34 protein-coding genes and 15 pseudogenes (1 of these 49 cut by a window edge) are annotated in these 44,162 nt (G+C 69.4%); 21 read left to right on the top strand and 28 right to left on the bottom strand.

The annotated features are described in order from the left end of the window. Window positions 1-238: 238 nt before the first annotated feature. The 4 genes and pseudogenes from AB5L52_RS45235 to ltrA form a co-directional block, all read left to right on the top strand. Window positions 239-538: pseudogene (locus AB5L52_RS45235) on the top strand (transposase domain-containing protein); the annotation flags it as partial. A gap of 80 nt (window positions 539-618) precedes the next feature. After that, a complete protein-coding gene (locus AB5L52_RS45230; RefSeq protein ID WP_369369082.1) occupies window positions 619-993 on the top strand; it encodes a transposase in 375 nt (124 codons plus the stop codon). Between the two features lie 9 nt (window positions 994-1,002). Beyond that, window positions 1,003-1,251 (top strand): hypothetical protein, encoded by a 249-nt coding sequence (locus AB5L52_RS45225; protein WP_351580185.1) that lies wholly within the window; start codon window positions 1,003-1,005, stop codon window positions 1,249-1,251. Window positions 1,252-1,853: 602 nt separating this feature from the next. Beyond that, window positions 1,854-3,592 (top strand): annotated as a pseudogene (gene ltrA, locus AB5L52_RS45220) (group II intron reverse transcriptase/maturase). A 129-nt stretch (window positions 3,593-3,721) separates the two neighbouring features. On the opposite strand, the gene AB5L52_RS45215 reads toward ltrA, so the two are convergent. The 6 genes and pseudogenes from AB5L52_RS45215 to AB5L52_RS45190 all read right to left on the bottom strand — a co-directional run bounded on the left by AB5L52_RS45215 (window position 3,722) and on the right by AB5L52_RS45190 (window position 10,117). Further along, the gene (locus AB5L52_RS45215) at window positions 3,722-5,950 is read right to left on the bottom strand and encodes a recombinase family protein (RefSeq protein ID WP_369368772.1); all 2,229 of its coding nucleotides are present in this window, start codon (window positions 5,948-5,950) and stop codon (window positions 3,722-3,724) included. A 329-nt stretch (window positions 5,951-6,279) separates the two neighbouring features. Beyond that, the gene (locus AB5L52_RS45210) at window positions 6,280-7,389 is read right to left on the bottom strand and encodes a hypothetical protein (protein ID WP_351580201.1); all 1,110 of its coding nucleotides are present in this window, start codon (window positions 7,387-7,389) and stop codon (window positions 6,280-6,282) included. Beyond that, window positions 7,386-7,787, bottom strand: coding sequence for a recombinase family protein (locus tag AB5L52_RS45205; RefSeq protein WP_351580204.1), 402 nt, complete (start codon window positions 7,785-7,787; stop codon window positions 7,386-7,388). Before AB5L52_RS45205 ends, AB5L52_RS45210 begins: the two co-directional genes overlap by 4 nt. Before the next feature lie 190 nt (window positions 7,788-7,977). After that, a pseudogene (locus AB5L52_RS45200) lies at window positions 7,978-8,427 on the bottom strand (recombinase family protein); the annotation flags it as partial. 8 nt (window positions 8,428-8,435) lie between these two features. Next, window positions 8,436-8,564, bottom strand: coding sequence for a hypothetical protein (locus AB5L52_RS45195; protein ID WP_351580196.1), 129 nt, complete (start codon window positions 8,562-8,564; stop codon window positions 8,436-8,438). Window positions 8,565-8,749: 185 nt separating this feature from the next. After that, window positions 8,750-10,117, bottom strand: a complete 1,368-nt coding sequence (locus AB5L52_RS45190) for an IS701 family transposase (protein WP_369362616.1) — start codon at window positions 10,115-10,117, stop codon at window positions 8,750-8,752. A gap of 168 nt (window positions 10,118-10,285) precedes the next feature. On the opposite strand from AB5L52_RS45190, the pseudogene AB5L52_RS45185 reads away from it, so the two are divergent. After that, window positions 10,286-10,450, top strand: a pseudogene (locus AB5L52_RS45185) (IS5/IS1182 family transposase); the annotation flags it as partial. 277 nt (window positions 10,451-10,727) lie between these two features. Continuing rightward, complete coding sequence (locus AB5L52_RS45180) at window positions 10,728-11,597, top strand: IS5 family transposase (protein ID WP_369368771.1); 870 nt, start codon at window positions 10,728-10,730, stop codon at window positions 11,595-11,597. Between the two features lie 701 nt (window positions 11,598-12,298). Here AB5L52_RS45180 and AB5L52_RS45175 read toward each other — a convergent pair. Continuing rightward, complete coding sequence (locus tag AB5L52_RS45175; RefSeq protein ID WP_351578458.1) at window positions 12,299-12,652, bottom strand: hypothetical protein; 354 nt, start codon at window positions 12,650-12,652, stop codon at window positions 12,299-12,301. Between the two features lie 244 nt (window positions 12,653-12,896). Between AB5L52_RS45175 and AB5L52_RS45170 the strand changes: the two genes are divergently transcribed. Continuing rightward, window positions 12,897-14,480, top strand: a complete 1,584-nt coding sequence (locus tag AB5L52_RS45170; RefSeq protein ID WP_351766876.1) for a DEAD/DEAH box helicase family protein — start codon at window positions 12,897-12,899, stop codon at window positions 14,478-14,480. A gap of 196 nt (window positions 14,481-14,676) precedes the next feature. Here the strand turns inward: AB5L52_RS45170 and AB5L52_RS45165 are convergent. Beyond that, window positions 14,677-14,985: pseudogene (locus AB5L52_RS45165) on the bottom strand (Rieske 2Fe-2S domain-containing protein); the annotation flags it as partial. Window positions 14,986-15,178: 193 nt separating this feature from the next. On the opposite strand from AB5L52_RS45165, the gene AB5L52_RS45160 reads away from it, so the two are divergent. Continuing rightward, window positions 15,179-16,717: a flavin-containing monooxygenase gene (locus tag AB5L52_RS45160; RefSeq protein WP_369368770.1), complete on the top strand. Its 1,539-nt coding sequence runs from the start codon at window positions 15,179-15,181 to the stop codon at window positions 16,715-16,717. A 205-nt stretch (window positions 16,718-16,922) separates the two neighbouring features. On the opposite strand, the gene AB5L52_RS45155 is transcribed toward AB5L52_RS45160, so the two are convergent. Then, complete coding sequence (locus AB5L52_RS45155) at window positions 16,923-17,459, bottom strand: transposase (protein WP_369369081.1); 537 nt, start codon at window positions 17,457-17,459, stop codon at window positions 16,923-16,925. A 183-nt stretch (window positions 17,460-17,642) separates the two neighbouring features. Between AB5L52_RS45155 and AB5L52_RS45150 the strand changes: the two genes are divergently transcribed. After that, the gene (locus AB5L52_RS45150; RefSeq protein WP_351578469.1) at window positions 17,643-18,476 is read left to right on the top strand and encodes a neprosin family prolyl endopeptidase; all 834 of its coding nucleotides are present in this window, start codon (window positions 17,643-17,645) and stop codon (window positions 18,474-18,476) included. Window positions 18,477-18,842: 366 nt separating this feature from the next. Here AB5L52_RS45150 and AB5L52_RS45145 read toward each other — a convergent pair whose 3' ends face one another. Then, the gene (locus AB5L52_RS45145) at window positions 18,843-18,989 is read right to left on the bottom strand and encodes a hypothetical protein (protein ID WP_351578472.1); all 147 of its coding nucleotides are present in this window, start codon (window positions 18,987-18,989) and stop codon (window positions 18,843-18,845) included. A 156-nt stretch (window positions 18,990-19,145) separates the two neighbouring features. On the opposite strand from AB5L52_RS45145, the gene AB5L52_RS45140 reads away from it, so the two are divergent. After that, window positions 19,146-20,438, top strand: a complete 1,293-nt coding sequence (locus AB5L52_RS45140; RefSeq protein ID WP_351578537.1) for a hypothetical protein — start codon at window positions 19,146-19,148, stop codon at window positions 20,436-20,438. A 124-nt stretch (window positions 20,439-20,562) separates the two neighbouring features. On the opposite strand, the gene AB5L52_RS45135 is transcribed toward AB5L52_RS45140, so the two are convergent. Further along, on the bottom strand, window positions 20,563-21,930 hold the full coding sequence (locus tag AB5L52_RS45135; protein WP_369368769.1) for a hypothetical protein: 1,368 nt from the start codon (window positions 21,928-21,930) through the stop codon (window positions 20,563-20,565). A 454-nt stretch (window positions 21,931-22,384) separates the two neighbouring features. On the opposite strand from AB5L52_RS45135, the pseudogene AB5L52_RS45130 reads away from it, so the two are divergent. From AB5L52_RS45130 to AB5L52_RS45120, 3 genes and pseudogenes are all read left to right on the top strand, one after another. After that, window positions 22,385-23,227: pseudogene (locus AB5L52_RS45130) on the top strand (heavy metal translocating P-type ATPase); the annotation flags it as partial. Further along, window positions 23,226-23,435: pseudogene (locus AB5L52_RS45125) on the top strand (ArsR/SmtB family transcription factor); the annotation flags it as partial. The pseudogenes AB5L52_RS45130 and AB5L52_RS45125, both read left to right, overlap by 2 nt. Then, window positions 23,432-23,905 carry an ATP-binding protein gene (locus tag AB5L52_RS45120; protein WP_369368768.1) on the top strand — a complete coding sequence of 158 codons (474 nt, stop codon included), beginning with the start codon at window positions 23,432-23,434 and terminating at the stop codon, window positions 23,903-23,905. The pseudogene AB5L52_RS45125 and the gene AB5L52_RS45120, both read left to right, overlap by 4 nt. 147 nt (window positions 23,906-24,052) lie before the next feature. Here AB5L52_RS45120 and AB5L52_RS45115 read toward each other — a convergent pair whose 3' ends face one another. The 7 genes from AB5L52_RS45115 to AB5L52_RS45085 form a co-directional block, all read right to left on the bottom strand. Then, window positions 24,053-25,534 (bottom strand): NADH-quinone oxidoreductase subunit C, encoded by a 1,482-nt coding sequence (locus AB5L52_RS45115; RefSeq protein ID WP_369368767.1) that lies wholly within the window; start codon window positions 25,532-25,534, stop codon window positions 24,053-24,055. A gap of 4 nt (window positions 25,535-25,538) precedes the next feature. Beyond that, window positions 25,539-27,131: a proton-conducting transporter membrane subunit gene (locus AB5L52_RS45110; RefSeq protein ID WP_369368766.1), complete on the bottom strand. Its 1,593-nt coding sequence runs from the start codon at window positions 27,129-27,131 to the stop codon at window positions 25,539-25,541. Further along, complete coding sequence (locus AB5L52_RS45105; protein WP_369368765.1) at window positions 27,131-27,823, bottom strand: hypothetical protein; 693 nt, start codon at window positions 27,821-27,823, stop codon at window positions 27,131-27,133. Before AB5L52_RS45105 ends, AB5L52_RS45110 begins: the two co-directional genes overlap by 1 nt. Beyond that, window positions 27,823-28,779, bottom strand: a complete 957-nt coding sequence (locus AB5L52_RS45100) for an NADH-quinone oxidoreductase subunit H (protein ID WP_351032829.1) — start codon at window positions 28,777-28,779, stop codon at window positions 27,823-27,825. Before AB5L52_RS45100 ends, AB5L52_RS45105 begins: the two co-directional genes overlap by 1 nt. A 10-nt stretch (window positions 28,780-28,789) precedes the next feature. After that, a complete protein-coding gene (locus AB5L52_RS45095; protein WP_369368764.1) occupies window positions 28,790-30,823 on the bottom strand; it encodes a proton-conducting transporter membrane subunit in 2,034 nt (677 codons plus the stop codon). Then, entirely contained in the window at window positions 30,820-31,302 is a 483-nt protein-coding gene (locus AB5L52_RS45090; RefSeq protein WP_351578494.1) for an oxidoreductase, read from the bottom strand. The genes AB5L52_RS45095 and AB5L52_RS45090 overlap by 4 nt, the downstream gene beginning before the upstream one ends. 185 nt (window positions 31,303-31,487) lie before the next feature. After that, entirely contained in the window at window positions 31,488-31,838 is a 351-nt protein-coding gene (locus AB5L52_RS45085; protein WP_351578497.1) for a metalloregulator ArsR/SmtB family transcription factor, read from the bottom strand. A 214-nt stretch (window positions 31,839-32,052) separates the two neighbouring features. Here AB5L52_RS45085 and AB5L52_RS45080 point away from each other — a divergent pair, with 214 nt between their 5' ends. Beyond that, window positions 32,053-32,238 (top strand): hypothetical protein, encoded by a 186-nt coding sequence (locus AB5L52_RS45080; RefSeq protein WP_369368763.1) that lies wholly within the window; start codon window positions 32,053-32,055, stop codon window positions 32,236-32,238. A 133-nt stretch (window positions 32,239-32,371) separates the two neighbouring features. Here the strand turns inward: AB5L52_RS45080 and AB5L52_RS45075 are convergent. From AB5L52_RS45075 to AB5L52_RS45065, 3 pseudogenes are all read right to left on the bottom strand, one after another. Beyond that, window positions 32,372-32,731 (bottom strand): annotated as a pseudogene (locus AB5L52_RS45075) (anti-sigma factor antagonist); the annotation flags it as partial. 36 nt (window positions 32,732-32,767) lie between these two features. Continuing rightward, window positions 32,768-33,034 (bottom strand): annotated as a pseudogene (locus AB5L52_RS45070) (ATP-binding protein); the annotation flags it as partial. Further along, window positions 33,020-33,340 (bottom strand): annotated as a pseudogene (locus AB5L52_RS45065) (glyceraldehyde 3-phosphate dehydrogenase NAD-binding domain-containing protein); the annotation flags it as partial. The pseudogenes AB5L52_RS45070 and AB5L52_RS45065, both read right to left, overlap by 15 nt. Window positions 33,341-33,499: 159 nt before the next feature. Here AB5L52_RS45065 and ppk2 point away from each other — a divergent pair. Beyond that, the gene (gene ppk2 / locus AB5L52_RS45060) at window positions 33,500-34,303 is read left to right on the top strand and encodes a polyphosphate kinase 2 (protein WP_369368762.1); all 804 of its coding nucleotides are present in this window, start codon (window positions 33,500-33,502) and stop codon (window positions 34,301-34,303) included. A 16-nt stretch (window positions 34,304-34,319) separates the two neighbouring features. Here the strand turns inward: ppk2 and AB5L52_RS45055 are convergent, their stop codons facing one another. From AB5L52_RS45055 to AB5L52_RS45045, 3 genes are read right to left on the bottom strand one after another with little or no spacing between them, the layout of a single operon-like run. Then, a complete protein-coding gene (locus tag AB5L52_RS45055; protein ID WP_369368761.1) occupies window positions 34,320-35,189 on the bottom strand; it encodes a universal stress protein in 870 nt (289 codons plus the stop codon). A 5-nt stretch (window positions 35,190-35,194) separates the two neighbouring features. Continuing rightward, window positions 35,195-36,208: a zinc-dependent alcohol dehydrogenase gene (locus AB5L52_RS45050; protein ID WP_369368760.1), complete on the bottom strand. Its 1,014-nt coding sequence runs from the start codon at window positions 36,206-36,208 to the stop codon at window positions 35,195-35,197. Between the two features lie 23 nt (window positions 36,209-36,231). Continuing rightward, the gene (locus AB5L52_RS45045; protein WP_369368759.1) at window positions 36,232-37,137 is read right to left on the bottom strand and encodes a universal stress protein; all 906 of its coding nucleotides are present in this window, start codon (window positions 37,135-37,137) and stop codon (window positions 36,232-36,234) included. A gap of 272 nt (window positions 37,138-37,409) precedes the next feature. Here AB5L52_RS45045 and AB5L52_RS45040 point away from each other — a divergent pair. After that, window positions 37,410-38,296, top strand: a pseudogene (locus tag AB5L52_RS45040) (SulP family inorganic anion transporter); the annotation flags it as partial. Window positions 38,297-38,442: 146 nt separating this feature from the next. Here AB5L52_RS45040 and AB5L52_RS45035 read toward each other — a convergent pair. Continuing rightward, window positions 38,443-38,708 (bottom strand): annotated as a pseudogene (locus AB5L52_RS45035) (arginine deiminase family protein); the annotation flags it as partial. Window positions 38,709-38,944: 236 nt separating this feature from the next. On the opposite strand from AB5L52_RS45035, the pseudogene AB5L52_RS45030 reads away from it, so the two are divergent. The 4 genes and pseudogenes from AB5L52_RS45030 to AB5L52_RS45015 all read left to right on the top strand — a co-directional run. Beyond that, window positions 38,945-39,292: pseudogene (locus AB5L52_RS45030) on the top strand (SpoIIE family protein phosphatase); the annotation flags it as partial. 207 nt (window positions 39,293-39,499) lie between these two features. Then, complete coding sequence (locus AB5L52_RS45025) at window positions 39,500-40,099, top strand: cation transporter (RefSeq protein WP_369368758.1); 600 nt, start codon at window positions 39,500-39,502, stop codon at window positions 40,097-40,099. Window positions 40,100-40,239: 140 nt separating this feature from the next. Further along, window positions 40,240-40,856, top strand: a pseudogene (locus tag AB5L52_RS45020) (SLC13 family permease); the annotation flags it as partial. 418 nt (window positions 40,857-41,274) lie between these two features. After that, entirely contained in the window at window positions 41,275-42,927 is a 1,653-nt protein-coding gene (locus AB5L52_RS45015; RefSeq protein WP_369368757.1) for an RICIN domain-containing protein, read from the top strand. Between the two features lie 228 nt (window positions 42,928-43,155). Here AB5L52_RS45015 and AB5L52_RS45010 read toward each other — a convergent pair whose 3' ends face one another. The 3 genes and pseudogenes from AB5L52_RS45010 to AB5L52_RS45000 form a co-directional block, all read right to left on the bottom strand. Beyond that, window positions 43,156-43,428: a hypothetical protein gene (locus AB5L52_RS45010; RefSeq protein ID WP_369368756.1), complete on the bottom strand. Its 273-nt coding sequence runs from the start codon at window positions 43,426-43,428 to the stop codon at window positions 43,156-43,158. Window positions 43,429-43,445: 17 nt separating this feature from the next. Beyond that, window positions 43,446-43,670 carry an NUDIX hydrolase gene (locus AB5L52_RS45005; RefSeq protein ID WP_369368755.1) on the bottom strand — a complete coding sequence of 75 codons (225 nt, stop codon included), beginning with the start codon at window positions 43,668-43,670 and terminating at the stop codon, window positions 43,446-43,448. Continuing rightward, a pseudogene (locus AB5L52_RS45000) lies at window positions 43,667-43,846 on the bottom strand (transposase); the annotation flags it as partial. The gene AB5L52_RS45005 and the pseudogene AB5L52_RS45000, both read right to left, overlap by 4 nt. 104 nt (window positions 43,847-43,950) lie before the next feature. Between AB5L52_RS45000 and AB5L52_RS44995 the strand changes: the two are divergent. Continuing rightward, on the top strand, window positions 43,951-44,162 hold the 5' portion of the coding sequence (locus AB5L52_RS44995) for a hypothetical protein (protein WP_351032798.1). It continues 31 nt past the right edge of the window; only the first 212 of its 243 coding nucleotides appear in the window; its start codon is at window positions 43,951-43,953; its stop codon lies beyond the right edge, outside the window.

Here is a 44,162-nt window from a genome sequence, read left to right as displayed (position 1 = left end):
CATTGCTGGGGTGCCCTTCGGGCACGCCGCCCGCGCTGTCCGCAGCGTCCTTGCCGGGATCCGCTGAAAATTCCTAGGTCGTAACGACACCGCACCCACACCCCAGACCCGAGGCCACCCCGCACACCCATAGCGAAGCATCCCACGGCCCTCCCGTCAGCACCCCAGAAGATCACCAGCAGAGTCATGCCGTTGTTTTAGGCCTCGGGCGTAGGTTCCTGGGTAGTGGTCCCAGGGAGTGGTTCGGGTGTCTGCACGCGTGTCTGAGTTATCGGGCCTGGGGCTGTTGACCTGGGTGTATCCGCCGGGGTTGGTGGATCGGGTGGTCGCGGCTTGCGGGTGCGTCGAGCAACGCAGGCGGCTGCTTCCCGCGCGGCTGGTGGTGTACTTCGTGCTGGGGCTGGCGTTGTTCTCTCCGGCTCCGTATCTGGAAGTGATGCGGCACCTGGTGGAGGGGCTGCGGGGCCAGGGCCTGCTGGGCGGCTGGCATGTGCCGGCGAAGTCGTCGCTGTTCCGGGCCCGGCAGCGGCTGGGCTGTGAGCCCCTTGCGGGTGCTGTTCGCCACGACCGCCAAGCCGATGGCCACCGAGACGACTCCCGGCGCGTTCTGGCAGGGGCCTGCGGCTGCTGGCAGTGGACGGGACCTGCTGGGACGTCGCGGACAGCGAAGCCAACGACGCCGCCTTCGGACGTCCGGGCAGCGGCCGCGGGTTGGGCAGGAGCGCGTTTGTGCAGGTGCGGATGGCTGCTTTGGTGGAGGTGGGCGGCCACGCGGTGCTGGACGCGGAACTCGCCGGCTGCCGCACCGGGGAAGTCACCCTGGTCGGCCGCCTGCCGCGTTCACTCGGCCCGGGCCGGCTTGTCCTGGCCGACCGTGAGTTCCTCGGTGTCCCGTTGTGGCGGGCCTTCACCGCCACCGGCGCCGATCTGCTGTGGCGGGTGCCCGCCAACCGCGTCCTGCCGGTGATGAAGCAGTTCCGGGACGGGTCATGACTCTCACCGATGAGGGCGAGCAGCGGCCCCTCCCGAAGCGAGCCGGTCACCGTCCGGGTCCTGGCCTACCAGCTCAAGGACCGGGCCGTGGAGGGCGCAGCCGACGGCTACCGCCTGGTCACCACTTTGCTGAACGCCCGACGCCATCCGGCCCGGCAACTGGCCGCGCTCTACCGCGAACGCTGGGGTGCGACACGAAGTCGCACGAGATTGAGTGAATTACCTGATCGGAGGCTCGACTTGATGTCGACAGCGTAGTTCCGGGCCAGTGCTCAAGGCCCGTCCCCACTTCGACGTGCGTCGCCGGTAACGGCGGGGTGCGAAGCTCGAAGGAGAAGCCCAAGAACCCCCGTGCCATCCGGGAGTCACAGGCAAGGGGAAGACCGGACGGGTGAACGCAAGTGAACCCCTGATGATGCTTCGTGATCGTGGGCCCCGCCGATGGATTGCTCCAGCGGGGTGCAGGACTGGCCGCTGAGAAGCGGCAGGCGCCGGCTGAAGCCCCAACGTCAGCCGGGAGAGCATCGCCGTCCCGGAGTTTAGGGGGCACCCACCCCGGTCGTATCTCACTCGTGTGGAACGTGGAAACCCCGTTGGGGTCCGGACACGCAAGCGTCCGGTCAGCCGACCGTGAGGAAGGCCCAACTCCCCAGCGGGCACAGGATGACCCAAGAAGCCAATGCCGGTCACCGAAAGGCGGCGGGAAACCGGGGCAGACGGCCAGCACCTCCGCTGGTCGCCCCGCATAACCGGCCGGATACGGGCTCTGCCCGGACCCGAAAGGGTGCTGACGTGGGTCAGGTGGGCCTGTGCGGACTCGATGACCATCAACGCTGGAACCGAAGGACAAGTTGGACACCGTGGCGACAACATCTCCCGTGGCGGACACCGTCCAGGACGACAGTGCCGTCACGGCGAACGGACCTGAGGACGACTTCACCGACTGGCAGTCGATCGACTGGCAGGGCGCGGAGGACGAAGTACGGCGTCTGAGGCAGCGGATCTTCACGGCATCACAGGCAGGGGACCTCAAGAAGGTCCGCAATCTCCAGAAACTGATGCTCCGTTCCCGCTCGAACACGCTGGTGAGCGTGCGGCGGGTGACGGAGATCAACGCTGGCCGCAAGACAGCAGGGATCGACGGACGGGTTGTCCTTCTGCCCCAGGGAAAGGCCGAACTGGCCGACTGGGTGCAGCTCCGGGCAGCCCCATGGCGGCCCTTGCCCGTCAGGCGGGTCTATATCCCCAAGGCCAACGGCCGTCAGCGCGGCCTAGGAATTCCCGTGATCATCGACCGGTGTCTTCAAGCCGTGGCGCTGAACGCGTTGGAACCTGAGTGGGAGGCTCGGTTCGAGCCGAGGTCCTACGGATTTCGGCCCGGCCGTGGCTGCCATGACGCGATCGGAGCGATCTTCCTGGCCGCCAAGGGCAAGAGCCCGAAGCGGCAGTGGGTCCTTGACGCGGACCTGGCAGCGGCGTTCGACCGCATCGACCATGATCGCCTTCTGGCTGCTATCGGACAGTTCCCCGCTCGGGGGCTGGTCGAGCAGTGGCTCAAGGCGGGAGTGCTCGACCGTGGTGTTCTCGCCCCGACCGAGGAGGGGGTCCCGCAAGGCGGGATCATCTCCCCTGCGCTGATGAACGTGGCCCTGCATGGAATGGAAGAGGCTGCCGGAGTCCACTACCGCCCCACCGGTCCCCGCGCCGGTGAACTGGCAGTGGGCTCACCGACTTTGATCAGGTACGCCGACGACCTGGTGGTGCTCTGTCACAGCCGTGACGAGGCCCAGCAGGTCAAGGAGCGGCTCGCCCGGTGGCTCAGGCCCCGGGGTCTGGCCTTCAACGAGGACAAGACGCGCATCGCGCACCTCGACGAGGGCTGCGACTTCCTGGGCTTCACCGTCCGCCGCTACCACGGCATGCTCCTGATCAAGCCGAGCAAGGCATCCGTGCGACGGATCCGGGCACGGCTCACCGCTGAAGTGCTGGCCCTTCGGGGCCAGAATGCGGCGGCGGTGATCGCCAAGCTCAACCCGATCATCCGGGGCTGGGCTGCCTACTTTCGGGAGTGGTCTCCAGCGAGGTGTTCACCTCGCTGGACAACCACGTGTGGAGGCTGGTCTACAAGTGGGCCCGGCACACACACCCGAACAAGCCGAACGGCTGGGTGACCTCCCGGTACTTCGGCCGGTTCAACGAGTCCCGGCAGGACCGGTGGGTGTTCGGTGACCGCGAGAGCGGCCGCTATCTCACCAAGTTCGCCTGGACCCGGATCGTCAGACATCAACTCGTCATCAAAGGGGCGTCCGTGGACGACCCGGCGCTGACCGAGTACTGGGCCTCGCGGCGACGCAGGAACAAGCCCCCGCTCAGCCCGCGCCTGCTACGTCTGCTCCAAAGGCAGCACGGCCGGTGCCCGCTCTGCGGAAGTCCTCTCCTGCACGCCGACCAGCAGCCGCAGAGCCCCCAGGAATGGGAGCAGTGGCTGCGGGCAATCCGGACGGCGGTACGCGCGAACGCGCTCACTGTCGAACCGGACGGAAGCCAGTCCGACGATCCCGTCGCCTTCCGACTCACCCACGTTCACTGCCACCGCTGACGCGGCGGCAGTGAACCACGGTGACCAGCCATTCTGGCTGCCCGTGGGCCTTCAGGGCCTGCTTGAGCCGGATGCGGTTAACGCCGCCCGTCCGGTTCTGAGGGGGTGCGGCGCAGCAATGCGCCGCACCTACCCGACAGGTCGAGATGTGTCAACCACAGTGCACTCCCATAAATGGGAACTGGCTGTTTGATCTCCGTCTTGGGCCGGGAGGGGTGGTTCGGTGTCGGTCCAGCGGAGTCGGGTGTACCAGCCGGGCGGGCGGGTGCGTCGCTCGCGGAGTTCGGCGAGTTGGGTGGGTCCGGCGTGGAGGATCCAGCGGTAGGGGCGCCGGGACTCTTTGCGGGCGTTCACCCAGCCGCGGTAGATCCACGAGTAGAGGGTGACTGCAGGCATGTCGAGTTCTGCGGCGAGGTCTTCCAGCCACCATTCATCGCGGCCGGGTTCTTCGCCGGGTGGCGGGGCCGACCGGGTGCGGGCGGGCGGCTGCAGGCAGCCGAGTTCGCGCAGGATCTCCTTGACCGCGGTGGCGCTGATCCGGTTCCCGCGTCCTCGGGCCGGGCGGAAGCCCTCTGCGTGCAGGCGCCGGGCGATCGCCTCGGGGCGGTGTCCCTGTCCGGCCAGCTCGCGGACACGTTCCTTGATCTGCGGGAAGTAGCTGAGCTGTTGCAGGAGGGCGACGGGGCGGGCGGTCTCGTCGGTGGTGGTCTGGCCGCCGGCCCAGGTGATGGTGACGGTGACCCGTTCGCTGGTGCCCAGCACGGTGACGGTGACCTGCTCCACGAGCGCGCGGATGATTTCTTTGCGATCGGTGGTGGTTGTCGTCGGTGCACTCCACAAGCCTTCGATGTCGCCGGCGAGCGCGGTGATGGCCTGCTGCTCGGCGGCAGTGAGGGTGCGCGGACGGGTCAGGGTGAAGCGGTCGTACTCCTCCTGCAGGGTCTGCTGGGCGACAAGGGCCTGTTCCCAGTCCTTTTCTAACTGCCGTACGACCAGGCGGTTCTCGGGCTCGGCAAGGCGGTAACAGCGCCGGGCCCGGTCGACGCTGATCGCAACGCGTTCCAGCCGCTGGGACCAGATCTTCTCGAGCTCGGCCCGTTCGGCCAGGACATGCTCGGCCGCACGTAAAGAGACCTCAAGCGCGGCCGGGGCCAGCGCGGCCAGGACATGGGCGGTCACGAAGGCGTCCACGCAGGCCCCGTTCAGTGCCTGGCAACGGTCGCCGGCCCCGTAGTCGGTCATCTGCCGGGCGCACACGTAGTCGGGGCGGGTGCCGCCCGCCTGCTGGTGATAGCGCACGGTCATGCGCTTGCCGCAGCGACCGCAGCGCACCAGCCCGGCCAGCAGCGCGGGGCCGCTGCGGACCGTGCCGGGGGCCTCGGCCCGGGCAGCGTTGGCCTGAAGCCGAGCCAGGTTGGCCCGGTACTGCTCGACGGTGATGTAGGCGGGCAGGGCGTCGGGGATGAACACCAGCCACTCCTCCTCACCGCGCACCACCCTGCCCGTGGAGGGGCGCCCCGGTTGCTGCCGGCGGTGCTCGACCCTGCGGCGCCCGTAGGCGTAGATCCCGGCATAGACCGGACTGTGCAGCATGCACTGCAGCGTCATCCGGTTCGGCCGCCGCCACTCCAGCTCGCCCTTGTCCGGGCCCCGGCGTAACCTCACGGGCAGTTCGATCCCGTGCTCGACCAGCCAGCGCAGCACCGCATGCAGGGTGCCGAGCTCGGCGAACTTCGTGAAGACCAGCCGCACCACGGTCTGTGCCTGCTCGTCCGGGTCGAGGACCGCCTCGCCGGACGGCCGGCGCACGTAGCCGATCGGCAGCGGCACGGCCAGTTCTCCGCGGCGGGCCTTGCTCACCCGCCCGGTCTGCATGCGCTGCTTGATCAGATGGAGTTCGGCCTCGGCCATCGTCCCCTTCAGTCCCAGCAGCAACCGGTCATTGTGCTCCGCTGGGTCGTAGACCCCGTCGGTGTCCGCCAGCAGCGCACCGGACAGGGCGCACAACTCGATGCGCTGGTACCAGTCCTTCCCCGATCGTGCCAGGCGAGACATCTCGATGCCCAGCACCAGGCCGACATGGTCCAGCCCGATCTCGGTGACCAGGCGCTGGAACCCCGAGCGTGCGACCGCACTCGCCCCGGAACGACCCAGGTCCTCATCGATCACCACCACCCGCGAGGCAGGCCAGCCCAGCGCGACCGCCCTGTCCACCAGCGCGTACTGCAACCGCGTCGACTCCTGATGATCCGCGACCTGCTGCATGCTGGACTGCCGCACATACACGACCGCGAGCCTGGTCAGCTGCCGGTCGCTCACCTTGCTCCCCGACCGCTCCCACGGCATCAGCACCGTCATGACCGGTACGCCTCACCGCTCACCGACGGAGCCATGTCCGGCAGAGCCCGGCCCGCCAACACCGCCAGCCATCGCACCGCCAGCAGCCGGTTCACCTCCGGCAGCCCCGCCCACACTTCCGCGCCCAGGCCCTGACTGGTCAGGCTCTGGGGCAGCCGCCCCCTGCGTCGTCCACGACGACTCGCTCTCCTCTTCACCTTGACGAGCCCGCAGCCGCTCGACCACCGCGACCAGCCGCAACAGCCCCTCACGTCCGATTACTGGCACATCACCTACTTGATACCCATTCATAGGTGCAGTGTGCTTGGCAGATGTCAAGCACAGTGCACTCATGGAGTCTGTTGCTCTGTGGTCCCTGCGGTGTCGGTCCAGATTCGGTGGCTGTACCAGCCTGGCGGACGTGTCCGGCGTTCGCGCAGTTCGGCGAGCTCTCGCTGGTCGGCGTGGGCGATGAGCCTGTGTGGCCAGCAGCTTTCCCGGCGGACGGTGATCCATCCGCGGTTGATCCAGGCGTAGAGGGTGGAGGTCGTCATGTCGAGCTCGGCGGCCAGGTGTTTGAGCCACCATTCGTCGGGGCCGGGTTCCTCGCCGGGTGGGGCGGGGCGGTGCCGGTGAACGCGGCCGGCGAGGCAGTCCAGGCGGCGCATGAGGTCGTGGACGGTGGCTGCGGAGATCCGCTTGCCGCCCTTGGCGGGTCGAAAGCCCTCGGCTTCGAGGTGGTCGACGATCCTGCTCGCGCCGATGCCCTGGCCTGCGAGTTCGCGGATCCGAGTGGTCAGCTGCGGGTAGTAGCTGAGCTGTTCCAGCCGCTGGACCGGGCGGACGACCTCGCCCATGGTCGTGGTTCCGCCGACCCAGACGATGGCGACCTGGACTCGCTCGCTGGTGCCGAGCACGGTGACGACGACCTTGTCGACGACCGCGCGTACGATCTCTTTGCGGTCGGCGGGTGTGGTGCTCTGCGCGTGCCACAGGCCCTCGATATCACCGGCCAGAGCGGTGATGGTCTCCCGCTCGGCCGAGGTGAGGGTGCGGGGGCTGCTGCAGGTGAAGCGGTCGTACTCCTCCTGGAGCCGCTGCTGGGCGGCGAGCGCGTCCTCCCACTCCTTCTCCAGTTGCCGGACGACCAGGCGGTTCTCCGGTTCGGCGAGGTGGTGGCTGCGGCGGGCGCGGTCGGCCGCCTGCGCGGCGCGTTCGAGTCGCAGTGACCACAGTCGCTCCAGCTCGGCCCGCTCGGCCAGGACCTGGTCGGAGGCGTGCAGGGACACCTCGACGGCGGCGGGCGTCAGCGCTGCGAGGACCTGTTGCTCGACGAAGGCGTCCACGCAGGCGGAGTTGAGCAGTTGGCAGTTCTTCTGCGCTCCGTAGTTGGTCGCGTCCCGGCAGCACACGTACTCGGGCAGGGCCTTGCTGTGCTGCGTGTGGTAGCGCATGGTCATGCGCCTGTTGCAGCGTCCGCAAAAGACCAGGCCCGTCGCGAGGGCGGGCCGCCCCGGACAGAGCCCATCGCTTCGGCGACGGCGCGGTTGGCCGCCAGCTTCGCCTCGTTCGCCTCGAACTGGGCGATGGTGATGTAGGCGGGCAGGACGTTCGGGATCATCACATGCCATCCGTCCCGGGAGCGGACGACCCGTCCGGTGCCGGGGCGGGCCGGGTCCTGGCGGCGCGAGTCGACCCGGCGCCGCCCGTAGGCGTAGATGCCGGCATAGGCGGGGTTGTGCAGCAGGGTTTGCAGCGTCATCCGGTTCGGCCTTCGCCACTCCAGGGTGCCCTTGTCCGGTCCCTCGCGCAGCCGGACGCCCAACTGGATGTCGTTCTCGACGAGATAGCGAAGCACTGCGTGCAGCGTGCCGAGCCGTTCGAACGGTGAAGATCAGGCGGATGACGGTCTGCACCTGCTCGTCCGGGTCGAAGGCGACCTCCCCGGACGGGCGACGGACGTAGCCGCTGGGCAGCGGGAAGGCCAGCTCGCCGCGGCGGGCCTTGTTCAGGCGTCCGCTCCACATCCGCTGCTTGATCAGGTGGAGTTCGGCCTCGCTCATCGTGCCCTTCAGCCCCAGCAGCAGCCGGTCGTTGTACTCGCCCGGGTCGTAGACCCCGTCAGTGTCCGCCAGCACCGCACCCGACAGGGCACACAGCTCGATCAGCTGGTACCAGTCCCGGCCGGAACGGGCCAGCCGGGACATCTCGATCCCCAACACGAGACCGACGTGATCCAAGCCGATCTCGGTGACCAGGCGCTGGAAGCCGGTGCGTGCCCCCGCGCTCGAGCCCGATCTGCCCAGGTCCTCGTCGATCACCAGGACACGGTCGGCCGGCCAGCCCAGCGCGACCGCCCTGTCGACCAGGGCGTACTGCAACCGGGTCGACTCCTGGTGATCGACCAACTGCTGGCGCGTCGACTGCCGGACATAGACCACCGCAAGACGCTGCAGGTGACGATCGTCGATCTTGCTGCCAGGACGCTCCCACGGCATCACCGAGGTCATCGCGCGTCCCGTTCACTCACCGTCACGGAGACCGCCAACGCGCGGCTCGCCAGCCGCACCAACTGCCCGACGACCACCCGCCGGTTCGCTTCCGGCAGCGAAGCCCACACCTGCTCGTCCGGCACCACCCGCACTGTTGTCTGGGGCCGACGTCACTGTCGTCGGACATGCCGACTCGTTCCCCTCGTCGCTGATCCGGCCCCGCAACCGATGGGCCACAGCGGCCAGCCGCTGCAGACCCTCACGACCGATTATCGGCGTCCCCGTCCTGCTTTGACTATCGGTAGTACGTTAAATCCGGAGATAGAGGTCAATGCCGTGTCCTGTGGTGACCGCGTTGATCAGCGCCTGGAGCTCGGAGGGTGGGTCCGTGTCCGTCCAGGCTCGCCACCATCGGGTGAGGGTGATGGCTGGGGTGAGCCAGGAGCGGATGGCCCGTAAGGCCCTGGGCCAGCAGGGCTGTTGGGGCTGGTGGGGTAAGGCTTGGCCCCCTCTCTGGGCCCTCGTCGGGGCACGGGTCGGGCGCGGTGGCATCCAGGGGTCCGGGGGTGAACCACTGGTCCCAGCAGAAGGAGAAGGCGCAGTTGACCAGGGTCTGGTGGCGGCGGATGGCTCGGTCGGAGCGGACTTGGAAGTCGGCCCAGCCGAGTTCGTCCTTGATCTGTTTGTAGCTCTGCTCGATCCAGGGCCGCAGTCCGTAGAGGCGGACGATCTCGGCGAGGTCGGCCGGCGGGTGCGGGCCGGTGGTGGCGTGCGGGGCGTCGGGGTGGGGCAGGTTGGTGGCCAGATACCAGGTGGCCTTCTCCGGCAGGCCTGCCGGGTCGGTGGTGGCCACGACCAGCCGGCAGGGTGAGTCGGGTCCGTAGCCGCCCAGGCGGGCATCGGCGGCCCACCAGGTCTCGGTGTGCCCGTCGCGGAAGTGACGCTCAACGGGTGTCCAGTCGCCTGGACGCCTGGCATCCTTCCAGGCCAGGGCATGGGCGGCTTCGATGGGGGTGTGCGGCTGGTCGGCCCGAGCCCAGGTGCCGCGGTGCGGCTTGAGCGCGACCACGTAGGCCAGGCCGGCTTCGCGCAGGGCGAGGTACCAGTCGTCGCTGACGGAGTAGGCGCAGTCGGCGACCACCGCGCGGCAGCCGAAGCCCGCCTCCTTCCCGCGGGCCGCGAGGGCGGCGGCCAGCTGCGGTTTCGTGCGGAAGGCCGGATCGGACCGGCCGCGGTCGAAGTGATGGGCGGGGGTATAGGGAGTCGCGTGCAGCGGGTAGTACACGCGGCCGTCGGTCCACACCGTGGTCACCGTGACGATGCCGTTGTCCGTCTTGCCCAGCCGGCCCAGCCACTGCCTGCCGACATGCGCGGTCGCCGTGCCGTCCTTGCGGTCCCCGGAATCGTCGATCACGATGACCCCGCCGTCGTGCGGAGCCGTCGCCGGCTGCTCGCGCAGCAGCTCGAGCCGCCGGTCGTTGACCTGCTCGGCCTCCCAAGGCGACTCGGACAGGAAGAACTGCAGCCGCTGCACCCCCGGCATCCCCGCACCCGCCACCGGCTCCGCACCTGCCAGGCAGGTGATCGTCTTGTTCCGCTCCCGCGGCGCCAGCAGTCCGGTCAGGTACTCGCGAAACCCCCGCCGCTGGGCCAGGCTGAAGAAGAGGTCGTCGAACCGGGCCGCGTACTCTTCCAACGGCCCCGGCGCGGGCGGACACGGGCGGCGAGCAGTCATCTTCAGCCCCCAGCAAGGCGGTTGAACTTGTTGACCCCTACCACCCGACCTACGGCCAATCCGACCTGCCGTCAACCCGCACCGCCACCGGATTTAACGAACTACCGCTATCCATAAGCGCAGTGTGCTTGGGCGATTGAGCGGAGCCTGGGGTGGATCATGATGCATCGCCGGCTCGCCCGCGACTACGAGACCAAACCAGCGCACTCCGAGAGCATGATCCGCCTCGCGGCGATCTCCACCCTCGCCAAACGCGCAACCGGCGAAACCACCCCAACCTGGCGAGATACATAAACCGCAATCACCAATGAACTATACGAACCAAACGTCCCCTAAGAGGTCGTTTTCATCTGTATTGCCTGGATATAGGGCGGTTCTTGGAGTGTGGGATTGCGGTGCGGAAGAGGTAGCGGGATGTGGTCGGCGCTTGTGTGCTGGGCGGGGTGACTGGTGGGGTGGGATGTGGCTTGTTCCTGTCTCATCCCAGGACGTCCGGTCTTCCTGGCTGTGTGCTTCCGTCGCCGCTGCTGTGCGCCTGGGCGCACTCGATCTGCGGCGATACGCCGGAAGCATGCTGACGCGACGCCCGCATCCGAGTGATCTGTCCGATGCGCGCTGGGAGTTGATCGAGCCGGTGCTCTCGGCCTGGCGCTTCGAGCGCCGCGGCAGGGCCCTGGACTTCGGCCGGCCGCCCGAGCACGATCTGCGCGACATCATGAACGCGATCTTGTACGTGGGCCGGACCGGCGTTCAGTGGCGCTGTCTCCCGCACGATTTTCCACACTGGAACACGGTCTACGGCTACTTCGCCAAGTGCGCGGACGAGGGCGTGTTCGCGCAGCTCAACGGCTTGCTCCGGCAGCTTCTCCGGGAGAAGGAGGGGCGGGATGCCGAGCCATCGGCCTGTGTGATCGACGCCCAGAGCGTCAAGACCTCCACCAGCGTCCCCGCCGCCGGCCAGGGCATCGACGCCGGGAAGAAGATCGTGGGCAGGAAGCGGAACATCGTCACCGACACCATCGGTCTCCTGCTTGCCGTGCTGGTCACAGCGGCGAGCGTGCAGGACTCCGTCGCCGGCACCAGACTCCTGGACCAGGTCGCTGCCGAACACCCCGGCATCCGCAAGGTGTGGGGCGACGGCGGCTACCGCCAGCACCTCGTCGAGCACGCGGCCACCCTCGGCATTGACATGGAAATCACTCAACGCAACCCCGGGACCAGGGGATTCACCCCGATCCCGAAACGCTGGGCAGCCGAGCGGACCTACGGCTGGCTGATGCTCCACCGCCGACTGGCCCGTGACTACGAGACCCTGTCCGTCCGCTCCGAAGCCATGATTCACCTCGCCATGGCCGACCTCATGGCCCGCCGCCTCACCGGCGAGAACACCATCTCCTGGCGCGACCCGACACTGCAGACCAAACGACAGATTCCGGGATGAAACAACGGGAGAAAACGACCTCTAAGAAGCGATTTACAAACCGAGGGATACGGCTGCTGCTGGAACTTCCGCGCGCATCAGCCTCGTTCGGGTGATCGCTCCGCAGCCGACGCGTAAGAGAAGTCGGCGGAGCTGCGATACCCCGCGTGCGTGAGCGGCGGTGAATCTGGGCGATCTGCCTGCGCGGGCCGCGAGGAATCTGGATCACGAGTGGCGTGGTGGACTGGTCTGACTGCAATGACCCTGACGAACTGCGTATCCGGCTCGATGTAGCTCTGCAGGAGAACGCGGAGCTCCGCGAGGAACTCGCTCAGGTCAAGGCCGAGAACGTGCACCTACGTGCGTGCCTGGGCAAGAGCGCCCCCACGGTGCCCGCGGCGCTGCCGCCCGTGGCCGACCCCGTCCCCGCCCAGCCCGCCGTCGGTGTTGGCGGACTGCCGTACGCCGACGCTACCTCCGGTACCGCGGCGAAGATCGCGCTGTTCCGGATATTGTTCGCCGGACGGGAGGACGTCTACGCGAGGCGCTGGGTTAGCTCCAGAACCGGGCGGACCGGTTGGAGTCCGGCAGAGGACAACCCGTTCGACAAGGCCAAGGACGAGGCGGACCGGGTGTTCTGGCCGCTGACCGACGAGACCGTCTACGGCCACCTCGACCCGTCCCGTCAGGGTCGCAGCGAACTGCACATCGGCCTGTACCCGCTACTGGCCGACGATACCTGCCGACTGCTCGCGTGCGACTTCGACGGCAAGGACGGCAGCGACTGGCGCGGCGACGCCACCGCGTACGTCGCTGCCTGCGACGACGCCGATGTGCCGGCCCTGCTGGAGATTTCCCGCTCCGGGAAGGGCGCGCACGTGTGGACGTTCTTCACCGCACCGGTCGCCGCCGCCACGGCCCGCGCGCTCGGCATAGCCCTGCTGCGACGGGCGATCGACGCCCGCGGGCAGATGGCGCTGTCCAGCTACGACCGCTTCTTCCCTGCGCAGGACTTCCAGCCGGTCAAGGCCAAGGGCAGCTTTCGGTTCGGCAGCCTGATCGCGTTGCCGCTGCACGGCGTCTCCCGCTCCACGGGCACGACCGTCTTCGTGGATCCCGCTTCCTGGCAGCCCTACCCGGACCAGTTCGCCCACCTCTCGCGCACCGAACGCCTCACGCCGGCCAAGGTCGAGGCGCTCGTCGAGAAGCTCGGCCCGGTCAAGGCCGGGCCGTCGGCGACCGCACCCGAGCTAGGGGCCCAGGCCCCGCAGGAAGGCCCTGGGCAAGGCGCCGGCCACGGTTCCCGCACGGCTGGCCGCCATGCTGGCGATCTCCACCACCGGGCTGCCCCCGCAGCTCCTCGCGGCGCTCAAACACGCCGCGTCGTTCCACAACCCGGAGTTCTACCGCAAGCAGAACCAACGTTTCTCGACCTGGAACACGCCCCGGCTCATCTGCGGCTTCGACGCCACCGACCCGGACTGGCTCAAGCTACCGCGCGGTCTCGCCGACGAGGCCGCCCAGCTGATCGCCGCCGCGGGCGGCACGCTCACCATCACCAGCGACCTGTCCGAACACCCCGAGATCACCGCGCGCTTCACCGGCGAACTGAGCGACATCCAGCAGCAGGCCGTCGAGGCGATGACCCCACACCCCGCCGGGGTCCTGGTCGCTCCTCCCGGCTCCGGAAAGACGGTCATGGCCTGCGCTTTGATCGCCCACCACCGTGCGCCGACGGCCGTGGTCGTCAACCGCAGCGAGCTGCTGGACCAGTGGAAGCAACGCCTCGCCGCGTTCCTCGATCTCGGCGACGGCCAGGTCGGCTCGCTGGGCGGCGGCAAGGACCGGCGCGGCCACGTCGTCGACCTGATCATGCTGCAGACCCTGTCGCACCGGGATGCGGCGCCTGACCTGCTCGACGGATACGGCCTGGTCATCGTGGACGAGTGCCACAGTGTGGGAGCTCCGGGCGCCGAAGCGGCGGTCCGCGGCGCGAAGGCCGGCCGCTGGATCGGCCTGTCCGCCACCCCGTATCGGGCGGACCAGATGGACCCGGTGATCACGATGCAGTGCGGCCCGATCCGCCACGAGATCGAAGACGCCAGCACGTTCGCCAAGCACTTTATCGTCTACCCCACCACGTTCACCACCGACGAGCCGGGCAACGACGGCGCCTCCTTCCAGGCCATCTACACCGAACTCGCGAACCACACGAACCGCAACGCCCAGATTGCCGCGGACATCGCCAACGCTGCCGCACGCGGCCGGTGCAGCCTGGCCCTGACCAACCGTGTGGAACACCTTCACCAGTTGGCCGGCGCCCTCAAACCGCACGGCGTCGAACCCCTGATACTCCACGGCGGGCTACCGCCTGCCGAACGAGCCCGCATCCGCGCCACTCTGGCCGAAGACACCGCCGAGCCGCTGGTGCTCCTGGCGATTGACAAGCTTGTCGGCGAGGGCTTCGATCAGCCTCGGCTCGATACGCTCTTCCTCACCAGCCCGATCTCCTTCAAGGGGAGAGTCATCCAGCAGGTCGGACGGATCACACGCAACACCGAGGCGAGGAAGTCCCACGTCGAAGCGCACGACTACCTCGACGCCGACGTCCCGCAGCTAGAGCGCATGCACCACCGGCGCCGACGCATCCTCGAGCGCCGTGGTTTCACCACGACCCCGCTCGAGAAGCTGCCCATGCCTCCATCGACGGCTCGCCCCGCCGCACCGGTTGCCACGGCCATGATGACGCGTCCCGCGCCGACCGTCGTGGAGGTCCGGGCCTGGGCCCGCGATCAAGGGATGGAAGTACCGGCCCGGGGCAAGCTCCGCCAGGCGATCTGGGACGCCTGGCACACCGCTCACCCAGAGCAAGGGAAAGGGCAAGGAGCGAAGCCTCCATCCTGACCTGTCGCTCGCCTGACATCCATCGGAAGCGCCGGGCCGAGTTCCTTCCCGGCCACACTCCGGCCTGGGCGGTGTCGGGGACTTCCCAGCTGGGCGGAGCGCCGTCCGGTTCGTACCAGGCGAAGAGGAAGCCGTTGCGCTCGCTGATGGTGTGGTGCTGCAGGCGGGCGCGCGGAGGCGGGCCATGGGGCGTGCCGACGCAGGTGCCATCGGGGGCGAAGGCGAAGCGATGGAAGGGGCATACCAGGTTTTGCCCCTCCACAGTGCCGCCTGCCCCCAGATGAGCGCCCAGGTGCGGGCAGTAGGGATGCACTGCGCGGGGCCGGCCGTCGCGGGTGCGGTAGAGGACTACGTCCTCGTCCATGAAGCGGCGGGTCAGGACATTGCCGGGGGCCAGTTCTCGTGACCGCGCCAGGCAGAACCAGCCACTGGGGTAGGGCAGATGCCGCCCCGGCTCGTCGACGGCGGCGTGTGGACCACGAGACGTGGGCAGTTCGTCCCTCATCGTCATGGTCGGCAGCCAAACACGAGAAGACGCAGTGAATTCAGCCCACCCGGCAAGATCACTCATATGAGGTATCCAGCGGTCGTACCACCATGAATGATCACGGATAACACTACGATCGGTCGCTCTGGGTAAACAGTTGGAGCGGTTCGGCATATGTGCCGGGACGCTCACGAGCCAGACGGGGGCACCGGTGGCCGACGCCAGTATGGACAACCATCGCCATGAAGCGGAAGTCGTCGTCATCGGGGCCGGCCTCTCCGGCGTGGCCGCCGTGATCGCGCTGCGCCAGGCTGGCTTCGACGACGTCGTTGTGTTGGAGAAGTCCGGTCGCCTCGGCGGGACCTGGCGCGACAACACCTATCCCGGATGCGGCTGCGACGTACCGTCGGTCCTCTACGAATACTCCTTCGCACCCCACTCGTGGAGCCGGGGCTTCGCCGACCGGTCCGAGATCCTCGACTACCTCGACACCACCGCGGCAACATACGGCGTGGACAAGGCGATCCGCTACGACACCGAGGTGCTGAGCAGCCGCTGGCAGCCGGGAGCGCACTGCTGGAACCTGCAGACCACCTCGGGCACATACGCCGCCCGCGTCGTGATCGTCGCCACCGGCCCCTGGCACCGGCCACGCCATCCCGACATCCCCGGCCTCGGCACCTTCCCCGGCACCGCCTTCCACTCCGCCCGGTGGAACCACGAAGTGGACCTCACCGGACGGCGCGTCGCAGTGGTGGGCGCCGGAGCGTCTACGGTCCAGTTCCTGCCGGAGATCCAGCCGAAGGCGGCTCATGTCGACGTCTTCCAGAGCACAGCACAGTGGGTACTTCCGAAACCCGACTACCCTCTCCCTCCGGGTCTCCACCGCTTCTTCGAACACCACCCGGCAGCACGCCGCGCACTACGCGGCCTGCACCACTGGACCCAGGAAGCCGTCGGGGTACCCCTGCGTCACCCCCACCTGCTGTGGCCCTTGGAGGCCTTGGCCCGCTTCCACCTGCGTACGTCGGTACGGGATCGAGCCCTGCGCCGGGCCCTTACTCCTGACTACCGCTTCGGCGGCCGCCGACTGATCACCTCGGGCGCCTACTACGCCGCCCTCACCCGGCCCAGCGTCCGGCTGCATCCCACCCGCGTGACCGCCGTGGAGGGCTCCGACGTCATCGGCGCCGACGGCACCCGCACCCACGCCGACATCATCATCCTCGCGACCGGATATCACATCGGCGACATCCCCCTGGCCCCCCATCTGCACGGCACCGAAGGCACCTTGGCCCAGACCTGGGCCGACAACCGCCGCGCCTACCTGGGCACCAGCGTCAGCGGATACCCCAACCTCTTCCTGCTCATCGGCCCTAATCTGCTCACCGGCACCACCGCCGTCCCCACCGTCCTCGAAGCCCAACTCCGCTACATCACCACCGCCCTCAACCACCTGCGCACCAGCGGGGCGACCACACTGGATGTCAAGCCCGAGGCCGAAGCAGCCCACCAGCAGGCCCTGCACAGAGCGCTGCGCAACACCGTCTACAACACCGCCGGCGGCACCGGCTACTACTTCGGCCTCCCGGGCATCAACACCTTCTGCTGGCCCTGGTCGACCGCCAGGCTCGTCAAGCGCCTGCACGCCTTCGACCCGGAGCTCTACACCTGGTCGCTGCCGCTGCCGGCCCAGGCCGGTGCCGAGCGGGACGGACTGTCGGCCAGCCCGTCGAGCCGACTCCAGTAGGTCCCGGTCACGCCCGGCGACGGCGCGGTGGCGGGGTAGAACTGGCGGATCCCAGCGGCGCCAGACGATTAAAGGCCCGCCCCCTCCCACCACTACGGGGACCGGGAGCGCAACGCCGTCCGCAACCGCGTCGCCGGTGCAGCCCGCTCCGGCCGCAAGCTCGCCCGATGCGGCCGCTACCTCCACCATCCTCCTTGATGATCTTTCAGAGCATCCTGCCGCCGAGCCGTCCACGTTCCAGGTGACCAATGATGTTCATCTGGAGGGACTTGACTGGCCCCAGTGGGGCGCACAGACAGCGAACGGCACCGGCACACTGAAGATCAACACCTGTGAGCCGGACTGTGCAGAAGGCACTACCCGTGTGGTGCAGGGCCCTCGGCTTCAGGTGCGGGGCATGGGAATCGATCAAGGACAGCGTTACTACCAGCAGTACCGGATCATCGATGGAGAGTTCTCCTATCGGGCCGGGAGCCTTCCCGCCACTGCACCGGCTTCGCGGCCCGCTTGCCGGCCTCGATGACCAGCTACTTCTCCGTCTGGGCCGGCTCGGGGTAAGTGGGCCGGGGCCGGGGCCGCGGCCGCCGTAGGGCGGGATGTGCGGCCGTGCCGCTTCCGGCTGGGCGGTGGTCGTGGTGGCGATGCCCACGACGTAGGTGAGGCCGCGTTCTTCCAGGCCCAGCCGGACCGCGGCGGCATCGCCGTAATCGAAGCCCGGCAGCCGTCCGCGGCGTGAACGCATGTGCAGGCGGGCAGCGTTGCGATCCTCCTTCTCCGGGATCTCCACACACAGAGGCATTGCGTATCCTGCGCGGCCACCGCTAGCTTAAATGCCTTAGTAAGCGGGCTTAACACTGCACTTAACTCCTGGGCTCGACTCCCCCTGCCCAGCACGTCAGTCACACTCGCTGAATGGACCCCCCACATGCGAATACGCAGAACGATCCTCAGCATCGCCACTGTGGCGGCCACGCTCGGCCTGCTGACCGCAACCCCGGCCATGGCCATCGCGGCACCCTTCGATCGTCTCCACCCGCAAGGCGCACCCTCCATCGCCGCCCCGGCCAACCATGCCGCGCCTGTCTGCTGGTTCGGAGCATGCTTCGACTACGTGACGGGCCGCCAATACGCCAACGCGGTGGGCGCGTCCATCCGCATGCTCCAGGCAGCCCCTGCCGTGGAGCCCGGCGACACTGGCTCGCACTCACTGCAGGAGCTGGCCGTGCAGTCCAGCGACCAGAAGTCCACTGTGGAGGTCGGCTGGACCGTCGACCTCGGTCTGAACGGCGACCTGCTGCCGCACCTGTTCGTCTATCACTGGGTCGACGGCCAGGAGAGCTGCTATAACGGCTGCGGCTTCGTCCAGGTCTCCGACACCGCCACGGCGGGCATGGCCCTCGGTGTCGGCGAGGCAGCCGACTTCAGCATCCAGAACGTGGCCGGCGACTGGTGGATCTACTATAACCAGCAGGCTGTCGGCTACTTCCCGGGCTCACTGTGGAACGGCAGCTACACACGCGCCCAGACCATCAGCGCCTTCGGCGAGGTGGCTCATGCGGCCGGCGCCACCTGCGAGTCCATGGGCAACGGCCGCTTCGGCAGTGCACCCGACTCCAGCTGGATCAGCGACTTCCACCTGCTGGGCTCCAGCGACCCCTCCCAACTGACCGTCACCGCGACCAGCCCCGAACTGTACGACGCCGGGGAGACGACACCCACCTCTTTCCGCCTGGGCGGTCCGGGGTCCGGCCCTTGCTGACAACCGATCAGCCCCCGCCGTCCTACCACCTCTGGTGAGCCTGAGCGGAATCGGTCAGAGGTGCTGTTCGCGACAGTTGGCTCCTCACTGGATCAAGTGGTGGCGAACCGGCCTGCTCCCCACCCACGAATCGGTGACGTGGGCCGGGGAGTGGTGCGGACTGGAGTCGTCCGCGCGGAAGGGCGGTCGCCGACATGGTGTAACGGATTCTGGATGCTCCAGTGCCCGATCCAAGAAGAGCGGAGCTTATGCTCGCACGGATCGTCCTCCAACACCTTGCCTGGCGCCGTGTCCGCCGGCTTACCGCAGTTGTAGGCGGCCGCGATGTTGCGCCGGGCGGAGGTTGAGGGTGTCATCCTGCAGCACTCACACCGACATCATGCCCGAGCCCGAGCCGCCGGACCCGCCGCACGCGGACCTGGACAGAACGAGTGTCGAGGCCGAGACGGCGATGGTGAAGGCTTCGCGCTGGTAGCCGAGGCTCTCCCGGTACTGGCGGGAGGTACCCGTCACGCCACCCACTGGGACCGCCAACTCACCCTGCGGCCAGGGCACTGCACGAAGTCCTCCACACCAACCACACCGCCCAGCAGGACCATGCGTGGCAGGCGACGAGGTACGCTCTGCGAACGGCGACCGCGCACACCCAACACCGCGTTGGCGGACCTGATGCAGACGGGAGCGGTCGGAAATGCCCAGCTTGCGCGACGAGTCAACGCCGTCGGCCGCGAACTGGGGCTCACCCTGCACTACGACAAAACGACGGTCTCGCAATGGCTGAAGGGGAGCATCCCGAAGCCCGAAGCGCGCCCGGCCATGGTCGAAGCGCTCTCCCGCTTCCTTGGACGGCCCGTAACGTCGTCGGAACTCGGCTGGCTGGCACAGGCCACCGAGGAAACCAACATAGTGGCGGGAGTGATGGAGCTAAGCCGGTCGGACATGGACCCGTCCAGGCGCGGTGTCCTCGCGGGCAGCCTGTATTCGGCGGCCCTGCTGGTACCGAAGTTCGAGAACGTCAACGGGGTACCGACGGCGACACCGCAGGCAGGGCGCACCCTGCACATCGGGGCGTCGGACGTGGAAACGGTCCGCACGATGACGGACAAGATCGCTGACATCCTCGACACCGTGGGCGCAGGACACGCCCGCCCGATGGCCGCCGCCTTCCTGCTGAACACGGCCGGACCGTACCTACGGGCTTCCGGAACGGAGCGGGTGCAGCTCGGCATGCGGGCGGCCGTCGCGGACCTCGTGTACTTCACGGGGTGGATGGCCATGTACGAGGAGAGGCAGGGTCTAGGACAGCGCTACTGCCTCAAGGCACTCAAACTGGCCGGGGCGGCAGAAGATCACATCACCTACTGCCGGACGCTGCGCGGCATGTCCCTTCAGGCCTGCCACCTTGGACACGGCAAGAAGGCGTTGGACTTGGCCGACGCGGCGGCCGAGGCAGCGCCGGCGGCTGGGCCCCGCCTGGTGGCGTTCCTACGAGGGCAACAAGCGGCCTCAGCCGCGATGACCGGCGACAGGCGTACCGCCCTCGCCCGGCTCCGCGAGACCGAGACGGCGCTCGCTCAGGCAGACAACCGGCGCGATGCCGTCGGCGGCTACGACGAGGTCGCCTACCACTTCCACGTAGCCGGAGTGCGGTGGCATCTCGGAGACCAGGAGGCATCCATCCGGGCCCTACGCCAGTCCAACCGAGCCCGCTCCCCGCAGGAACGCCAGGGCCGTCTTCACTGCCTCGGGGTCGTCGCGGAAAGGCAGTTCGCCATGCGTCACGTAGAGGCCGCCGCCACCACGTGGGCTGAGTTCCTCGACGAACACATGGCTCTCAGCAGCGCCCGCGGGCACGAGCACCTGAAGACGTTGTTGTCCTCCGTTCCCGCGTACCGGGGGGTGCGAGCTGTGCGGGAACCTGAAGAGCACGCTCGCCATGTGGCAGCCCTCAAGGCGGCCTGATCGGCCCAGGCGCACCAGGCGCCGCTCCCATCCGGGAGCTGCCGAGGCGTGCGCCCCGGACGCGGGACACGGGCGCGGGCCGCGTCCAGGCCCTCGTTGGTGCCCTGGAGGAGTGGGTCCGTTGTCAGGGCCGTGCTTGGAAGTGGGGATTTGCGCCCATGGCGGCGAGGGCGCGCTGCGAGGCAAGGTCCTTGTTGAGGGTGTAGTCGCAGGAGTCTTTATGGGCGTGGTCGTTCCAGTACATGACGGCGCGGATCTGCGGGTGGGCGACCACGTACTTGGTCATCACGTTGATGTACGAAGGCCGGACGTCGGGGTTGGTGAAGGGGACGCTGCCCCACTCCGGGATGAATACCGGCTTGTCCTTGGCATGGGCTGTGCTCCAGGTCAGTGCCGGGCCGAAGACGGCATCGGGTTTCGTGGCGCTCTTGGCTGGGTCCAGGTAGTGGCCACTCTTCTGCTTCGTGCAGCCGCCAGACACGTAGCCGTCGGCCCCGACCGCGTCCACGTACTTGGCGCCGGGCCAGAAGCCGTTGGCGACGCTGGACTGATGGAAGCCGCTCGCGGTGAGGATCCACACCCAGTGCAGGTGGCCGCCGGTCTGGGCATTGAGGCGTGCGTGGGCAGCCAGTTGGTGCACATGGCGCCAAGCCGCGACGAACTGTGCCGAGCTCCCCTTCCCAGCGTCGATCTTGGCGTTGGGTTCGTGGCTGAACGACACGTAGATGGCGTTCAGGTGGTGGGCTGTGGCAGCGGTGTTGACCGCGCGCAGGAATTTCAGCACTACGGTGTCTGATGTGCCTGCGGCGATCGACCCCCAGTCCCGGTTCTTTCCCGTGCCGAGACTGGTCAGCAAAGTGGCTCCGGAATGCAGGGCGCTGGACTCGTCCGTAGAGGGAAACGCGCTGGCGGTGTCGATGGTGTCGTAGGTGCGCACGATCGCCGGCGAGCGGCCGAGATGTGTCAGACCGGACAGCTGCGCGTCGCCGCCGAACAGCACACCCGACGATGCCACGGTCGATCGGGAAGTCCCCAGCATCGACGAATCCGAACTGGTCAGCGCCGCTGCGGCGGGGGGCGCTGCCCCGGAGGCATTCGGGGCTCCATGGCCTGAACAGCCGGCAGCGGCCACTGCGACCACGGCGACAGACGCAGCAGCGGACATCACACGCCGACGGCTGCTGGACACCCGGGACACACTCATAACTTTCCTCGCCTCGTCCGGAAGCTGCCGCAGCCGTACTTTGCCGGCCACGGGAGAACGCAGGCTGGCAGTCTTCTTTGTGAATTCCTTGTGGATCTCAAAACCACTTCCACGCGCCGCCTCTCCCGCCACATCCGATGCCACTGATAAGCCGACTTGCGGCTCACCCGAGGCTGCCTGCTGTCCCGATCGTTCCAGTACTTCCCAGGCCATCAGCAGCGTCTCGTCCTCACCAACCGAGTACGGCGCGGTGTCCATCAGACTCCGCACCACAGGGTTCTCAACCACGGCCGCCTCCTTGTGCTACTGCCAGGATCAACTGATCCGGCATTCCGCTCGTGTTGGGGCAGCCGCATGCCGGATACCCGTTGCCTTCCGCGTGCCTCTTCACGCTGACTCCTCGGCGACGGCCTGTCATGGGGTCTTACGGTCTGGGAAACGCCGATCGGACCTACAAGCCGATCTGGCCCGTCGGCGCTCGGGCGTCCGGTGTGCCGTAGCCACGGGCCCACATGAGTGGCAACAGTCACATCAGCCTCGGCTGTACTGGGCCCTGCGTGGCTGTGGCGGCATCGCACAAAGGCCTTGCGGCCCTCCGGCGGAGCCATACGTCCCCTGCCGCAGTCGTAGGTGCGGCGATGTGATGGACGGAGCCAGTACTCGCAGATCGCCAACGCAGGACGGCACGAGGTGTGCCATGTATCGCTTCGCCAGTCCAGCACGGTCGTCCCCAGAGGCGCCGATGGCCCCGCCGCGGCTCGAACCCGTGCTGTTGGCGGCCACCTCGGCTGCGCTGGTCGCGGGCGGTGTCGCCTGGCTTACCGGCAACGGTGACCTTGCCGACCTGTTGTGGGGCCTGGGAGCCCTGTCCGCCGTCCTCCCGGCGGTGGGCTGGGGGTGGCCGCGCTGCGGCGCGGACGGGCGGGCGTCGATCTGATCGCCGTCCTGGCCCTCGGCGGCACCCTGGCCGTCCACGAGTTTCTGGCCGGTGCCCTCATCGCGTTGATGCTGGCGACGGGCCGGACGCTGGAGGCTTCGGCGCGGCGGCGTGCCTATCACGACCTGCGGGCCCTGCTGGAACACGCGCCGCGATCGGCCCGGCGTCGCACCGAAGCCGGCGTGGCCACGATTCCGCTCGCGGAAATCGCCGTCGGTGGCCTGCTGGTCGTGGGGCCGGGCGAGACGGTTCCGGTCGATGGGCGTGTGGAAAGCACCGCCGCGGTCCTGGACGAGTCGGTACTCACGGGGGGAACCCCTGTATGTCGGCCGGGCTCGGGGCGAGCCGGTTCGCAGTGGCGTGGTCAACGCTGGGGGAGCCTTCGGCCTGCGCGCCACGGCGACCGAGCAGGACATTACGTACGCCGGGATCGTACGGCTGGCCCGGCAGGCCGGCGCCGAGTCCGCGCCCGTCGTACGGCTGGCCGACCGCTACGCGGCCTGGTTCCTGCCCCTGTCCCTGGCAGTGGCCGGGACTGCCTGGCTGGTGAGCGGCTCCGCGACGCGGGCGGTCGCGGTACTTGTGGTCGCGACCCCGTGCCCCCTGCTGCTGGCGGCGTCGGTCGCCGTAGTGTCCAGACTCTCCCGTCGAGCCGTCGAACCTGTCCCAGCAGCTCGCCGTACTGCGCCACTCGGGCATCGTGACCGCTGCGCGTACCGGCTCGACAGTGGTGTACGAGCTCGCGGGCGGGGAAGTGGCTGAGTTGCTCGCTGCCGCGCGGCGGATCCTGGCCACGCTGCTGACCGGTCGGCAGGGTCTGCTGGACGAGCTGCGAGCGTCGGAGTCGGCGCGTTGAGCGGCAACGGCGGGTTCCGGCTGCCGTGGCGGCGCGGCAGGTCGGTCGCGGCCATCGAGCATGTGCTGCCGTCGGCGCAGCGGCACATCGCCTCGTTCAGGTTGGGGCCCGCGGCGGTCAGGCGAGCCCGGGAAGCGGTGGCCGAGCACCTTCTTGCGGCCGGTGTCGCACCGGGTTCGGCCTTCGCGGATGCAGTGCTGCTGGTGACCAGCGAGCTGGTGGTGAACGTGCTGCGGCATGCTCCTCGGTCGCCAGTGGTGGACGTAGGCATCACGGTCGCGGCCGGGCAGCTGGTCATCAGCGTCGCAGACGCCGAGCCCGGGCTCCCAGACCTCAGCGACGCGGGCATGGGCTCGGAGCTACGGATGGTGGCCGAGCTGGCCGCCCACTACGACGGCGATGTCAGCGCGGATCCCGCCATGGACCACGACGGCAAGGTCGTCCTCGTGCGGTTCAGGACGCCCTCGTAGAGGCGTGGACATCAGTGGACATCACATGAAGCAGGGAGACGACACGGTGACCGACGAAGCGGCTGACCAGCGCAGCGCGCTCCTGCACGACGACGGATGGCACGACGAGCACCTGCACTCCCTGGTGGAGGGCGACATCTGAGAGGCTCAGAGATCGTTGCCCGCGTACGACAGATTGAAGCTCTTGTTGGTCAGCGGGAAGTCCGGAACGATCGTGTCCGCCAACGCCACCGGCAGCGCGGGCCAGTTGAAGAAGGACGGGTCGACGGGCTTGACCCGGGCCAAAGTGCCGTCGGGCGCGAGTTCGACACGGGTGGCGATGGTGCCGCGCCAGCCCTCGACCAGGCCCACTCCGGTGCTGGGGCCCGCGCCAGGCGGCGGCTGGGGCGCGAGCACCGCTGCGCGGGTCTCCAGGCTGTCGGCGAACTGCTCGATCAGGGCGAGGGAGGTCTCGATCTCCTCTGCGCGGACCAGGAAGCGGGCCAGGACGTCGCCGGTGTCGTGGACGGGTACGTCGAGCTGCGCACCGTATCCGGTGAAGGGGTGCGCCACGCGGGCGTCGTCGGCGATGCCGCTGGCGCGGGCGACGTAGCCGAGGCAGCTGATCTCCCGGGCCGCGGGTGTGTGCAGAATGGCCGTTCCTGTGAAGCGGTCGCGGACAGTGGAGTGGCCGAGGGCTAGGTCGGCAATCTCGCGGATGTCCTCACCGATCGCCTTCAGCCGACGCCGGTCGGGCAGCGCGCGCACGATCGCGCCGCCGGGTACGACACCGCCGCGCAGCAGCCGGTGCCCCGTGACCTCTTTGTTGAGGCGCAGGAGTTGCTCGCGGACGCGTTGGGCGTGGGCGTTGAGGATGCCGTGGCCGACGTCGTTGCAGAGCATGCCGAGGTCGGCGACGTGGTTGTGGATGCGTTCCAGTTCGAGGAGGAGCGCGCGGGCGCGCTGGGCTTCTTCTGAAACCTTCGTGCCGTTGGCCTCTTCGACGGCCAGGCAGTAGGCCAGGGCGTGGCCGACAGCGGTGTCGCCGCTGATGCGTTCGGCCAGCGGCAGCCCGGCGGCGACGGTACGGCTCTGGAAGAGTTTCTCGATGCCCTTGTGGACAAACCAGAGGCGGGCCTTCAGCTTGAGGATGGTCTCGCCCACCACCGAGAAGCGGAAGTGGCCGGGTTCGATCAGTCCGGCGTGCACCGGGCCGACCGGGATCTCGTACACGCCTTCGCCCTCGACCTCCAGGAAGGGGTACGGCCCTTCCTGCTCGCCGAAGGTCGGCGGGGGCCCGGCGTCCGGGTGCATCGGGTACCAGCCGCGGGGCCAGTGGAAGTGTCGTACGAGGCGGTGGGGCAACGGGTGGTCGAGGGGGACGATGCCGAACAGGTCGCGCATCTCGCGTTCGAACCGGCCTGCGGGGAAGGAGAGATGGGCGAGCGTGGGTACCTCGGGCCGGTCGGGGTCGAGGCGGACGTGGAGTTCGGTGCGGGTGTCGGGCGGGCCGCAGACGAACAGGTACACCACGCGCAGGCCGCCGTCGTCGTGGTGGGCGACGATCAGGGCGAGCCGGTGACCGGCGTCGAGCAACTCTGCCGCGCGTTGCGGTAGTTCGGTGATGCCGATCTCGTGTGAGGCGCGCATCGTTTCAGCCTCCGATCGTCTGGGCGGCGGCGCGCAGCAGGTCGGTGAGCGGTCCGGTGGCGACGCCGAGGACGGCGCAGGCGGCCAGACCAAAGCCAAGGGCCCACACAGCAGATGGGCTCTCCTCGGCCGGCATTCCCGGTCCCAGCAGCATTCGGGCTGTGCGGGTGGCGAGCGCGGCGAAGGCCAGGAGTACGAGCAGCAGGGCCGCCGCAGTGGCCCAGCTCAGGCCGGTGCCCGCGGAGAAGCCAGCCCGGGCGATGCCGAGTTCGGAGGCGAAGAGGCTGAAGGGCGGGAAGGCCATCAGCGCCACGATCGCGAGCCCGAACGTCCCGGCCAGCGGCGGTGCCGCGGCGATCAGGCCGCGTACTCGTCCGATCCGTGCGGTGCCGGTCAGCTGGAGGATGCGGCCGGAGGCGCAGAAGGCGACGGACTTGGCGAGGCCGTGGCCGGCGATGTGCAGCAGCGCGGCGGCCAGGGCGAGCGGGCTGCCGATCGCCGCGGCCAGGGCGATCAGGCTCATGTGCTCCATGCTGGAGTAGGCGAGCATGCGTTTGTAGTCGCGCTGGGCGAGCAGCAGGCCGGCCGCCAGGGCGAGGCTGAGCAGGGCGATCCCGGCGAGCAGGACGCGGGTGAAGTCGATGCCGAGAGCCGCGTTCGCGATGACCCGGTAGCGCAGGATCGCGGCGAAGGCCACGGAGAGCAGCACGCCCGACATGAGTGCGGAGACCGGGGCGGGTGCCTGGCTGTGGGCGTCGGGCAGCCAGGCGTGCAGCGGGATCAGACCGGCCTTGGCGCCAAAGCCGAGCATGACGAGAGTGATGCCGAGCCGCGTGGCCGCCGGGTCGAGGCGATCGGCGCGGGCGACGAGCGTGGGCCAGTCCAACGCCCATGCCTCGGCAATACCGGCCTGCCGGGCCGCGTAGTAGATCAGGACGGTGCCGAGGAAGGCCAGCGCGATGCCGGCCGAGCAGATCACCACGTACTTCCAGGCGGCCTCCACCGAGGCGCGGGTGTGGCGGTGACCGACCAGGAACGCGGTGACGATGGTGGTGGCCTCGACCGCGACCCACAGCACGCCGAGGTTCGCGGTGACGACGGCCAGGCACATCGCGGCCAGGAACGCCTGGACGAGGACGTGGTAGCGCCACACGGTCTCCTCGCTCGCCCGGCCGGCGTCCCGTTCGCCGCGCAGATAAGCGGGGGCTGACCCGCAGGCGATCAACGCGACGCCTCCGACGACCAGCAGCATCCAGGCGGTCAGCGCATCGGCGCGCAGCAGGCCCGCGTACGCCCGTCGAGGTCCGCCGTCGATCACGTCCGTCGCGAGCAGGCTCCCACATGCAATGATCACGGCGGGTGAGACAAGAGCGGGCCAGTCCCGCACATGCCGCTGGGGTACCTGGACAGGCTCGGGTGTCTCCGCCACCACGACGTAGCCCCGTGCGGACGCCTGCTGCCGGGCCTCGGTGAGCGTGGTGGCGAATGCTGCGACGGTCGAGCGGGGGCGCAGACCGGTCAGCGCGTAGGCTCCGGCGGCCAGCAACGGCACGGCCGTGGGCGCGGCCAGCAGCAGTGCGGAAGCGGTTGGGCTCATCAGTCGTGCAGCTCCCGCAGGTCGTCGATGTCGGTGGTGCCGAATGCCGCCCGCATCCGGGTGGTGAGGATCTGCAGCACCAGCACCGCCAGCAGTACGTCGAAGGAGACGCCGAGTTCGACGATGAGCGGCACCCCGGAGATCGCCAGGAACGCGGTGGCGGTGATCCCGTTGTCCAGCAGCAGGAAGCCGACCACCTGGGCGAGCGCCCGCCGGCGGGTCACCAGCACGAAGAAACCGATCAGGACGACGGCGAGGCCGACCGGAAGAGCACGCGTGGCGGGCGTCGGGTTCAGCTCGGTCAGTGGGCGGGCCACCGCGTAGGCCAGCAGGGTAAGCAGCGCTGCGGTCAGCAGCGAGGCGGCGACGTTGACCAGCGGCTGCGTCTCCCGGGTCTCCGCTGCCGCGGTGCCGTACCGCTGCCGGTCCGCTGTGAGCGCGGCCAGCGCGCGACGCATCAGATACGGCAGAACGCCCGCCCTGAGCACGCCGATGCCGATCCCCACGCCGACCAGATCCCACCGCTGTTCGTGGGCGCCGAGGAGCACGACGACGACGGCGAGGGCGATTCCCTGGAGGGCGAAGATCCGGACGATCGCGGTCAGTTCGCGCACCCACAGCACGATCACGGCCGCGAGCAGGAAGGCGCCGCAGGCCAGGTCGAGGAGCTGGGTATACAGGCTGCCGGTCATCAAACTCCGCTCAGGAAGTACGAGGCGGTCACCGCGAGCAGCGCCAGCAGGAAGGAGCCGGCGAGGAGTTCAGGCACCCGGAACAACCGGACTTTGGCCCAGAACACTTCGGCCGCCGCGAGCACCGCGCCCAGGAGCGTGAGCTTCGCCGCGAACAGGACCAGCGCCACGGCGAGGGCCGCCCAGGAGGGGCCGGTGGCGATGCCCCAGGGCACGAACAGGGACGACAGCAGCCCGAGGAGCAGGGTGAGCCGCATCTGGGCGCCGAGTTCGACCAGCGCCAGGTCGGGGCCCGCGTACTCCAGCACCATCGCCTCGTGGATCATCGTGAGTTCGAGGTGGGTGGAGGGGTTGTCCACCGGGATTCGCCCGGTCTCGGCCAGCACCGCGACCGCGAGGGCGGCGGTGGCCAGCAGGCCCGCCGGGGAGGCGAGGCGGGCGGGCTCGTCGGCGGCGCCGTGGACGATGGCCGGGATGTTGGTGGTGCCGGCCGGTATCGACAGGGCGAACACCGACAGCAGGAGGGTCGGTTCCACGAGGGAGGCGACCGTCATCTCCCGGGAGGCGCCCATCCCGCCGAACGCGGTGCCGGTGTCCAGCCCGGCCAGGGCCAGCGCCATGGTGCCAAGCGCGATCAGTGCCACCACCACGATGAGGTCCGCGTGCCCGCTCACCGGGGTGTCGGTGGACAGTAGCGGCACGAGCGCGGCATTGACCACGGTGGTGGCGACCAGCAGGGCGGGGGCGGCTCGGAAGGCGGGTCCGGTGCCCACGGGTGTGATCGGTTCCTTGCGCAGCAGTTTGCGCGCGTCCCGCCAGGGCTGGAGCACTCCGGCTCCGGCTCGGCCCTCCAGGCGGGCCCTCACCTGCCGCATCCACCCGGTCAGCAGCGGCGCCCCCGCGGCGACTACGGCGATCTGGCCGGCCACGGCCACGTATCCGACAGCGGTACTCATCTGTTCGCTCTCACCAGCCCACCGCCAGGATCAACAGCAGGACGACCAGGCCGACGAAGCCGTAGCCGAGATAGAGGTGGACGCTGCCGCCCGCCAGCCGCCGCGCCTGCTGCCCGGCCCCGGCCAAGCCCCGTAGTACGGGCTCGTAGAGCCGGTGTTCGATCCGGTCGGGCACCCGGCGTTGGAAGCGCACCCGCTCCACCAGGTACGCCGACTCCCGCACCGGGGTGACGTTCAGGTCCTGTTCGGGGGCGAGGATGTCGTCGAAGACCCGCTGGAGCGGTTCGGCGAACGAGGTGGCGGTGTAGGCCATGCGCGGTGTCGGTGCCCCGCCTCCGCAGTCCCACAGGCGGGCGTTCACCCGGCGCCTCCGCCGTCCGTACAGCCGGGGCAGGCCGACTGCCAGCATCAGCGCGGCGGTGAGGGCGGCCACCACCCACACCGGCGACAGCGTCGCGGAGATGCCGGCGAGCCGCACCTTCAGCCCGCCGCCCGACAGCGCGCCACTGCCCGGCAGTCCGACCGCGCCCACGGCCCGGTCGAGGCCGTCGCCCAGCACCCCGGGCACCAGTGCCAGGGCCGCGCACCCCGCCCCGAGCAGCACCATGCCTACGCGCATGAGCAGCGGCGCTTCCTTCGCGCCCGCTGCCTGCGGGCTGCGCGGTCGGGCGAAGAAGCCCACCCCGAGTGCCTTGACGAACACGGCCGCGGCGATCCCGGCCGAGAGCGCGATCAGTGCCACCGACAGCGGCAGGACGACCGCCACCGCGACGCCCGGCACCGCCAGGCCGTGGATCAGGGACTGCAGCAGCAGCCACTCACTAATGAACCCGTTGCCCGGCGGCAGCGCCACCGCGCCGAGCGCGGCCAGCGCGAACAGCCCGGCGGTGGCCGGCATGCGGGGGCGCAGCCCGCCCAGCCGGTCGAGGTCCCGTAGGCCGGTGGCGCGCAGCACCGACCCGGCCGCGCAGAACAACAGAGCCTTGAACGCCGCGTGGTTGACCACGTGCAGTAGCGCCGCAGCCAGCGCCAGCGCGGCCAGCGGCGGGTTGCCGTAGGTGGCGAACAGGCCCGAGGCACCCAGCCCGATCAGGACCAGGCCCATGTTCTCGCTGGTCGAGTACGCCAGCAGGCGCTTGAGGTCGGAGGCCATCGCTGCCTGCAGGATGCCGTACACCGCGCTGGCGCCGCCCGCCGCCATCAGCCCCAGCCACCACCACGCAGGCCCGCCGCCCAGCAGGTCGAGGCCGGTGCGGACGACACCGTAGATGCCTAGGTTGACCATGGCGGCGCTCATCAACGCCGAAACGGGACTGGGCGCTTCCGGGTGCGCGCGCGGCAGCCAGGCGTGCAGCGGCACCGCACCCGCCTTCGACGTGAACGCCGCGGCGACCAGGACGAACACCAGCCCGCGGACCGTGGGCGACACAGTGTGCGCGCCCGCCCGCAGCGCGGCGAAAGTCTCCCCGCCCGCCTGCGCGGCGAACAGCGCGAACCCGACGAGCAGCAGCACCAGTCCCAGGTGCGTCATTACCGCGTACCACACGCCCGCCCGCCGCACCGAAGCCCGCTCCCGGTGCTCGGCCAGCACCAGCAGCAGCGAGCCGAGCGCCATCAGCTCCCACAACGTCAGGAACGTGGACACCGACGCCGCCACGGGCACCAGCACCAGGGTGAGCGCGAACAGCGGCAGCACCGCCTGCGCCGTACGTGAGCCGAGCCCGTGCGCGCCGTGCCCGGCCGCGTAACCGATGCCGTAGATCGCGACGGCGGCTACGACCGCTCCCGCCACGGCCATGAACAGGCCCGCCAGCGCATCCACCGCCGCATGCGCCCCGACCAGCGGCAGGAGTCCGGGGAAACCGGCCGTCCAGCGGCTGCCGCCCAGTGCAGCCACACCCGCCGCACAGCCGCCCACCCCCACACCCGCTGTCAGGACACCCACGACCGCAATACGCAGCCGGTACGGCAGCAAGCATCCGGCCAGCGCGCCCGCGCCACCCAGTGCGGTGGCCGTCGCGAGGGCGGCCGGGATCACGCTCACCGCCCCGTCACCCTCCTGAGCGCGGCAACGATCTCCCCCGGCTCCGGCGGGCACCCGGGGACCTGGACGTCCACTGGTACGACGTCGGCGACGGCACCCTCTACGCCGTACCCGCCCGCAAACTCCCCGCAGTTGATCGCGCAGTCCCCCACCGCCACGACCAGCCGCGGCTCGCCCATCGCCGCCACGGTACGCCGCAGCGGCTCCGCCATGTTCCGGGTCACCGGACCGGTCACCAGCGCCACGTCCGCGTGCCGGGGCGAGGCCACCAACCGCGCCCCGTACCGCTCGGCGTCGTACACCGGGTTGAAAGCCGCCGCGATCTCGATCTCGCAGCCGTTGCAGGAGCCGGCGTCCACGCACCGCACCTGCACCGAGCCGCCGAGTTCCCGCGCCTTCGCCGGCACGTCGCCCTGTGGGCGTGGCGGCGCGGGCTCGGCCACCCGGCCGGTGGTGCGGATCTTGCGCAACAGGCCCATGAGCCCCTCCCTGAACGGTGAGGACATCTCCGCAGGTGATCAACGAGTCACACGACTTCAGTTACGGCGCTTTCCCGGTGCTTTACCTCGGTGGCGAACCCTCGCCGGGGAGGGAAGGCGGCCGCCTCCCGCACCACAGAGCGCTGTCAACCCTGAAGGAGACGGCCGCCGTTCAAGGGCCGTCGCTACGACGGCGGTTTCCCCTCGGCCTGTGCCGCTTGCAGGTCGGCGAGCAGTTCGGCCTGGCCCGCCAGCACACCCGACAGGATCGTGCGTGCCACCCGCAACAGCTCGGCCACGTGCGGGCTGGTCAGCGAGTAGTACACCGTGGAGCCCTCCTTGCGGGTCACGACCAGGTTCGCCCGCCGCAGCACGGCCAGTTGCTGTGACAGGTGCGCCGACTCGATCCCCACCTCGGGCAGCATCTCGGCGACCGCGTGCTCGCGCTCGCTCAGCAGCTCCAGGACGCGGATGCGCGCGGGGTGGCCGAGGGTTTTGAAGAACTCGGCCTTCAGCTGGTACAGCGGCATGCTCACCGTGCCGTCCCCTTCCCGACACAACACCACGGCCCCACCGGCCGGGCTTCGGCGCATCGCATCCACCCACTCGTCAAGAACATGCGGCCCATCCTCACGTGCGGCACCGGCCAGGCCGAATCCACACCGGGGAGCGAAGCCGCCGAATCCAGCGGTGATGACCTCAGTAATTGCTAAGATTAGCAATTACTGAGGTCTGGTGAGGGAGGTTTGCGTGAGGATCACTCCGCTGCACGGTTTCGGCGTCACCTGGCTCAAGTGCCCCGCCTGCCGTCTCAAGTGCCGCCCCACCGCCGTCGGCCCGGACGGCGCTTGCCCGCGCTGCGGCGAGCCCCGCCTGCTGAAGCTGTCCCTTGGCGGCCATCCCGATCGGCCGGCCCCGGACACGAACCGCGACTGACCCACGCACGCTCGGCGAGCCGGGTCCCCGTACGGGACGGCGACGACGCCTTCGCCTCGGGGTAAGAACCGATGAGAGGCCAGTCGCCCGGCGTGTCTCCATCCGGCCATCCCGTGGTGCGCCACTCGTGGCGCCCCTCCATCTGTTCCCCGTGCCCTGCGCTGTGCGCGGTGAGCGCGGCAGCCAGGTCGGCATGGACCGGGACGGTGGGGCGGTCGCCGTCGGGGACGAGGGACCCGCCGGCGGGAATGGCGGCCAGCTCCAGACCACGGCTTGCCTGGGCGAGACGGCGTGCGGCCTCGGTGATCGCCAGCTGTCCCTCGGCCGACCAGCTGCGCAGCTCGGTCAGATCGACGATGACCGGGCCGGTGCCACGTGCCAGAGCCCAGCCGACCGCGCCGGTGATGCGGTGGACGGCCTCGGGGCCGAGGTACCCGGCGACGGAGAGGATGCCGAGGTTTTCCTCGGCGGTGTAGCGCCAGTCAATGGTCAGGGTGGTGAACTTCCTTGCGCGGATGGACCGTTGAGGTCAGAGGGGGTGGGTGATCCAGATGCTCTTGCCCTTGCTGTCGGCGTCGCTGCGGACCACCGCGGTGCCGCACAGCCCGAGCACCAGCTCCATGACGATGCCGAGTGCGCCCTCTCCGGTTCCGGAGACCGATCCGTGCAGCGGCGGCTGGTAGGGGTGGCGGTCGTGGACAGCGAAGGCCAGGCAGTCCCGGCCCGCGGCGTAGAACACGGTGAGCTGCAGGGAGAGGACCGCGGCGTGCCGCACGATGTTGGTGACCAGCTCGCTGCGATGGCGGTCGTAGGTGTCGTCGTTGACGCCCATCACGATGGTGGTGTCCACGTCCTTGCCGGGCGCCGACAGGAGCACGGTGTGCGTTCCCGCCTTCAAGTGCAGCGCGGCGGATTCGCGGTCGCGGAAGCGACCGTTGGACTCGATGACGATGTCGGCTCCGTAGTCGGACCAGTGCAGGGCGGCCGGGTTGCGCTCGGCGGTGACGTGGATGAGCCTGCCGTCGGCAGTGAGGGAGCTGTCGTCGTGCTGGATGTAGCGTCCGATGCGGCCGAAGCCGTTGATGCCGACACGTACGGTCATGGTGGTGGACTCCTCTGCGGTAGGGGATCCGGGGCGGGCCGTGGCCGTCGGGATCAGTGGGTGTCCGGAGTGCGCTGCCGCCCGCCGGTGAGTACGGTGGCGTCCAGGTGGTTGACTTGGGCGTGGGCGGCGTCGTAAGCCGCCGCGCGGGGAGGCGGCATGGGTGGCAAGAACGCGGCGAGGCTGCCGCTCAAGACGTACGAGAAGGAACTGCTCCGGCTGCAGACGGAGCTGGTGAGGCTGCAGGAGTGGGTGCGCTCCGAGGGCGCCCGGCTGGTGGTGGTCTTCGAGGGCCGGGACGCGGCGGGCAAGGGCGGCACCATCCAGCGGGTCACGCAGTACCTCAACCCGCGCCTTGCCCGTATCGTGGCGCTGCCCAAGCCCACCGAGCGCGAGCGCGGCCAGTGGTACTTCCAGCGGTACGTCGAGCATCTGCCGGCCGCCGGGGAGATCGTGCTGTTCGACCGGTCCTGGTACAACCGGGCCGGGGTCGAGCACGTGATGGGTTTCTGTACGAAGGAAGAACACCAGCTCTTCCTCCGACAGTGCCCGATCTTCGAGCGGATGCTGGTGGAGGACGGGATCCTGCTGCGCAAGTACTGGTTCTCCGTCAGCGACACCGAGCAGCAGGAGCGGTTCAAGCGCCGCCTGAAGGATCCGCTGCGGCGCTGGAAGCTGTCGCCGATGGACCTGGAGTCGATCACCCACTGGGAGGCCTACTCCCGGGCCAAGGACGAGATGCTGGTCCACACGGACATCACCGAGGCGCCGTGGTACATCGTGGAGAGCGACGACAAGCGCCGGGCCCGGCTGAACATGATCGCCCACTTGCTGAGCACCGTGCCCTACCACGACGTGCCGCCACCGGTGCTGGAGCTTCCACCGCGGCCTGCGTCGACCGGCTACGAGCGCCCGCCGCGCGACCTGCAGACCTACGTCCCCGATCACGCGGCGAGCCTCTGAGAGCCGGTCACCGCGGTCACGCCCGCTGCGGTACGACGGCGACCGGGCAGGCGGAGTGGTGCAGCACCGCGTGGACGACCCGGCCGAGCTGGAGGCCGTAGTGGCCCTCGCGCCGCCGGGCTCCGACGACCAGCAGGTCCGCCTCGGCCGAGACGGCCGACAGCACCTGGCGGGCGGGACCCTCGACGATACGCCGGTGCACCTCGACCTCGGCCGGGGCCTCCCGCAAGGCCGCTTCCAGCACCTGACCGGCCCGTACCTGGTGCTGCCGGGCTGCCTCGCCCGACAGCCGGCCGTGATCGATGCTCTGCGCGGGGCAGCGCCAGGCTCGTACGGCATCCAGCGGCACTCCGCGCAGCCGCGCCTCCTCCAGGGCGAAGTGCAGCGCCGCCGCGCTCTCCGCGTCCTCGGCTACGCCGACGGCGATACGGGCGCGTGCCCCGGACCGTGCCTGGTTGTCGTGGCTGCCGGGCAGCACGATGACCGGGCAGTGCGCGTGACCGGCCACCGTCACGCTGACGGATCCGAGGAGCGCCTCGGCCATGCCGCTTCGGCCGCGGGAGCCCAGCACGACCGCCGAGGCGGAGCGGCTCTCCCGTACGAGGGCGTACTCCGGCTCCTCAGGCAGCACGTCGGTGGAGATCTTCGCGTCGGCCTGCCGGCGCCGGGCCCGCCGCTCGGCGGTCGCCACGATCTCCTCAGCCATCACCTGCTCGGAGGGCTTGCCGAGGTCTGCGGTGAGAGAGACACCCTCGTACCGCTCCCACAGCGAGGCGTGGACCAGCCGGAGCGGCGCCCCGCGCACGGCGGCCTCGTCGGCCGCCCAGTCGACGGCCCGCAGGCTCGGCTTGGAGCCGTCCACGCCGACGACGATCGGGAGGTCCATCGCTGTCAGTCCTCCCTTCCGAGGTCGAAGACGATGCGGGCCTCGACCTGGCCGCGCAGGACATCGCCGATGGACTCGTTGACGGAGGTGAGGGGACGGGTCGTGTAGATGACCTCGGTCCGGGCGGCCACGTGGAGCTGGAAGACCTCGGCGAGGTCCTGACGGGTGCCGACGATGGAGCCGATCACCGAGGTGCCGTCCAGCACGGTACCGAAGATCGGGACGCGGACGGTGTCGCGTGCCGGCAGGGCCACGATGACCAGCTTGCCGCCACGTCGCAGCCCGGAGTTGACCGCCCCGAACGCGGCGTCGTCGACCGCGAGCGCGATCGCGGCGTGGGCGCCACCGTGCTGCTTGAGTACCTGGCCGACATCCTGCTTGCGGGCGTCGATGACGAGATCTGCGCCGAGTTCCTTGGCGAGTTCGAGCTTGTCGTTGGTGACGTCAATGGCGGCGACGGTGGCACCGGCGATCTTCGCGTACTGCAGGGCGAGGTGGCCGAGGCCTCCGACCCCGGAGATCGCCACCAGCTGGGTGGGCCGGACCTCGGCGACCTTCAGAGCCTTGTACGTCCTCACGCCGGCGCAGGTCAGCGGGGCGGCGTCGAGCGGGGTGATGCCCTCGGGCACCGGCGGGGCGAAGTCGGCCCCGGCGAGCATCTTCTCGGCGTGCCCGCCGTCGCAGCCGTAGCCGGTGTTGATCTGCTGCTCGCACAGTGTCTCCCAGCCGGACAGGCAGTGCTCGCAGGCCTTGCCCGCCCAGGGCACGGCGACCCGCCGGCCGACGGTCAGGTGGATGACGCCGTCGCCGAGCGCCTTGACCAGGCCGACGGCCTCGTGGCCGGGGACGAACGGCGGGTTCGGCCTGACCGGCCAGTCGCCGTGCGCGGCGTGGATGTCGGTGTGGCACAGGCCGGAGGCTTCAACGCGGATGCGGACCTGCCCGGGGCCGGGCTCGGGGTCGGGGCGTTCCTCGATGACGAGGGGGTCGCCGAGGGCTCGTACAACTGCTGCCTTCATGCTGTCGGCTCCTTGAGGGCGGGTCAGTCGTGCGGGACGACGGCGACGGGGGCGGTGGCGTGGTGCAGCACGGCGTGGGTGACGGGCCCGATGCGGGCTCCGGCGGAGGATTGGCGCATGCGCCGGCCGACGACCACCAGCGAGGCCTCGCGGGAGGCGTCGATCAGGAGGTGGGACGGGCTTCCGAAGCGCGACTCGGCGACGACCCGGACGTCCGGGAACTTCTGCCGCCAGGGGGCCAGCACTTCGGTCAGGGCGTCGGCGTCGCTGTCCGCCAGCATCTGCTGCACTCCGGGGTCAGGAGCCATGCCGTAGGCGTAGTAGGGCGTCGGGTTCCAGCCGTGTACGACACGCAGCGGGGCGTTGCGGCGGGCGGCGGCGTCGAGGGCGAACCGGATCAGAGTCTCGTCGGGGCTGCCGAGGTCGAGTCCGAGGACGACCGGGCGGGAGGAAGTGGTGGCGGACGGGACACCGGCGACGTCCATCTCGTTCTCGTCTGCAGGCTGCTCACCTGCCCGGACCAGGACGACGGGCCGCTCGGCGTGCGCCACGACCGCGAGTCCGACCGAGCCGATCAGGAAACCGGCGATCCCACCCAGCCCGCGCGAGCCGAGGACCAGCAGCTCGGCGTCCTTCGCCACGTCGGCCAGGGCCTCGGCGGGCGAACCGCTGAGCTGCTCCGTACTGACCTCGGCACCGGGGTGGCGCAGCCGCAGGCCCTCGGCGGATTCCCGGGGAATCCGCTCGGTCCAGTGCTGGTAAGTCTCGGCGCCGAGGAACGGGGCGTGCACCGTGGGGGCCGGTGCCGGATCCCAGACGTGTACGAGCTTCACAGGCAGTCCGCGCAGCTCCGCCTCGCGGGCGGCCCATTCCGCGGCGGCGCGGCTCTCGGGCGAGCCGTCGAGACCCACGGTGATGGCACGGGGCATGATCTCCACCTCCTGAATCGGGGGGACCCGATTCCAGCGTCGTGTTCCGGGATTGCGCGGGCAGCGACCGCTTGCCCTCGTCCCTCACTCACTCTCGTCCGGTGCGCGGTGTCGCGCCGGATGCCGAAGGTCTCCGCCGGATGGGCTGAACGTCCCTGGCCGACGGGCTGGTTGGGGCGGGAGCCGGAGAATGCGTCGCATGGCACGCCGGATCTCTCTCGCAGATGATCGCGCGGCGGTGGGTGCTGGGCTCGAACAGGGAGAGGAGGCAGATGGCTCAAGGCTCGGGCGGACGGTTTTCGTTGTGTCGTCGGCTGGTCCCCGGCCTGGGCGCGCTGATGCGTTTCGGCGCTCGTGGTGGAAAGGCGATCTGCTGGTCGGCGTGAGCGAAGCGGCCTATCTCGTACCGCAGGTCATGGCCTACGCGGGAGTGGCCGGGCTACCGCCGGCCGCCGGGCTGTCGATCCGGCGGCTCTCGTCCTCTCCGCCGTGGCCTGGCGTTCCTGTTCACGGTCAAGCGGTACGTCCCGCAGCTCCCGGGACCGCTGCTCGCCGTGATCCCCGCTACCACGGCCGTGGCCGTCGTCCACATCGACGGCTGGCATCGCCTCAAGGTGATCAGCAGCGCGCCGTCGGGCCTGCCCTCCCTGGCCCTCCCGGACTGGGCAAGCTGCCGCACCTCGTGCTGCCCGCGCTCTCTTCTTCGATGGGCGCCCGCAGCCATGCGCACTCCCTGGCGGCGGGCGCCGCGGTGCTCGCCGTCCTCCGCTTCCTCAGCCCGCTGCTGGCCCGTACCCCCTCGGCCGTGCTCGGCGCGCTCGTCATGTACGCCGCGGTCCGCATGATCGACGTGGCGGGCCTCCGCCGGCTGGAGTCCTTCCGCAGACGGGAACTGCTGCTCGCTCTGAGCTGCCTGGTAGGGGTACTCGCGTACGGGGTGATCGTGGCCATCGGCCTGTCGATGGCCGAGCGGCGGACCTGGGTGGCGCGCCTGCACGACGCAGTGGAGGGCCTGGTGCCTGGCGTGGCAGGCGCGCACGACGAGGACGACTACCCGCCAGCCCGTACGATCCCCGGGCTGCTGGTCCACCGCTACGACTCGGCGCTGCTCTTCGCCAATGCCGAGACCTTCCGAGGCCGGGCCCCGGCCGCCGTCGACACCCTGGCCAGTACGTATCGCAGTCTCAGCCCAGAGCGGCCTTGAGGACGTCGAAGGCGGAAGCGTGCGAGCGTCTCGCCGCACAGATCGGTGCACAACTCGCGCACCCGGTCCATGAGGGCGGGGCCGACCGTCGCCGGCGTGACGACGCGGTCCAGCGGCCAGTTGCGGGCCTCGGGCACGTCCAGGGTCTGGGCGAGCAGGTCGGCGAAGTAGTGGACACGGGTGCCGTGGTCGCGCAGGACCTGGGCGAAGGCGTCGTGCTCCTCCCGGGCCCGCTTGGCCCACAGAATGTCGTCGAAGAGCAGGGCGTCGACGTTGCGCGGGTGAGGCGGGAGAGTTCGAGGCCGGGGCGGTGCAGGATCACCTGGCGGAGGCGGCCGACCTCGGAGTCGACGTGGAAGGAGTTCATGGCGGGAGTTCCTCCGCGTGCGGGATGGTGCGCTCGCCGGGCTGAGCAGGTCTGCGGCCGGGACACCCGCACCGCCGTGACCTTGTGCTCGGGGCGCGGGGTGACGGTGTCCACGTGGCCGGAGGTGAGGCGGTTCACTCCGCTCGTGGGGAACGGTAGGCGCAGAAGACCTCGGCCGGTGGCCCGGTCCAGATGGGTGAGGCGGGCCAGGTGGTAGCGGCGAGGCGGGCACCTGCACCGCAGCCACGGCCGGCCACCTGCCGCCCCTTCTCATCCACCCCCACGGCAGCGCCGGACTGATGCACCTTCCGGCCGGTCCTCCCATCGGCACAGAACTCGGCGACTACGAGACAACAACATTCGCATTCGAGCCGGGCTCGGTCCTGCTGCTCTACACCGACGGCCTCGTGGAACAACGGGGCGTGGACATCGACGACTCCGTGCACGCCCTAACTGAGATGGATCTGTCCGCCGACGGCCCACTTGAGGACCTCCTCGACACACTCCTGACCCAACTGACCAACAGCACGAACGAGGACGACATCGCGCTCCTCGCCGCCCGGCTCCGCCCTCTTAGCGGCTAACGACCGCAGTGCTTGCCTGGACAGGGAGACCAGGATCAGCACTACTACGGGCGAACGATCAAGCGGAATTCATCACCCGTTGCCGGACTGGGCGAGTTCGGCGTGGACGGGAAATGAGGGTCGGCTCGCCGCGCCCCACTTCTGTTGCATTCATGACAACCAGTGACCCGGCTACTGACGGTTCTGGGCGGCTGGGAGACTCGCCTGGTGAGTGATGTGAACGAGACCCCCCGGCAGACCCTGCTCCGCCGCGGCTTCGCCTTGGAGTACGTGACCCTGGGCTGGAACGTGGTGGGCATTTTTGTGCTCGCCGTCGCGGCGATCTCCGCGAAGTCGGTGGCACTGGCCGGGTTCGGCCTGGACTCCCTGATCGAGATCGGCGCGTCCACGGTGGTGATCTGGGAGCTGTCCGGCACCGGCGAGGACCGCCAGCGCCGCGCCCTGAAGCTGATCGGCGTCGGCTTCGCGCTGCTCGCCCTGTATCTGCTGGTGCAGTCCACGTTTGTACTGGGCACCGGTTTCCACCCGCACCACTCACCGCTGGGGATCGTCTGGACCGCAATCACCGCTGCGGCGATGTTCGCTCTTGCCTTCGGCAAGGCCCGCACCGGTGCCGCCCTGGACAACCCGGTGCTGAAGACCGAGGGCCGGGTCACCCTGATCGACGGCCTGCTCGCCGCCGCCGTCCTGATCAGTCTGGTCCTCAACGCCCTGGCCGGCTGGTGGTTTGCAGACCCGTTGGCCGGCTTTGTCCTCGTGTACTACGCCATCCGCGAGGTCCGCGAAATCTTCTTCGGCGAGCACTGACCCCGCAGTCCCGGGTCAGCCCGTCAGCCGGCGGCGGGCCGGCTCCCCGCTCAGCGTCCGGGGGCAGGGCCTCAGCCTGAGTGGGGGGCGGTGCCGGAAGATGAGAGGGTCACCGTTGCTGCCACCCTGAGGGGCTGACTCTGAACAGGTCTTTCGCGGAGGTCATGTCGGTCGTCCTGCTGGTGGTGCTGGTCTGCGCTGTGGCGCACCCGTGGGGCTGGCCGGAGGTCGTGGTCGCTGTAGCGGCCGCCGCTCTGGTGATCGGCACCGGCGCCATCTCGCCGGCGCACGCGGCGGCCGAGGCCGCCCGGATCGGACCGGTGATCGGCTTCCTCGCGGCCGTGCTCGCACTGGCTCAACAGTGTAATGACGAGGGTCTGTTCCACGCCTGCGGAGCCTGGATGACGCGCACCGCCGCGGGGCGTCCACGCCGCCTGCTGGTGCAGGTGTTCGCCATCGCCTCGGTCATCACGGCGGTACTCAGCCTGGACGCCACCGTGGTGCTGCTCACCCACGTGGTCATCGCCACCGACCTGGACGCCGACGCCCAGGAGCCACCCGGCGAAACGTACCGGAGATCCCACTGTTCGCCCTGGTCACCGTCGCCTGCACGCTGGCCGGACTCGTCCTCACCTCCGCGGTCGAGATCACCCCGGCCCGGGCCGCCCTGGCCGGTGCCCCGACGCTCGCGGCCCGCGCCCTGGCCCGGCGCCGTACGACTCCCGGCGCGATCGTGCCTGCCGCAGCCCTGCCGTTCGAGCGCAGCAGGTACTTGCCGTCCAAGTTCTCCTCGGCCTTGATCTTCGCGGCATCCATGCGCAGCAGCCCGCCGTGCGTGACGCGCAGGTAGCGGTTCAGCCCGGGCTTGGTGCAGATCACCCCGCGCAGCTCGGCGCGCTTGGTCGGCGTGAGCTTGTCGGTGCCGTCGATCAGGTCGGTGCCCGTTGCCGACGGCGGACCGTCGCCGTCGCTCTGATGACGCAGAGGCTCTTGGGGCCGACGTTAGCATCGGGGACGCCTTGGTCCGGGTCGCGGTCGAGGTGCCGGCCGAGTGGATCAGACAGCTGCGCGACTACCGTTGGAGCGCTATAGGGTCCGTCCAGCGATCATGAGCGGAGCCGGGTGAGTGGAGCAGCGGGTTTGCTGGTCTGTCGGGAGGGAGCGGTGTGAGGCCGTTGGAGGCGTCTGACCCGATCGCGGTTGGACGGTATCGGACGATCGCCGAGTTGGGCCGGGGCGGCATGGGCCGGGTGCTGTTGGGCAGCGGCCCGGACGGGCGGCTGGTCGCGCTCAAACTGGTGCATGCCCAACTGGGCATGGACGAAGGGTTCCGGGCGCGGTTCCGCCGGGAGGTGGATGCCTCGCGCAGGGTCTCCGGTGCATACACGGCGGCCGTCATCGACGCGGATCCGCAGGCGGTTACGCCGTGGCTGGCCTCGGTGTTCGTACCCGGCCCGTCGCTGTACGAAGCGGTGGAGGCCGCCGGCGTGCTTCCGGTGGAGGCCGCGCTGCGGCTCACTGCGGGCCTGGCCGCCGCGCTGCTTGAGATCCACCGCGCCGGCCTGGTGCACCGGGACCTGAAGCCGTCCAACGTGCTGCTCACCGACGACGGTCCCCGCGTGATCGATTTCGGCATCGCACGAGCGGCCGACAGCCAGGGTGCCGACCAACTGACGCACGCCAACGCACTGGTCGGTTCACCCGGCTTCATGTCCCCGGAACAGGCCCAGGGGCTGCCGGTCAGCCCGGCAAGCGACCTGTTCTCCCTGGGCGCAGTGCTGGTCATGGCGTGCACGGGCATGGGCCCGTTCGCCGGGACCTCCACCCCGCAGACCCTGTACAACATCGTGCACACCCATCCCGACCTCACCATGGTTCCGGACAGGATCCGCTGGATCATCGAGGGATGCCTGGCCAAGGACCCAGCCGCGCGGCCAAGCCCGGCCCAACTGCTTGACTCCATCGGTGCCATCGCCCCATCCCCGCAGCCCTGGCCACCGGCAGTGCACCAACTGATCGCGCGGCAGCACGCCGAGGTCGCCCAGTTCCTAGCCGCATCGCAGCAAGATGCCACCCTCGTTGAGCCCGTCGCCCCGACGATCATTCAGCCCCTCACCCAGCCCGGCCCGCTGACCGAGCCGGCACGACCGCCAGCACCCGTCCGGGCGCGACGCCTGCGGCGGTCCGCCATCGCCGCGGGGATCACCACCGTCGGCATTGTCGGCATAGCAGGTGCCGTGGCCGCCGCAGTCCTGGCACCGGGGCACGACAACGGCACGGAAACAGCCTCCGCTCCTGATGCCTCTGCTTCTCAGTCGCCCACGTCGGACGCGACCGCGCCGACACCGCAGTCTCCCGCACCGTCGTCAACGATCGGCATCGACCCAGGCTCCTGGTACCAGATCACCAACGCCAACAGCGGCCAGTGCGTCGACGCCACCAACGCGGGTACCAGCGACGGCACCCCCGTCCAGCAGTGGACCTGCGGCAGCGATCAGGCCAACCAGGGTTGGAAGTTCATCCCCACCAGCGACGGCTACTACGAGGTGGTCAACCGCAACGTACCCGCGCTGGCGCTGGACATCATCGGCGGACCGAGCGCAACCGCGAACGGCGCACAGACCCAACTGTGGACCTTCGCCGGCGGCACCAATCAGCAATGGAAACCGGTGCCCCTCGCAGCGGGGAAGTACGCGTTTGTGGTCAAGCACAGCGGCTTGTGTCTGGACGTGACCAATCTGTCCACATCCAACGGCACCCAGCTCCAACAGTGGCCCTGTACCAGCAACGACGCAGCCCAGACCTTCACCCTCAGCCGGCAGCCCTGAGCGCCTGGCCAACTCCTTGTAGACACAGACTCATCGACGCAACTCCGACCGGGGAAGAGACACACGGGCGGCTCAATTGCCAGCGCTCTCCGCAGCTGCCTGGCAGCGGCGCCATTGAATGCGTAACCGTGTTCCGGCGCTACGGATGGTTGACTCCTGTGAGCGGACTCCAATTGGTGGTTTCACAGAAGCATCGTCGGGACGGGCTCCGCCGTGGTCCACGGCGGGTCAGATCCAGCGGTAGTTGGTGTCGTCGAGGGGCGGCAGGAGGGCCAGGGCAGCGTCGAGGGGTGCGGTGGGAGTAGCCAGCCCGGCGAGCGGAACTGGTGGGAACAGTGCTTTGTCAGCCGTGTCCTTGTAATGGCTCCAGGTGAGGTGGCCGGCGCCAGCGGTGTCGTCGTGCTCGACGGTGCGCAAGTGAGCGCGGGTGGAGTTGTCGATGTAGACGCGGAAGACGAGGTGGAGTTTGCGGGGTGGGGTGGAGCCGGGGCGGGTGACCATGGCGTCCTGGATCCAGGTCAGATGCGGGACACCGGTCGCATCTGTGAGATCCGGCCCAGTTCTTCGTCGAGTTCGCGCTCGAGGGCCTGATGGATGGGTTCGCCGGGTTCGACGTTGCCACCTGGCAGGGTGTACTGGTCCTGGCCGTCCTTGGTGCGGTGGATTAGAGCGATCTCTTCCCCGTTGAACAGGGCTGCGGCGACGCGGATCTTGATACGGGTGAATGGCTCGGCAGAGGTCATTGAGGGGGTTCTCCTTCGGTGGGAGAGGTGCTGTGGTGTCCCTTGGACAGGCGGCGCAGGCAGATGATGCAGCACGCGAGTTGCACAAGCCCCTGGTGCAGATCAGCGCGGTGTTCGTAGCGGATCCGCAGGCGTTTGAACTGGTGGAGCCAAGCGAAGGTTCGCTCGACGACCCACATCGTATGTCCCAGGCAAGGTCGGCGAAGCCTACGTCGGCGAGGAGGTCAGCGCGCGCGGCGCGACCACATTCGCAGAAGAGAATGTAGAGGATAAGTGCGGCGTGGTCACCGACGTGGGCAAGCCCTTCACGTTCCATAACGAGGACCGCAGTCAGCCCACGGTCGACGACCTCATCAATACCGACCTCGATACCCTGGGCGGAGACAGCGGCGGACTGCTCTACGGCGAAAACACCCATCAAGCCCTGGGTGTGCTCAGTGGTGGAGGCAGGTTCTACCCCGTGGCCAAGGTGCTGGAACAGAACCCGGACTT

The organism is Streptomyces sp. CG4 (genome assembly GCF_041080655.1).
In the GTDB taxonomy this organism is placed as follows: domain Bacteria; phylum Actinomycetota; class Actinomycetes; order Streptomycetales; family Streptomycetaceae; genus Streptomyces.
The sequence above is the reverse complement of the archived record's forward strand: the minus strand, read 5'-3'. Positions and strand labels throughout refer to the sequence as shown.

Excerpts from the sequence above, each read along its gene's own strand:
- AB5L52_RS45215 (WP_369368772.1), bottom strand. The coding sequence starts at position 5,950 with ATGACGGTGCTGATGCCGTGGGAGCGGTCGGGGAGCAAGGTGAGCGAC.
- AB5L52_RS45055 (WP_369368761.1), bottom strand. The coding sequence starts at position 35,189 with ATGGACCTCCCGATCGTCGTCGGCGTGGACGGCTCCAAGCCGAGCCTG.
- AB5L52_RS45170 (WP_351766876.1), top strand. The coding sequence starts at position 12,897 with ATGCTGGCGATCTCCACCACCGGGCTGCCCCCGCAGCTCCTCGCGGCG.
- AB5L52_RS45180 (WP_369368771.1), top strand. The coding sequence starts at position 10,728 with ATGCTGACGCGACGCCCGCATCCGAGTGATCTGTCCGATGCGCGCTGG.
- AB5L52_RS45140 (WP_351578537.1), top strand. The coding sequence starts at position 19,146 with ATGCAGACGGGAGCGGTCGGAAATGCCCAGCTTGCGCGACGAGTCAAC.
- AB5L52_RS45225 (WP_351580185.1), top strand. The coding sequence starts at position 1,003 with ATGAGGGCGAGCAGCGGCCCCTCCCGAAGCGAGCCGGTCACCGTCCGG.
- AB5L52_RS45155 (WP_369369081.1), bottom strand. The coding sequence starts at position 17,459 with ATGCGTTCACGCCGCGGACGGCTGCCGGGCTTCGATTACGGCGATGCC.
- AB5L52_RS45050 (WP_369368760.1), bottom strand. The coding sequence starts at position 36,208 with ATGAAGGCAGCAGTTGTACGAGCCCTCGGCGACCCCCTCGTCATCGAG.
- AB5L52_RS45045 (WP_369368759.1), bottom strand. The coding sequence starts at position 37,137 with ATGCCCCGTGCCATCACCGTGGGTCTCGACGGCTCGCCCGAGAGCCGC.
- AB5L52_RS45105 (WP_369368765.1), bottom strand. The coding sequence starts at position 27,823 with ATGACCGGCAGCCTGTATACCCAGCTCCTCGACCTGGCCTGCGGCGCC.
- AB5L52_RS45010 (WP_369368756.1), bottom strand. The coding sequence starts at position 43,428 with ATGGTCACCCGCCCCGGCTCCACCCCACCCCGCAAACTCCACCTCGTC.
- AB5L52_RS45115 (WP_369368767.1), bottom strand. The coding sequence starts at position 25,534 with ATGCGCGCCTCACACGAGATCGGCATCACCGAACTACCGCAACGCGCG.
- ppk2 (WP_369368762.1), top strand. The coding sequence starts at position 33,500 with ATGGGTGGCAAGAACGCGGCGAGGCTGCCGCTCAAGACGTACGAGAAG.
- AB5L52_RS45210 (WP_351580201.1), bottom strand. The coding sequence starts at position 7,389 with ATGACCATGCGCTACCACACGCAGCACAGCAAGGCCCTGCCCGAGTAC.
- AB5L52_RS45090 (WP_351578494.1), bottom strand. The coding sequence starts at position 31,302 with ATGGGCCTGTTGCGCAAGATCCGCACCACCGGCCGGGTGGCCGAGCCC.
- AB5L52_RS45005 (WP_369368755.1), bottom strand. The coding sequence starts at position 43,670 with ATGACCTCTGCCGAGCCATTCACCCGTATCAAGATCCGCGTCGCCGCA.
- AB5L52_RS45150 (WP_351578469.1), top strand. The coding sequence starts at position 17,643 with ATGCGAATACGCAGAACGATCCTCAGCATCGCCACTGTGGCGGCCACG.
- AB5L52_RS45110 (WP_369368766.1), bottom strand. The coding sequence starts at position 27,131 with ATGAGCCCAACCGCTTCCGCACTGCTGCTGGCCGCGCCCACGGCCGTG.
- AB5L52_RS45100 (WP_351032829.1), bottom strand. The coding sequence starts at position 28,779 with ATGAGTACCGCTGTCGGATACGTGGCCGTGGCCGGCCAGATCGCCGTA.